Source organism: Corynebacterium sp. UMB8791, from assembly GCF_054166365.1.
In genome coordinates this window covers 1-53,510 of sequence record NZ_JBSZCG010000040.1, presented here as the reverse complement: position 1 = coordinate 53,510, position 53,510 = coordinate 1, and the positions used below count along the sequence as shown (strand labels likewise).

The 53,510-nt window shown below is 56.4% G+C and carries 49 protein-coding genes and 3 pseudogenes; 18 read left to right on the top strand and 34 right to left on the bottom strand.

Annotated elements, in window-relative coordinates; all coding sequences use genetic code 11:
• Nucleotides 1-90 precede the first annotated feature (90 nt).
• From ACXIUA_RS01220 to pgsA, 3 genes are read right to left on the bottom strand one after another with little or no spacing between them, the layout of a single operon-like run.
• On the bottom strand, nucleotides 91-465 hold the full coding sequence (locus ACXIUA_RS01220) for a helix-turn-helix domain-containing protein (protein ID WP_083290921.1): 375 nt from the start codon (nucleotides 463-465) through the stop codon (nucleotides 91-93).
• A complete protein-coding gene (locus tag ACXIUA_RS01215) occupies nucleotides 465-1,031 on the bottom strand; it encodes a CinA family protein (RefSeq protein ID WP_457975924.1) in 567 nt (188 codons plus the stop codon). Before ACXIUA_RS01215 ends, ACXIUA_RS01220 begins: the two co-directional genes overlap by 1 nt.
• Nucleotides 1,031-1,567 carry a CDP-diacylglycerol--glycerol-3-phosphate 3-phosphatidyltransferase gene (pgsA, locus tag ACXIUA_RS01210; protein ID WP_240492803.1) on the bottom strand — a complete coding sequence of 179 codons (537 nt, stop codon included), beginning with the start codon at nucleotides 1,565-1,567 and terminating at the stop codon, nucleotides 1,031-1,033. Before pgsA ends, ACXIUA_RS01215 begins: the two co-directional genes overlap by 1 nt.
• A 45-nt stretch (nucleotides 1,568-1,612) precedes the next feature.
• On the opposite strand from pgsA, the gene ACXIUA_RS01205 reads away from it, so the two are divergent.
• Nucleotides 1,613-1,900 carry a YciI family protein gene (locus ACXIUA_RS01205; RefSeq protein ID WP_457975923.1) on the top strand — a complete coding sequence of 96 codons (288 nt, stop codon included), beginning with the start codon at nucleotides 1,613-1,615 and terminating at the stop codon, nucleotides 1,898-1,900.
• Between the two features lie 12 nt (nucleotides 1,901-1,912).
• Here the strand turns inward: ACXIUA_RS01205 and ACXIUA_RS01200 are convergent, their stop codons facing one another.
• From ACXIUA_RS01200 to dapB, 7 genes are all read right to left on the bottom strand, one after another.
• Entirely contained in the window at nucleotides 1,913-3,082 is a 1,170-nt protein-coding gene (locus ACXIUA_RS01200; protein WP_457975922.1) for a TerC family protein, read from the bottom strand.
• Between the two features lie 179 nt (nucleotides 3,083-3,261).
• Nucleotides 3,262-6,273 (bottom strand): DNA translocase FtsK, encoded by a 3,012-nt coding sequence (locus tag ACXIUA_RS01195; protein ID WP_457975921.1) that lies wholly within the window; start codon nucleotides 6,271-6,273, stop codon nucleotides 3,262-3,264.
• Between the two features lie 86 nt (nucleotides 6,274-6,359).
• Complete coding sequence (locus tag ACXIUA_RS01190; RefSeq protein ID WP_083290919.1) at nucleotides 6,360-6,986, bottom strand: TIGR03085 family metal-binding protein; 627 nt, start codon at nucleotides 6,984-6,986, stop codon at nucleotides 6,360-6,362.
• 53 nt (nucleotides 6,987-7,039) lie between these two features.
• Entirely contained in the window at nucleotides 7,040-9,052 is a 2,013-nt protein-coding gene (locus tag ACXIUA_RS01185; RefSeq protein WP_256000265.1) for a ribonuclease J, read from the bottom strand.
• A 2-nt stretch (nucleotides 9,053-9,054) separates the two neighbouring features.
• Nucleotides 9,055-9,963: a 4-hydroxy-tetrahydrodipicolinate synthase gene (gene dapA / locus ACXIUA_RS01180; RefSeq protein WP_256000266.1), complete on the bottom strand. Its 909-nt coding sequence runs from the start codon at nucleotides 9,961-9,963 to the stop codon at nucleotides 9,055-9,057.
• A gap of 45 nt (nucleotides 9,964-10,008) precedes the next feature.
• A complete protein-coding gene (gene thyX, locus ACXIUA_RS01175; RefSeq protein ID WP_070362315.1) occupies nucleotides 10,009-10,761 on the bottom strand; it encodes an FAD-dependent thymidylate synthase in 753 nt (250 codons plus the stop codon).
• Nucleotides 10,762-10,764: 3 nt separating this feature from the next.
• Nucleotides 10,765-11,511, bottom strand: a complete 747-nt coding sequence (dapB, locus tag ACXIUA_RS01170; protein ID WP_071572535.1) for a 4-hydroxy-tetrahydrodipicolinate reductase — start codon at nucleotides 11,509-11,511, stop codon at nucleotides 10,765-10,767.
• A gap of 97 nt (nucleotides 11,512-11,608) precedes the next feature.
• Here dapB and ACXIUA_RS01165 point away from each other — a divergent pair, with 97 nt between their 5' ends.
• The gene (locus tag ACXIUA_RS01165; protein ID WP_256020320.1) at nucleotides 11,609-12,223 is read left to right on the top strand and encodes an AMIN-like domain-containing (lipo)protein; all 615 of its coding nucleotides are present in this window, start codon (nucleotides 11,609-11,611) and stop codon (nucleotides 12,221-12,223) included.
• A 60-nt stretch (nucleotides 12,224-12,283) separates the two neighbouring features.
• Here ACXIUA_RS01165 and ACXIUA_RS01160 read toward each other — a convergent pair whose 3' ends face one another.
• The 4 genes from ACXIUA_RS01160 to ACXIUA_RS01145 all read right to left on the bottom strand — a co-directional run bounded on the left by ACXIUA_RS01160 (nucleotide 12,284) and on the right by ACXIUA_RS01145 (nucleotide 17,093).
• Nucleotides 12,284-14,602, bottom strand: a complete 2,319-nt coding sequence (locus ACXIUA_RS01160; protein ID WP_457975920.1) for a polyribonucleotide nucleotidyltransferase — start codon at nucleotides 14,600-14,602, stop codon at nucleotides 12,284-12,286.
• Nucleotides 14,603-14,739: 137 nt separating this feature from the next.
• Nucleotides 14,740-15,009, bottom strand: coding sequence for a 30S ribosomal protein S15 (gene rpsO, locus ACXIUA_RS01155; RefSeq protein WP_070362312.1), 270 nt, complete (start codon nucleotides 15,007-15,009; stop codon nucleotides 14,740-14,742).
• A gap of 99 nt (nucleotides 15,010-15,108) precedes the next feature.
• Entirely contained in the window at nucleotides 15,109-16,062 is a 954-nt protein-coding gene (locus tag ACXIUA_RS01150) for a nucleoside hydrolase (RefSeq protein ID WP_457975919.1), read from the bottom strand.
• A 38-nt stretch (nucleotides 16,063-16,100) separates the two neighbouring features.
• Complete coding sequence (locus ACXIUA_RS01145; RefSeq protein WP_252930810.1) at nucleotides 16,101-17,093, bottom strand: bifunctional riboflavin kinase/FAD synthetase; 993 nt, start codon at nucleotides 17,091-17,093, stop codon at nucleotides 16,101-16,103.
• 30 nt (nucleotides 17,094-17,123) lie between these two features.
• Here ACXIUA_RS01145 and truB point away from each other — a divergent pair, with 30 nt between their 5' ends.
• Nucleotides 17,124-18,017, top strand: a complete 894-nt coding sequence (gene truB / locus ACXIUA_RS01140; protein ID WP_252930809.1) for a tRNA pseudouridine(55) synthase TruB — start codon at nucleotides 17,124-17,126, stop codon at nucleotides 18,015-18,017.
• A 31-nt stretch (nucleotides 18,018-18,048) separates the two neighbouring features.
• Here the strand turns inward: truB and ACXIUA_RS01135 are convergent, their stop codons facing one another.
• From ACXIUA_RS01135 to nusA, 8 genes and pseudogenes are all read right to left on the bottom strand, one after another.
• Nucleotides 18,049-18,702 (bottom strand): 4'-phosphopantetheinyl transferase family protein, encoded by a 654-nt coding sequence (locus tag ACXIUA_RS01135; RefSeq protein WP_070976718.1) that lies wholly within the window; start codon nucleotides 18,700-18,702, stop codon nucleotides 18,049-18,051.
• The gene (locus tag ACXIUA_RS01130; RefSeq protein WP_070976715.1) at nucleotides 18,702-19,505 is read right to left on the bottom strand and encodes a metallophosphoesterase family protein; all 804 of its coding nucleotides are present in this window, start codon (nucleotides 19,503-19,505) and stop codon (nucleotides 18,702-18,704) included. The genes ACXIUA_RS01135 and ACXIUA_RS01130 overlap by 1 nt, the downstream gene beginning before the upstream one ends.
• A gap of 7 nt (nucleotides 19,506-19,512) precedes the next feature.
• A complete protein-coding gene (locus tag ACXIUA_RS01125) occupies nucleotides 19,513-20,826 on the bottom strand; it encodes an MATE family efflux transporter (RefSeq protein WP_070478901.1) in 1,314 nt (437 codons plus the stop codon).
• A 12-nt stretch (nucleotides 20,827-20,838) separates the two neighbouring features.
• Complete coding sequence (locus ACXIUA_RS01120; RefSeq protein WP_288857488.1) at nucleotides 20,839-21,825, bottom strand: DHH family phosphoesterase; 987 nt, start codon at nucleotides 21,823-21,825, stop codon at nucleotides 20,839-20,841.
• A gap of 5 nt (nucleotides 21,826-21,830) precedes the next feature.
• Entirely contained in the window at nucleotides 21,831-22,265 is a 435-nt protein-coding gene (rbfA, locus tag ACXIUA_RS01115) for a 30S ribosome-binding factor RbfA (RefSeq protein WP_070362305.1), read from the bottom strand.
• Nucleotides 22,266-22,401: 136 nt separating this feature from the next.
• Nucleotides 22,402-25,161 carry a translation initiation factor IF-2 gene (gene infB, locus ACXIUA_RS01110; RefSeq protein ID WP_288857489.1) on the bottom strand — a complete coding sequence of 920 codons (2,760 nt, stop codon included), beginning with the start codon at nucleotides 25,159-25,161 and terminating at the stop codon, nucleotides 22,402-22,404.
• A gap of 106 nt (nucleotides 25,162-25,267) precedes the next feature.
• Nucleotides 25,268-25,582: a YlxR family protein gene (locus ACXIUA_RS01105; protein ID WP_457975918.1), complete on the bottom strand. Its 315-nt coding sequence runs from the start codon at nucleotides 25,580-25,582 to the stop codon at nucleotides 25,268-25,270.
• A 155-nt stretch (nucleotides 25,583-25,737) separates the two neighbouring features.
• Nucleotides 25,738-26,274 (bottom strand): annotated as a pseudogene (nusA, locus tag ACXIUA_RS01100) (transcription termination/antitermination protein NusA); the annotation flags it as partial.
• 17 nt (nucleotides 26,275-26,291) lie between these two features.
• On the opposite strand from nusA, the pseudogene ACXIUA_RS01095 reads away from it, so the two are divergent.
• Nucleotides 26,292-26,825, top strand: a pseudogene (locus tag ACXIUA_RS01095) (LysR substrate-binding domain-containing protein); the annotation flags it as partial.
• Nucleotides 26,826-26,840: 15 nt separating this feature from the next.
• Nucleotides 26,841-30,752 (top strand): ATP-dependent RNA helicase HrpA, encoded by a 3,912-nt coding sequence (gene hrpA / locus ACXIUA_RS01090; protein ID WP_457975917.1) that lies wholly within the window; start codon nucleotides 26,841-26,843, stop codon nucleotides 30,750-30,752.
• Nucleotides 30,753-30,765: 13 nt separating this feature from the next.
• Here hrpA and nrdR read toward each other — a convergent pair whose 3' ends face one another.
• Nucleotides 30,766-31,227: a transcriptional regulator NrdR gene (gene nrdR, locus ACXIUA_RS01085; protein ID WP_070362341.1), complete on the bottom strand. Its 462-nt coding sequence runs from the start codon at nucleotides 31,225-31,227 to the stop codon at nucleotides 30,766-30,768.
• Nucleotides 31,228-31,277: 50 nt separating this feature from the next.
• Complete coding sequence (locus ACXIUA_RS01080; RefSeq protein WP_141742247.1) at nucleotides 31,278-31,670, bottom strand: hypothetical protein; 393 nt, start codon at nucleotides 31,668-31,670, stop codon at nucleotides 31,278-31,280.
• A gap of 203 nt (nucleotides 31,671-31,873) precedes the next feature.
• Between ACXIUA_RS01080 and lexA the strand changes: the two genes are divergently transcribed.
• The 5 genes from lexA to ACXIUA_RS01055 all read left to right on the top strand — a co-directional run bounded on the left by lexA (nucleotide 31,874) and on the right by ACXIUA_RS01055 (nucleotide 37,021).
• The gene (lexA, locus tag ACXIUA_RS01075) at nucleotides 31,874-32,557 is read left to right on the top strand and encodes a transcriptional repressor LexA (RefSeq protein WP_457975916.1); all 684 of its coding nucleotides are present in this window, start codon (nucleotides 31,874-31,876) and stop codon (nucleotides 32,555-32,557) included.
• A gap of 136 nt (nucleotides 32,558-32,693) precedes the next feature.
• Nucleotides 32,694-33,479, top strand: coding sequence for a DeoR/GlpR family DNA-binding transcription regulator (locus ACXIUA_RS01070; protein ID WP_457975915.1), 786 nt, complete (start codon nucleotides 32,694-32,696; stop codon nucleotides 33,477-33,479).
• A gap of 159 nt (nucleotides 33,480-33,638) precedes the next feature.
• Entirely contained in the window at nucleotides 33,639-34,607 is a 969-nt protein-coding gene (locus tag ACXIUA_RS01065; RefSeq protein WP_457975914.1) for a 1-phosphofructokinase family hexose kinase, read from the top strand.
• 22 nt (nucleotides 34,608-34,629) lie between these two features.
• A complete protein-coding gene (locus tag ACXIUA_RS01060; RefSeq protein ID WP_457975913.1) occupies nucleotides 34,630-36,684 on the top strand; it encodes a PTS fructose transporter subunit IIABC in 2,055 nt (684 codons plus the stop codon).
• A gap of 67 nt (nucleotides 36,685-36,751) precedes the next feature.
• Complete coding sequence (locus ACXIUA_RS01055; protein ID WP_070363496.1) at nucleotides 36,752-37,021, top strand: HPr family phosphocarrier protein; 270 nt, start codon at nucleotides 36,752-36,754, stop codon at nucleotides 37,019-37,021.
• 58 nt (nucleotides 37,022-37,079) lie between these two features.
• Here the strand turns inward: ACXIUA_RS01055 and ACXIUA_RS01050 are convergent, their stop codons facing one another.
• The gene (locus ACXIUA_RS01050) at nucleotides 37,080-38,372 is read right to left on the bottom strand and encodes a uracil-xanthine permease family protein (RefSeq protein ID WP_070478931.1); all 1,293 of its coding nucleotides are present in this window, start codon (nucleotides 38,370-38,372) and stop codon (nucleotides 37,080-37,082) included.
• Nucleotides 38,373-38,434: 62 nt separating this feature from the next.
• Here ACXIUA_RS01050 and nagB point away from each other — a divergent pair, with 62 nt between their 5' ends.
• Nucleotides 38,435-39,196, top strand: coding sequence for a glucosamine-6-phosphate deaminase (gene nagB / locus ACXIUA_RS01045; RefSeq protein WP_070478929.1), 762 nt, complete (start codon nucleotides 38,435-38,437; stop codon nucleotides 39,194-39,196).
• A gap of 19 nt (nucleotides 39,197-39,215) precedes the next feature.
• Here the strand turns inward: nagB and hflX are convergent, their stop codons facing one another.
• Nucleotides 39,216-40,733: a GTPase HflX gene (hflX, locus tag ACXIUA_RS01040; protein ID WP_070478998.1), complete on the bottom strand. Its 1,518-nt coding sequence runs from the start codon at nucleotides 40,731-40,733 to the stop codon at nucleotides 39,216-39,218.
• Between the two features lie 127 nt (nucleotides 40,734-40,860).
• On the opposite strand from hflX, the gene ACXIUA_RS01035 reads away from it, so the two are divergent.
• Both ACXIUA_RS01035 and ACXIUA_RS01030 read left to right on the top strand, forming a co-directional pair.
• Entirely contained in the window at nucleotides 40,861-41,625 is a 765-nt protein-coding gene (locus tag ACXIUA_RS01035) for a hypothetical protein (protein ID WP_070478927.1), read from the top strand.
• A 16-nt stretch (nucleotides 41,626-41,641) separates the two neighbouring features.
• Nucleotides 41,642-42,157, top strand: coding sequence for a hypothetical protein (locus tag ACXIUA_RS01030; protein ID WP_070362331.1), 516 nt, complete (start codon nucleotides 41,642-41,644; stop codon nucleotides 42,155-42,157).
• Here ACXIUA_RS01030 and miaA read toward each other — a convergent pair whose 3' ends face one another.
• Both miaA and ACXIUA_RS01020 read right to left on the bottom strand, forming a co-directional pair.
• On the bottom strand, nucleotides 42,158-43,072 hold the full coding sequence (gene miaA / locus ACXIUA_RS01025; RefSeq protein WP_240492805.1) for a tRNA (adenosine(37)-N6)-dimethylallyltransferase MiaA: 915 nt from the start codon (nucleotides 43,070-43,072) through the stop codon (nucleotides 42,158-42,160).
• Nucleotides 43,069-43,341 carry a hypothetical protein gene (locus ACXIUA_RS01020; protein WP_457975912.1) on the bottom strand — a complete coding sequence of 91 codons (273 nt, stop codon included), beginning with the start codon at nucleotides 43,339-43,341 and terminating at the stop codon, nucleotides 43,069-43,071. The genes miaA and ACXIUA_RS01020 overlap by 4 nt, the downstream gene beginning before the upstream one ends.
• Before the next feature lie 485 nt (nucleotides 43,342-43,826).
• On the opposite strand from ACXIUA_RS01020, the gene ACXIUA_RS01015 reads away from it, so the two are divergent.
• Both ACXIUA_RS01015 and ACXIUA_RS01010 read left to right on the top strand, forming a co-directional pair.
• Nucleotides 43,827-45,206, top strand: a complete 1,380-nt coding sequence (locus ACXIUA_RS01015) for a DUF349 domain-containing protein (protein ID WP_457975911.1) — start codon at nucleotides 43,827-43,829, stop codon at nucleotides 45,204-45,206.
• 11 nt (nucleotides 45,207-45,217) lie between these two features.
• On the top strand, nucleotides 45,218-46,270 hold the full coding sequence (locus tag ACXIUA_RS01010; RefSeq protein ID WP_457975910.1) for a GNAT family N-acetyltransferase: 1,053 nt from the start codon (nucleotides 45,218-45,220) through the stop codon (nucleotides 46,268-46,270).
• Here the strand turns inward: ACXIUA_RS01010 and ACXIUA_RS01005 are convergent.
• The 5 genes and pseudogenes from ACXIUA_RS01005 to ACXIUA_RS00985 form a co-directional block, all read right to left on the bottom strand.
• Nucleotides 46,267-46,854: pseudogene (locus ACXIUA_RS01005) on the bottom strand (Rv2732c family membrane protein); the annotation flags it as partial. The gene ACXIUA_RS01010 and the pseudogene ACXIUA_RS01005 sit on opposite strands and share 4 nt — an antisense overlap.
• Before the next feature lie 20 nt (nucleotides 46,855-46,874).
• Nucleotides 46,875-48,455, bottom strand: coding sequence for a tRNA (N6-isopentenyl adenosine(37)-C2)-methylthiotransferase MiaB (gene miaB, locus ACXIUA_RS01000; protein WP_141742252.1), 1,581 nt, complete (start codon nucleotides 48,453-48,455; stop codon nucleotides 46,875-46,877).
• A gap of 45 nt (nucleotides 48,456-48,500) precedes the next feature.
• Nucleotides 48,501-49,103: a recombination regulator RecX gene (recX, locus tag ACXIUA_RS00995; RefSeq protein WP_457975909.1), complete on the bottom strand. Its 603-nt coding sequence runs from the start codon at nucleotides 49,101-49,103 to the stop codon at nucleotides 48,501-48,503.
• Between the two features lie 3 nt (nucleotides 49,104-49,106).
• Nucleotides 49,107-50,216 (bottom strand): recombinase RecA, encoded by a 1,110-nt coding sequence (gene recA, locus ACXIUA_RS00990; RefSeq protein WP_071572547.1) that lies wholly within the window; start codon nucleotides 50,214-50,216, stop codon nucleotides 49,107-49,109.
• 210 nt (nucleotides 50,217-50,426) lie between these two features.
• A complete protein-coding gene (locus tag ACXIUA_RS00985) occupies nucleotides 50,427-50,642 on the bottom strand; it encodes a DUF3046 domain-containing protein (RefSeq protein ID WP_071572546.1) in 216 nt (71 codons plus the stop codon).
• Between the two features lie 75 nt (nucleotides 50,643-50,717).
• Here ACXIUA_RS00985 and ACXIUA_RS00980 point away from each other — a divergent pair, with 75 nt between their 5' ends.
• From ACXIUA_RS00980 to ACXIUA_RS00970, 3 genes are read left to right on the top strand one after another with little or no spacing between them, the layout of a single operon-like run.
• Nucleotides 50,718-51,290, top strand: a complete 573-nt coding sequence (locus ACXIUA_RS00980) for a biotin transporter BioY (protein WP_070362325.1) — start codon at nucleotides 50,718-50,720, stop codon at nucleotides 51,288-51,290.
• 13 nt (nucleotides 51,291-51,303) lie between these two features.
• Complete coding sequence (locus tag ACXIUA_RS00975) at nucleotides 51,304-51,999, top strand: energy-coupling factor ABC transporter ATP-binding protein (RefSeq protein WP_256059528.1); 696 nt, start codon at nucleotides 51,304-51,306, stop codon at nucleotides 51,997-51,999.
• Nucleotides 51,989-52,606, top strand: coding sequence for an energy-coupling factor transporter transmembrane component T family protein (locus tag ACXIUA_RS00970; RefSeq protein WP_457975908.1), 618 nt, complete (start codon nucleotides 51,989-51,991; stop codon nucleotides 52,604-52,606). The genes ACXIUA_RS00975 and ACXIUA_RS00970 overlap by 11 nt, the downstream gene beginning before the upstream one ends.
• Before the next feature lie 76 nt (nucleotides 52,607-52,682).
• Here the strand turns inward: ACXIUA_RS00970 and ACXIUA_RS00965 are convergent, their stop codons facing one another.
• A complete protein-coding gene (locus ACXIUA_RS00965) occupies nucleotides 52,683-53,510 on the bottom strand; it encodes a PspA/IM30 family protein (RefSeq protein WP_071572544.1) in 828 nt (275 codons plus the stop codon).

Here is a 53,510-nt window from a genome sequence, read left to right as displayed (position 1 = left end):
AGTGTTGCGTTTTACCTTTCGCTGAGCATTGAAATTGGCCGTGTCCACGGCCAAACTGTTTCGTATTCTATCTGTTACAGCGCTGCTCCGCTATGCGTGAATCGCATCAGCCGTAGCGAATTCATCGTTCATCGATTGCAGTGAAAGGTTCGCAACAGCCTCGAGAACAACTTCTGAAACCGTAGTGTCCAGTGCTTCGCAAATTGATGCGAGCAGCTCTGAGGAAACTTCCTTGCGCCCACGCTCCAGCTCAGAGAGGTAACCAGAAGAGACTCGAGCTTGAGCAGCAAGAGATCGCAACGTCACGCCTTTATCCGCCCGGAAAGCTCGCAGTGACATTCCTAGCGCCTCTCTCAGCAGCGGTTCTTTCTGGCGGGTTCCAGACTCGCGAAATGGAAAAGCGACCTCATCCTGTGCATCGAACGAGGGCTCAAGCGGCGTATCGATTAGAAGTGTCGTAGTCATCACTTGGTATAACTCCCCTCAACGTGTTTTTGTTCCCGCACGGCATGCAACAGGACGCGAAGTGCTGCTTCAACAGCCCACTCGCGTACCTCGTTGCGCGGCGCCTGTAGCAAGTTTCGGGCATGACTGAATCCTGGAATGGTTCCGCGTACGAGAGGGGCGTCGGAAAGTATGTCGCCTGCGAGAACTGCTTCACAGTCATCACTTGAGGCGATCCCTACCCAGACCTCACCGACAGGGTGGCCATCCTGTTCACTGGGCCCGGCCACACCAGTGAGCGAAAGACCCCAGTCTGCGTTGAGCTTCCGCCTTGCCGCCTTCGCCATCTCTTTCGCGGTCACCGGAGAAACAGGTCCAAACTCATCGATGACGTCCTGGGGAACGCCAGCCAAGGTAACTTTGCACTCGGTCGCGTAAGTCACCATCGCGCCTCGTAGCGCTGCGGAGGCACCCGGAACGCCTGCGAGTGCGGCACTTGCCAAACCGGCAGTGAGCGATTCACAAAGCCCAACTGTTGCATCCCTCTTAGTAAGTTCCGCAATCACATCGGATGCAGTACCTCGCATTAGTTATTCACCTTGCGAGCATCGACAAGGTATTGCACGCCGGTCACCACGGTGACGACTACGGCCAACACCATTACAACGTAGGACGGCGCGTCCATCCAGGAAGGCAGCGGGCATAGGTAGAGCGCCACACCTACCGTCTGGAGCACTGTCTTCACCTTGCCACCCTTGGACGCGGGAACGACTTGGTCGTTGCGCAGCATCCACATTCTCCACATGGTGATGCCGAGCTCGCGGACCACGATGACGATAGTCATCCACACAGGAAGGTTGGACGCCACGTTGAGTACTACAAGTGCCGTAATCATCAGGGCCTTGTCCGCGATCGGGTCCGCAATTTTCCCGAAGTCGGTAATCAGGTTGTAGGTACGGGCGATTGTTCCGTCTAGCTTGTCCGTGAGCATCAGCGCGACGAACACACCGAACGCCGCACCCCATCGCTGGTCCAGTGCCAACCATGCGAAGACGGGGATAAAAATGATTCGCAACGACGTCAAGACGTTGGGTACGTTCCAGTTCGATGGTTTTTCAGTCACGCCCTCTACCCTACCTATCCCATGCTTTCCCTTAGACTGCGTGTTATGAAATATTTTGCATTCCATTACACGTACTCAGATAATACGGACGTCGTAGATGCTACGCGCCCCGCACACCGCGAGTTCATCGCGAAGCAGCTAGAGCTCGGAAGGATTGTCGGATCTGGCCCGCTAGTCGACGCCGGCAAGGCCCTCATCATCGTGCAATTACCAGATACTGCCGATGCTGCGGAGGCAGTATCACTCATGAACCCGGACCCCTACTGGCAGAACAACGCTCTGCGCAGCCGAGAGGTCCACGAGTGGAACCCGGTTTCCCGGGTGTTCCCTTAGACCGCGGAGGTTCTACTTCCTCCCGCGCTGCACGTGAAGGTGATCCGTCTCGCGGGAACCAGTGGCGGTGTGGTCGCCCTTGCCCGACGTTGCAGGGTCATCAATCCACTCGATGTGGTGGCCCTGATTGTCGACTTTCCGGCGATTGCCGTGGTCGTCGTAGTCGATGTGCCAGCTCGGACCGTTTGGGTCCCGCCGCCCAGCCTTGATATCCGCTCGGTCCTTCACCATGGAGCACAGCACGGTAATCACCAGTACTGCCACAATGAAGCCGAGCGATGCAACGGTGCCGACCTCCGGTACGCTCACGTTCTCACCGCCATTGACAAATGGCAGATTGTTCTCGTGTAGCGCGTGAAGCAACAGTTTGATGCCGATAAAGCCAAGAATTACGCCCAATCCGTACGGCAGATACACCACACGGTCCAACAAGCCAGAAAGCAGGAAGAACATCTGGCGAAGGCCCATGAGTGCGAACGCATTCGCGGTAAACACGATGTACGCCTCAGAGGTAATACCGTAGATTGCTGGGATCGAATCAAACGCAAACATTACGTCGATAAACCCGATGGAGAGCAGTGCGACGAACAGCGGGGTCGCTGCGGACTTGCCCTCCTTCGTCTTCGACCACAGCTTGTCACCGTGGTAGGAGCTCGTGACTGGGACGACTTTACGGAGTGCCTTCACGACAGCCATATCGTTCGGATCTGTTTCAGGTGCATCAGTCGCTTCGTCGTAGACGAGCTTGACAGCCGTGTAGATCAAGAACGCTGCGAAGATGTAGAAGACGTCGCTCCACGCCGCGATAAGTGCTGCGCCGAGCAGAATAAACAGCAAGCGGCATACCAACGCGATAACAATGCCCAGGAGCAGCACCTTTTGCTGATACTTCCTTGGAATCTTGAACGCGCCCATGATCAGTGCGAAGACGAACAAGTTGTCCACGGACAGCGCAAGCTCAGTGATGTAGCCGGTGAAGAACTGGACGCCGTGCTCGCCGTCCCACTCCCACCAGATCGCACCGCCACAGATCGCTGCCATCGTCATGTAGAACAGCGTCCAAAAGCCCGATTCTTTGATAGTTGGCTCGTGGGCCTGGCGAACGTGAGTAAGAAAGTCAAAGGCGAAAAAGCCCAGAATGATTGCTGCAGTGAGCAGCCATATCCATAGGGGGACACTCAACGTGGTTACCTCCGGTCGTTGCATAGGACAAAGAAAGACCGGAGGTCTCCCCCACCACGTAGCTACGCGGCTGCCTCAACCGGGATACGTATGTTCCGTGTTGACGATTCGAGGCACTTGCGGGGTACTCCCCTCCAATGCGAATGCCAGGCTACACCATCAAGAGGAGTCGCTACCAGTTATACGGCTCCACCGGTGGGATTGTAGGTTGCTTCGACCGTCTTAACGTCATCTTCATCTGCAGTGGCGTCATCACCAAGTTGTGCGTCGACGTCCTTCGGTGCGTCCGCGGGATCCGCACCCTTGAGCATCCAAAGAATGGTCTCGAGCTCCTCTGGCTTCACCAGCACTTCACGAGCCTTGGAGCCTTCCGATGGCCCAACGATGCCACGGGACTCCATCAAATCCATCAGTCGGCCGGCCTTTGCAAAACCGATACGCAGCTTGCGCTGCAGCATGGAGGTCGATCCGAGCTGCGCCGTAACAACGAGTTCAACGGCTTCCAGCAGGTCGTCCAGGTCCTTGCCGATGTCATCGTCGATAACTTTCTTCTCGGACTCCTTCTCTTCCGTAACGCCCTCGACGTACTGTGGTTCGTCCTGGCTCTTGGCAGCGTCCACGACGGCTTGGATTTCAGCGTCAGACACAAACGCACCTTGCATGCGTTGCGGCTTGCCGGCGCCCTGCGGGATGAAGAGACCGTCGCCCATGCCAATGAGCTTCTCCGCGCCACCCTGGTCGAGGATGACGCGTGAGTCAGTAAGCGAGGATGTTGCAAACGCGAGCCTGGACGGCACGTTCGTCTTGATCAAGCCCGTGACGACGTCCACCGAAGGTCGCTGCGTAGCCAAGACAAGGTGGATACCTGCTGCGCGGGCCTTCTGCGTAATGCGGACGATCGAGTCCTCGATCTCCTTCGGCGCGGTCATCATGAGGTCGGCAAGCTCGTCGACGACACAGACGATGAACGGGTAGGGTCGCATCTCGCGCTGAGAGCCTGCAGGAGCAGTGATTTCACCGCTCTTCACCTTCTTGTTGAAGTCCTTGATGTGGCGGACACGAGCGGTCTTCATGTCCATGTACCGCTGCTCCATCTCCTCCACCAGCCACTGCAGTGCCGCCGATGCCTTCTTCGGCTGCGTGATAATTGGCGTGATCAGGTGCGGAATCCCCTCGTACGGAGTGAGCTCCACCATCTTTGGATCGATGAGGATCAGGCGTACTTCTTCAGGTGTTGCGCGCGTCAGCAAGGAAACCAACATCGAGTTCACGAACGCCGACTTACCGGATCCCGTAGAACCCGCAACAAGCAAGTGCGGCATCTTCTGTACCGAAGAGGCAATAAAGTCACCCTCGATGTCCTTGCCTAAGCCGATGAGCATAGGATCATCGTCCGCAGCAACATTCGGCGCTTCGAGGACATCGCGCAGACGAACCATTTCACGATCCTGATTCGGCACCTCAATACCGACGGCAGATTTGCCGGGAATTGGCGTCAACAAACGAACGTTATCGGTCGCGACTGCATAGGCAAGATTGGACTGCAAGTTGGTAATCTTCGACACCTTGACGCCGGGCCCAAGCTCTACTTCGTAGCGGGTCACGGTCGGACCACGGGAGAAGCCCGTCACCATAGCATTGACCTTGAACTCCTCGAAGACCTCTGTAATGGCTTCGATCATGCGATCGTTAGCTTCGGTGCGAGTCTTCGGCGCTTGGCCAGCGAGCAGCAAATCGGTTGTTGGAACGACGTAGGTGGAATTCCTGTCGACCTTCTTCGCGTGGCCATCCTTCGGCGCCTCAGGTGGAGTTGCGCTTGGGTCCTTCCCTGAACGCGCTACGACCGCCTGGCGAACTGCGTCTCGCGACTGATCGACAGCATCCCGTTGAGCCTCCTCAAGCGTAGGCCGGGGTAGAATCTTCGTCTCCTCGGGTTGCGCAGGCTGACGTTTCGACGCCGCCTTCGTCGCAGGGCGCTCAATGACCGTAGTGGCGTCGCTGCCTTCCTGCGTGTCGAAGTCTTCACCGAAATCGAAAACCTCTGTCTCATCACCCTGTGCTTGAGGCGCTGACGCTGGCTTCGCCGGGTAGTTATCCAGTGGCGTGGAGGCCTTTCGCAACTTCTCCGAGAAAGACGAAAACCCAGAAACCCTTGGTTTCTTCGCCGCGGTACGTGGAGAAAGACCGGTACGTGGGCTCCTCGATTCAGGCTCAACCCGCGAGCGCTTTGCCGACGTGCGCGGGCGCCCCTCTGCGATAGCGTCAATGTCCCGGCCTACATCACTGTAAGGATCCGACTCATCGTCAGTCTCGGGCCGCTGGAATACCGAGCTAAGCCACGCAGTGAAAAAGTCATAGGCCTCACGCACAGTAATACCGGTTGTACGAAGCGCACCATAAACAATGACAAGTCCCAGCAGCGGGACTGCCACATAAGAGGAGAATCCAGCGGCGAGCAAACCACCGGTGAACGTGCCCACTACCCCACCGGCGATCTTGCGGGATTCCCAATCTGCAGGGTTGCCAGCGAAGACATGAATCATGCCAAGCATCGCAACACCAATAATCAACAGGCCCGACGCCACCCTGGCACGTACTGCCGGTTCTGCCTTCACGTTCAGCATGAGAGCGATAGCGATGCAGACCAAAATCACAGGAAGCAGGAGCGCACCAGCACCAATTGCCCAGTGAACACCCTGCGCAATGACGTTGCCTATCGGGCCAGCGATATCCATCCATACGGAGGCGCCCAGGATCGCGGCAAGGCCAATGAGCACTAAACCATACGCGTCAACGTTGCCACGCGAGATACCCAACGAGCGACTGGACTTTCGTGAGTGCTCTTCACGTTGCGGCGCCTCAGCAGAGGGGCCGTCGTCAAGAAAATCGAAGTTGTCGTCCTCGTCATCGTATCCGTTTGCGTCGGGCACGCTGTCAAAACTCTCCTTACGGCGTGGTCGAAGTTTGGTAAGCAACGAACCAGCTCCGCGAACTGCACTGCCAATTGAGCTTCCGACGACTCTCGTCGCGGACCCGACCCGTTCATCGGCAGTCTCTGCCGCGACCATGGACGAGGTCGGTGGATGCGTCATCGACGCTGGGGCACCGTAACGGCTCGTCGTTGAACGTGCACGGTCCCGCGGGCCTGTCGAAGCTCGCGTATTTCGTGGCGCTGGTTTCCTGGCAGACATGTGCTACACACTAGTACCTTGCGCACCATTATTACCATCCGCCACTCTAAAACCACAGATGTTGTTACAGGCGAATGAATCAAGTACTACAACTTGATATCTACTCCAGCAAGAGCCTCAACCGCACCGGTTACATCCACTTCGACCGCGCTGCGACCGGCGGCCCACAACAATAGTTCCCCGGGTTCGCCGTATACGCGGACGACGTTATCGCCCTGCTTTGAAACGCCGACGCCTTCGCCAATGACGGCAGGAGGCAAGTCCGGTGGCGTCAAAATCACAGGTACCGCAACACCTTTAAGCGTGACTGAACCAAACCGCTTCGCAAGCTTCAAAAGCTCTTTGTTGGTGACGGCACTAAACTGCCGAGGCTCGACCTTACCTCTACCTCGACGAACGTCTTCGTGGTGAATAAAGTGCTCGGCTGTATTTAACGTGTCGTCACTCGGCTTGAAAAGCGAAGGCGGACCGATGGCCCAGAGACGCACAAGATCCTCGTACGACCATGATGCAAGTCGGGCTTCCTCCGCCTCCAAAAACTTCCTCGCTCGCTTTACGAATATTCCGATGGCAGCTAATGGCCTTCGTTCACGGATATAGAGGTGCGTCGCCAAATCGCGAGTGTTCCAGCCCTCGCACAGCGTCGGTGCTTCAGGCCCGACTTCGAGTAACAGTTCAGCGAGTTGATTTCGTTCAGTCTTTGCAAATGACATGGGCCCTAGCATAGTGCCAGGGCCCATAGTTCTGCTCACAAAAGTGTCAGGTATTAAAGCGACTCTCGTGTTGCTTGAACATCAGCGTCTTCTGCCGGTCCAATATCCGCCGCGGTTGGAACCACGGTTGGAAGAATGACTGGCTCACGCTTGTACTTCTGCTCAATCGTTCGCGAGAGCTGACGACGAAGCTGCTGCACCATGCGGTACGGGTCATTCTCCCCTTCTGCAGCCAAATCACCCATAACTTCCTGGACACGCTCGACGACCTTCTTATTGAAGTCACGGTCGTCTTCAGAGAAACCAGTGGTGGAGACGCGCGGTACCTCAATGAGGCTACTCGTGCGGTCGTCGATCACGCAGGTAATCGAGACAACGCCACCTGAGGCAAGCGAGCTGCGGTCTGCCAGCACGTCCGGGTCTACGTCGCCCATCGTCGCGCCATCAACATAAAGCTGTCCGACCTGGTACTGGCCAACAACCTTGATCTTGCCCTTCGTCATGTCAACCACAACACCATTTTGAGCAAGTGCGGTATTCTCCGGCTTCACACCGGTCGCAATAGCGAGCTCCTTGTTCGCGCGCATGTGGCGCCACTCACCGTGCACAGGCATAGCGCAAGTCGGGCGTGCTGCGTTGTACAGGAAGAGAAGCTCACCGGCGTAGCCGTGGCCAGAAGCGTGGACATGAGCTTCGGAGTTCGTCACCACAGTCGCACCGATTTGTGCGAGGTTGTTGATCGCCGCGAACACAGCTTCCTCATTACCTGGGATCAGGGAAGACGACAGGATGATCATGTCACCGTCGCGGATGGTGATCTGGCGGTGTTCACGGCGCGACATACGCGAAAGCGCAGCCATCGGCTCGCCCTGCGTACCCGTTGTGATCAGCACAACCTTATGCGGCGCCATCTTGGCAGCTTCTTCGATAGGGATAATCGTGTTCTTCGGAGCCTTCAGCAGGCTCATCTTCTCGGCGATTTCCATATTTCTCAACATGGAGCGGCCGTTGAAGGCAACCTTGCGACCATTCGCTACAGCCGCGTTGACTGCCATTTGGACGCGAGCAACGTTGGAAGCAAACGAAGCAATCACAACGCGCTGCTTCGCCTGGCTCACCAAACGCGTCAGTGTCTCCTCGATACCGGCCTCGGATGCAGAAATACCCGGCACCGTAGCGTTCGTGGAGTCACACATAAACAGATCGACGCCTTCGTCACCGTAACGCGACAGCGCCGGCAGGTCCGTCGGCATTCCATCGTACGGAGTCTGGTCCACCTTGACGTCACCGGTCATCACAACATGACCCGCGCCGGTCTTAATAGACAGGCCGAGACACTGCGGAATGGAGTGATTCACGTGCCAGAAACGCACGTGGAATGGGCCCAAGTTGACGGAAGAATCCTTGTTCACCTCATGCAACTTCGGACGCTGACGGTGCTCCTTCGTCTTCGCAGCAATCAGCGCATTGGTGAATCGCGACGAGTAAATCGGGATATCCGGGCGCAGCTTCAACAGCCACGGGATTGCGCCAATGTGGTCTTCATGACCATGTGTGACAACCAGGGCCTCGACCTTGTCCAACTTCTTTTCAATCGGACCAAAGTCAGGCAGCACAAGATCAACGCCTGGTTCACCGGAGTTCGGGAACAGCACACCACAGTCGACGATGAGCAGGCGTCCGTTGTATTCAAACACCGTCATATTACGACCGATTTCGGAAATACCACCCAAGGCGTAAATACGCAGGGTCCCCTTCGGTGCCTTCGGAGGAGCCGGGAGGCGCTTCGTCAAGTCTGCGCCCTGCATCGACTTCACCGGGTTGCGACGGCCACCGCCGTTGTTACCGCGTCCACGGCCGCGTCGGCGATTCCTGCCGTTACCGCCATTTCCGTTCGAGTTCCGGGACTTGCTATCCCGCTGTGACTTCTCAGAGCCCTTGTCATCTTCATTACTTGCGGTTCCTGCGGCCTGCTTCGGTGCCTGAAACACCGGCTTCTGTTCAGTGGCCTCAGGTGGCCCTGCTTTACGCGTCACTTTGCGTGAGCGTGTACGGGGTTCGTTCATACTTAAAGGACTCCAGCCTTCTTCAAATCTTCTCTGAGAACCTCCACCTGCTCAGAGGTCGCTCCGACCACTGGCAGGCGTGGTTCGCCTACTTCAATGCCCTGCAGACGCAGGGCAGCCTTTGCAAATGTTGTGCCACCGAGAATCGCTTGTTGATGTGCGAGAACGTCGATGACATTGGCGTTAATTTCCCGCGCACGGACGAGGTCGCCTTCCTCGAAGCTTGTGATGAGCTCGCGCAACGCTTGCGGTGCTGCGTGGCCTACAACCGAGATCACACCGGTTGCCCCCATGGCCAGCCACGGCAGGTTCAGCGGGTCATCCCCGGAATACCATGCCAGGCCTGTTGATTGGATCAACGGTGCTGCCTGGAAGAAGTCGCCTTTCGCATCTTTCATCGCAACTACGGTTGGCAATTCCGCCAACTTCGCAATGGTGTCCGAGGCAATCGGAATCGCAGAGCGTCCTGGAATGTCGTAGAGGCAGATCGGCAACGAAGTTGCAGACGCGATCTCCCGGAAGTGCGCAAACACGCCGTCTTGAGACGGCTTCGAGTAATACGGTGTGACAGCCAAGAGGCCATCAGCCCCTGCCTCAGCAGCTTCCTTCGCCAATGCGACGGACTTTCGGGTATCGTTCGTGCCTACTCCGGCGATAAGTTTGGCGCTATCGCCAACTTCTTCACGCACCGCTTTCAGTAACGCGACTTTCTCTTCACTGGTTGTCGTTGGCGATTCGCCCGTCGTGCCCGCAAGCACGAGGGCATCAATGCCATTGCCGACAAGGTGGGCAGCTAATGCTCGTCCTGCCTTAACGTCTAGCTCGCCATGCTTATCGAACGGCGTGACCATTGCGACGCAGACTGTGCCGAAAACGTCAGCACCGATATTAGCTTTCATAGAAGTGCCCATGCCAAAAGAGCGTACCCTTTTTGCTGGCTGAATGTAACTCCACCGCTACGTTTTGTACTGGGTTGTTGCCTTCTTAGTCCCGTCCGGCAGCGTTGTGACAACGAAGTCCTCGAACAAGACGGGTGCGCACTCACTCAAAAGTTCCAGACACCTCACGGCGACCGCTCGTAGCTCCTCCCCACTGTGCTCAGCTGCCCTGGTCGCAACAAAATTCCGCCAAGTCCGGAGGTTGCCGCTGACAACAAGTCGGGTTTCTCTCGCAGCCGGAGCAAGTGCCATAGCTGCCTCGCGTACCTGTTGCTTGCGCAGTAACACATTCTTCTCATCCGTCAGACTTGCTTCCACCGCGTTATGCAATTCGTCGTGCACAAACGCAGCGTCTTCAATCGCGTGCTCGAAAAACCGTTGAAGTTGCTCGTCGCGCTGTACAACGCTAGGAACCACGACTCCTCTTTGCTCTTCAGGTAAGGAGTACTGTGAAAGCTCGCTGATTGAAAAGTCTCGGTGTCGCAATATCTCATGGCTGGTGGCCATTGAGATTCCCTGAATATACAGCGTCACGCTTGCGTGCTCGAGCAGCGAGAGGTTGCCGGTATCAATGACGTGATGCAGGAAGGCGTCCGTGCTCGAAGTGTGAGACTCATTGTCACCGAAGGAGTCATAGCTTGCCCTGCCTGCAAATTCGACGACAGCATCCGCCGCCGCTGCACCAGATGAAGGCCGCCAGCCCAGTCCGGCTGGCGGTTCGAACGTTGATGCTGCCACGAGCTGGATGCTGAGTTGGCGCTGCGGCTGCATCTGTTACAGCCCGAGGAACTTGTCAAGGCCGATCGTGAGGCCTGGATGATCCATGACGTTTCGCACGCCGAGCAATACACCCGGTACGAACGAATCACGCCCATAGGAATCTTGGCGGATAGTCAACGACTGATCGACGGTGCCGAAGATAACTTCCTCATGCGCAACCATTCCGGTCATACGCACAGCGTGGACTCGGACGCCATCGATATCCGTGCCGCGCGCTCCATCGAGTTCCTGCACAGTGGCATCCGGACAAGGTTGCATTCCGGCGGCCTTTCGGGCCTCTGCAATCCCTTGCGCTGTCTTTACCGCAGTGCCGGACGGTGCATCCAGCTTGTTCGGATGGTGGTACTCAACTACCTCGGCTGACTCGAAGAACTTGGCCGCCTGGCGAGCAAAGGACATCGTCAATACAGCTGAGATGGCGAAGTTAGGCGCAATGAGAACGCCAGTGCCCTGCGAAGCAGCACACCAGCTGCGTACTTGGTCGTAGCGATCGTCGTCAAATCCTGTTGTGCCCACTACACAGTGGATGCCGTGCTTGATACAGAACTCGAGGTTGCTCATTACCGAGTCTGGAGTGGTGAAGTCGACGATAACTTCGGCACCAGCGTCCAACAGTTTTTCTAAGCTGTCGTCTTTATCGATCTCGGCCACAAGTTCAAGATCATCAGCCGCGCGCACGCCCGCTACAACTGCGGTACCAACGCGCCCATGCGCTCCCAAAACACCGACTTTGATTGTCATATCCATTCCTCAATTCTGCCTTTGCGAGTTGCGTTCGTTCTACTGCTGTCACTGTAGCGCGCCGTGCGGCAGGTGTGGTTCGGTACACTCGAAAAGCATGAAGAGTAGCTTGATCCTCCCCGGTATCCTCACCGTGGCTGCACTGCTCACGGCTTGCGGCACGGGCTCCGAAGTGACAGAGCCGTCCGCAGCGACCGCGTCCCCTGAAAGCGTTGCAGCTACCACTACGCAAGACGCACCTGCTACGGAGTCAACGGTGTCGGCTGTGGCATCTCCCGCAGCCCCAGCCGCTCTCAACGCCTTCGCTCCGCCCGAAGGTGCCCCTGAGCTAACGCTCCAGGATGTTCGAGTCGGTACCCATGAGACGTATGACCGCGTCGTCTTCGAGTTCTCAGGCAATGGCCTACCTGGATACCGAATTCAGTACACCGATAAGGCACTCCAGCAGGCCTCCGGCCACGAGCTCGCGGTCTCCGGTAACGACATCTTGGAGGTGCTCATCGAAGGCACACCGATGGATCGACTCCCGAGCAACCCTGATCTTATCTCCGCTGGCCCGTATCAGCTGGCAACCGGCAACGTCGCTGGGATCACCAACGGCGGCACGTTTGAAAACCAGTCGCAGTTCTTCATCGGACTCGACCGGCAGCGTTCGTTTGAGGCCACGGTGTTGGAAAGTCCAACACGGCTAGTTATTGACGTCCACCGTTAGCTCGGCAAACGCGTAGTGGCCAGGGCGTAAATGCCCTGGCCACTTCTTTAAGCGGTGAGACTACTTGTCCTGCTCAACAGGAACAAGGGAGATCTTGCCGCGATTATCAATATCACGAATCTCGACCTCGATCTTGTCACCGACGTTGACAACGTCCTCGACCTTCTCGATGCGCTTGTTGCCACCCAAGTTCGAGATATGAATCAGGCCGTCGGTTCCCGGGACGATCGAAACGAACGCGCCGAATGCAACGGTTTTGACCACGGTACCCAGGTAGTGCTCGCCTACCTTCGGCAACTGTGGGTTAGCAATTGCGTTGATCTTGTCGATCGCGGCGTCTGCTGCTTCGCCACTGGTTGCCGAGACGTACACGGTTCCGTCCTCTTCAATCGAGATGTCCGCGCCGGTTTCCTCGGTAATCGAGTTGATCATCTTGCCCTTCGGGCCAATGACCTCACCAATCTTGGAAACAGGAACCTTCACCGTGGTGATTTTCGGCGCCAACGAGCTCATGTCATCCGGCGAATCAATGACCTCTGCCATCGTGTCCAGGATGGTCTCTCGAGCATCATGCGCCTGCTTCAGAGCCGAAGCGAGCACGTCAGAAGGAATGCCGTCCAGCTTGGTATCAAGCTGCAGGGCGGTGATGAACTCGCGGGTGCCTGCCACCTTGAAGTCCATATCGCCGAACGCATCTTCCGCGCCCAGAATGTCCGTCAGAGCGACGTACTTCGTCTCACCATCGACGTCACCCGACACAAGGCCCATCGCAATACCCGCGACCGGAGCAGCCAGTGGCACACCAGCGTTGTACAGCGACAACGTCGATGCGCACACGGAGCCCATCGACGTCGAACCGTTGGAGCTCAGCGCCTCAGAAACCTGGCGAATCGTGTACGGGAAGTCTTCGCGCGAAGGTATCACTGGCAACAACGCGCGCTCTGCAAGCGCACCGTGACCGATTTCGCGGCGCTTCGGGGAGCCAACACGACCTGTTTCACCAGTCGAATACGGTGGGAAGTTGTAGTGGTGAATGTAACGCTTCGAAGTCTCAGGGCTCAGCGAATCGATTGGCTGTTCCATCTTCAGCATGTCAAGCGTCGTCACACCAAGGATCTGGGTCTCACCGCGCTCGAACAGTGCCGAACCATGCGCACGCGGGACCAGTTCGACTTCCACGCCGAGGTCACGGATCGCGGTCACGCTGCGACCGTCGATACGGTAGCCATCCTTCAGGATCTTGCCTCGAACAATCTCCTTCTGCAGTGCGTTGTACGCCGCGCGAATCTCCTTCACCACAGCAGCAACATCGTCGTCATCTTCGTCGACGTCGAGGCGGTCAAGCACATCTTCTTCGATGTCCTCGATGTACGCGTTGATCTTCTCTTCGCGCTCCTGCTTGCCAGCGATGGTCAGGAAGGAAGCGAGCTTCTTCGATGCCTTCTTCTCCACTGCTTCAAACACCTCATCGGTGTATGCCGGGAATAGCGGGAACTCCTTGCGCTCCTTGTCGAACTGAGCTGCAAGATCGCGCTGCGCCTCACACAGCGTCTTGATGTACGGTTTCGCAGCCTCCAGACCGTCTGCGACGGTTTCCTCGGTAGGTGCAGGTGCGCCGTCAGCGATCAGCTTGACGACGTTCGCGCCAGCTCCTGCCTCAACCATCATGATTGCAACATCCGCTTCCGTCTTACGGCCACGCTTGCGCTCAACAATGCGGCCCGCAACAACCATCTCGAAGATGGCACGCTGGTGCTGCTCGTGATTCGGGAATGCAACCCACTGGCCTTCTGGGTGTTTATCGTCAGCGATCAATGCCATACGCACACCACCAACAGGGCCGGAAACCGGCAGGCCAGAAAGCTGCGTTGCCGCGGAAGCTCCGTTGATAGCGACAACGTCGTAGTATTCTTCCGGGGCGATCGACAGGACGGTAATCACGACCTGAACCTCGTTGCGCAGCCCCTTCACGAAGGTTGGGCGCAGTGGGCGGTCGATGAGACGGCAAGCCAGGATCGCCTCGGTGGATGGGCGGCTTTCGCGGCGGAAGAACGAGCCCGGGATACGGCCCGCGGCATACATCCGCTCCTCGACATCAACGGTCAGAGGGAAGAAATCAAAGCCTTCGCGGGGGTTATTCGACGCCGTCGTCGTCGCAAGCATCATGGTGTCATCGTCCAGGTAGGTCGTCACCGAGCCATCTGCCTGGCGAGCCAACTGGCCCGTCTCAAAACGAATGGTGCGAGAACCGAAATCACCATTGTCGAGCGACGCTACTGCTTCGGTAACCCCATACTCTTCATCAACGTGGATTTCGTACGAATTTCTCGGCTTAAAACTGCTCAATTGATCCCTCTCCTTGGATCTCCGGGCGATCATCGATGTCGCCGTTTTTGTGTCATTTAGAACGAAGCACACTCTACCACCCTGCCAGGGATTTCACCACGCTCCAGACACAGCTAAACCCCCGCCCTGAAAGCCAGAGCGGGGGTTTGAAGCCTTATGACGTGATCGTCTTAACGACGAAGGCCGAGACGAGCAATCAGGTCACGGTAGCGCTCGACGTTGTTCTCGCGCAGGTACTTCAGGAGACCACGACGGCGACCAACCAGCAGCAGCAGGCCACGACGGGAGTGGTGGTCGTGCTGGTGGAACTTCAGGTGCTCAGTCAGGTTGTTGATGCGCTCGGTGAGCAGCGCAACCTGTGCCTCCGGGGAACCGGTGTCAGTCTCGTGCACACCGTAGGTCTTCAGAATCTCTGCCTTTTTCTCAGCGTTCAGCGCCATGAAAAACTCCTCATTTGTTTCAGTCCGCATATACTTTGACCACTTCGTGCTGCAACTGCTGCGAACCACAGTCTCAACGCGCACAAAGCCTGGACTACTTTAGCTGCTGCGCGCCAGGTTGGTCAAACGCGTCATGAACTCATCGAGGAATCGATCAACGTCGACACCAACTGCAACCTGACTCGTCTTCTTCGGGTCATTCAGACGCTCCGGGTCCCCGATCGTTCGTCCACGAGTTGGCTCTTCGAGGTCCGTGCGCAGGTTTATACCAATGCAGTCAACCAGGCTGGGATCTATCGCAACTGCTACCGCCAACGGGTCATGCAGCCCGCACCCACCAAGATGCGGCGAAGTTGTTTCATATGCCTTGATGTAAAAGTCAGTCACCTCTGCCAAGAAGTCGCCTTGAGACGTGCCCAACTCCTTCCACACCGCGGTTTCTTTCGACGTCAACAGCGTCTGCAAAGTGACATCGAGCCCGATCACGGTGAGGTTCTGCGCCCTGCGCATCACAAAATCAGCAGCTTCGGGGTCCTGATTGATGTTCGCCTCAGTGCACGTATTGACGTTTCCCGGCACGGTCAACGCACCGCCCATCATCACAATCCTGGCACTGTCTGCAAAGTCTTTATCGGCTTCCATGGCAGCTGCGACCGTCGTCAGAGGCCCGACAGGAACAACCACTAACTCGTCGCCGTAGCGGTGGAACGCGTCGACCATGAAGTCCACCGCGGAGGCTTCCTCGACAGCGCGATGGGCATCCGGAAGTTGCGCCTCCCCTATACCGTTTACGCCGTGAATGAACTGCGAAATCTCCAGAACTTCAAAGCTATCCTTGGCACGAGCATGCGTCGGGCCAGCGAACACGGGAATATCGGTGCGCCCGAATAACTCGAGAATCGCGAGACTGTTGCGAACACTATCAGCCACCGTGACGTTTCCATATGTCGATGTCACGCCGACAAGTTTCACTTCAGGTGAAGCCATAGCATATGCCAACGCCAACGCGTCGTCGATACCGGTGTCTACGTCGAGAATCATCTTGATGGTCACAGCAAAAACCTTTCAAGCAACACAGATCAGCAACGGCTTTATTCTACGGAATCAGCAACAGGCTCGCTTAAGAGCTCGCGGGTCCGGGAAACGTCCCGAGCCATGTGCTCCAGAAGCTCGTCAACGGAATCGAACTTGACCATGTCGCGAACCTTCGCCACGAATTCGACGCGGGCCATCCGATCGTAAAGGTCAGCATCTCTATCAAGCACGTAGGACTCGACACTGCGCCGCTTGTCACCGAACGTCGGATTAGTGCCGACTGAAATCGCAGCCGGGTAGCGCTTTCCCGGAACCATGTTCCCGCCGATGGGGGCATCGTCGATAATTGTGAGCCACCCCGCGTACACCCCATCCTTCGGGAGGGCAGAGACATCAGCAACATACTGATTCGCGGTCGGGTAACCGAGCTCGCGACCTCCTCGCCCAGCACCCCGCTCGATCGGACCCACGACGGAGAACGGCCTGCCCATGTAGTCCTTAGCCACGCTGATGTTGCCCTGCGCAAGCTCGTCCCGAATCGCCGTTGAACAAATTCTTGTCGCACCCTCTTTCAGCAGGCGGACTACCGTCACATCAACACCATTCTGCTCACCGAGCTGCACCATCGTCTGCGACGTGCCGGAAGCGTTACGTCCGAACGTAAAATTCTCGCCCACAAAGACATGACGAGCATGCAAGGTGCCCATCACTACTTTGTCGAAATAGTCTTGTGCACTCTCCCCCGCAAGCTCTTTGCGGAAATCGATAACAATCAGCGCGTCCACGCCAAGCTCAGCGATGAGCCGCGCCCGCTCCTCGAGTGGCATCAGCGCCGTGGGTGCGGCTTCCGGACGAAATACTGCTACCGGGTGCGGCTCAAATGTCATCACCACGCATGGCACCTGGAGACGCTTCGCCTCATCAACAGCTGCTTTGATCAGCATCTGGTGACCGCGGTGGACTCCGTCAAAGACCCCTATCGTCAGCACGGTGCCGTCGAGGGCACCAAACGATTCCGGTACAGCATTAAGACCGTGCAAAATATCCACGTGCAATAGCGTACGGCATACTAAAGAGCTATGAGTGATCCCCTCGCTACATCTGGAATTGTTGTCATCGATAAGCCCCAAGGCCTCACAAGCCACGACGTGGTCGCACGCCTTCGCCGTGCTTTCGGGACCCGCAAAGTTGGTCATGCCGGCACCTTGGATCCGATGGCGACTGGAGTACTGGTTGTCGGTATCGAGCGCGGCACAAAGCTCCTCGCCCACCTCGTCGCGGAAACCAAAACGTACGAGGCAACCATTCGACTCGGCGCCACCACCACGACGGATGACGCCGAGGGCGAGGTCGTCAGCACCTCCCCCACCGATGCAGTCACTGACGCCGACATTATCGACGCCATCGACAGCTTCCGCGGCGATATCATGCAGCGCCCCTCAAGCGTGTCCGCAATCAAAATCGACGGCAAGCGCGCACATCAGCTCGTCCGCGAAGGACACGATGTCGAGATCCCAGCCCGACCAGTAACAATTCACGAGTACAGCATTTTGGGCATCGCTCGCGTCGATACCTGGATTGACGTCGATGTCCGTGTGCACTGCTCCTCGGGGACGTACATTCGCGCGCTCGCACGCGATCTAGGTGAGACCCTACACACCGGCGGGCACCTGACTGCGCTTCGCCGAACCACAGTCGGGCCTTTTAACCTCGAGCACGCATTGGAGCTGGAAGACATTCAGGCTCACCCGCGCTTCAGCCTCACCCTCGACGAAGCCTGCGCTACCTGTTGGCCGGTACTGCCCGTCACCAACGATGAATACGACGCCCTCGCTATGGGCAAATGGCTCGAACCTCGCGGACTTTCGGGTGTACACGCTGCACAACGTGACGACGGCCGCGTCGTCGCCCTTGTGAAAGAATCCAAGAAGCGTCTTGCCACGGTGTTTGTCGCGCGCCCATCCACGCTGTAGTCAGCGCTAACGCCGCTTTTCACGTTTGTCGCTACAACAGAAACGCAGAAGTGATGACGTAGCCAGCCCGGTGCACCCAGCGCCCCTCAAAGAACGGAGCGGGCGTCGGCCGCTCGAGAATGTACGAAACAAATGTTCCGTTCGGCCGGATATAGATTTCCGCCTGATCGAATTCCAACATCTTTCGCGCCAACGGGAACCAACATTTATATGTGGCCTCTTTCGCGCAGAACAGCAGCCGATCAGCCCAGAAGCACCCCTCAGCCCGAAGTGCGTCCAACATCTCAAGCTCGGTTGGGCACGCGATTTGGGGCAATACGCCTTCCGGAAGCGGCTCAGCCAGCTCAGCATCAATACCGATAGAGCGCACCTTGTTGAGTGGCGCAACGACCGCCGCACGAAAACCATCCGTATGCGTCAAGGAGCCGCACACGCCCTCGGGCCACAACGGCATCCCAGCCTCGCCCCGCATGATGCGGTGAGGACCTTCGACCCCTAGTTCGTCGAGGGCGCGGTGCGCACACCAACGGGCATCGCCGAACTCCCCTTTCCGGATATCGACGGCTCCGCGGACAACGCGTTTCTCCTGCTCGTCGAGGTTATCGTAATTGCGGAGATTATGGCCGTCATCGGTTCGAAGAGAGACGAACCGCGCAGAGGGAGGGAATAATGACAGATCGCGCACTAGCGGTTCACCTCCCAGACTGGGTACGGCCAACGATGTTCCTCTGGCCAGCGCTGCCACTCCCTGGGGTACCCCAACGACACTTCAATATGCGGAATGCCGTCTACATGTACGGTCCCCGGGATATGAAGGTGTCCGTAGACTACGGCCTGTGCGTGGAACCGCTTAGGCCAACTGCGCGTGTGCCGGGTCCCGCACCACATGGCAATGTCCCCGTAGAACAGGCGGTGCGTTGGCTCCTTTACCAGTGGCCAGTGGTTGACCAAGATCGTCTTACCGTGCACGCGAGAAAGGCGCTTCGTTGTGTACGCCAAGCGCTCCCAGCACCACGCACGAGTATCTACAAATGGGCGGATAGCAAACTCGTCCGTCATCAGAATGTTGTTGTCGCGAGCTTTCTTCAGCGCGGCGTCGACACTTAAATGCTGAGGGCGAAACGAGTAGTCGTACAGAGTAAACAGTGGCGCCACCGTAATGCCGTGGAATACCGGGTACGGGTCCTCAGGCGTTACAACGCCGAGTTCTCGCATTGCCTGGACTAGCGCAACGTACTTATCACGGCCTCTGTAGCGTGATCGCTCGCTAGAGAACAGCTCGTGGTTTCCAGGGGCCCAGATGACTTTCTCAAACCGTTGAGCAAGTACACCCATCACGTTGACTATCAGCTCAAATTTCTCTGCAACATCACCCGCGACAATCAGCCAATCCCCCTCATGCCGCGGTTGAATGAGGTCGATCTTGGCCTGATTCGTCTTTACTGCAGCATGCAGGTCGCTGACCGCCCACAGTGTCGGACCTAGCATGACGTACTCACTCCTCTACCCCGGTGCGCGCCCACTTCATCGAACGGAACCGCCACAGCACTCCCACCAGACGCAACACGACTGAGACAAAATAGCCGGCCCACACACCCGCGAGACCCCACCCCAGCCACATGGACAACAACGTCAAAGGCAAAAATCCACCGAGCATTGCGCCAATCGAAAGGTTGCGCAGGAAGACAGCGTCACTCGCTCCAAGCAGCACCCCGTCGAGCGCAAACACCGCACCCCCCACAACGATCATCGCCACCAACCACCGCCAAGGGACAGCCAGCGCGTCTGCCATGCCAGGATCATGCGTAAAAATCGACTGGATTGGCCCATCGAACACAAGAAAAACCGCAGCGAGCACAACCGCAAACACCGTAGCGTAGCGCGTAACAGCTGCACCTGTCCCTCTTGCGCGCTCCACGTTTCCCTGCCCAAGTGCAGCCCCTGTAAGCGTCTGAGCTGCAATTGCGAGCGAGTCCAGCACGAGGCTCAGGAAGTTCCACAACTGCAGCAACACCTGGTGCGCGGCCAATGCGAAGACACCAAAACGACCAGCGACTGCAGTAGCGGCGAGCAACGAAATCTGAAAGGAGGCGGAGCGCAAAATCAAGTCACGTCCAAGCACCAACTGATGGGCAATGACATTCCACTGTGGGCGCCAAACAGCGCCCTCTCCTCGATGTTCCTTTACAAGCGCCCCAACGAATAGTGAAGCGGTAATTCCCATTCCTATTACGTTGGCCACAGCAGAGCCCACCAGCCCAAAGTGGTCAACAAGCAAAGGCAATAGAACCGCCCCGGGTACAAGACCGCACAGCGTCAACACAAACGGTAGCCTGGTGTTTTGCACTCCTCGCATCCAACCATTACCTGCCATAATCAGCAGCGTCAGCGGAATAGCGACCGCCGCGACATGCATCCACTGCGCCGCGTCAGCAGACGTTTCCGCATTCTGAGTCAACGCAAACGCGATGGGTTCGGCGAACAGCCAAATAATCGACGCCAATCCGAGGCCCACGAGTATTGCCACCCACGAAGCCTGGACGCCTTCCGCGACCGCATCAGCACGCCGACCTGCGCCGTAAAGACGCGAGCTACGCGCGGTAGTGCCGTAGGAAAGAAACGTCAGCTGCGTGGTCACCGTAGATTGCACCGCAGTACCAGCAGCGAGCGCCGCAAGCTCAACCGTGCCCAGCCTTCCAACCACAGCAGTATCCAGCAGCAAATACAGAGGATTCGCCGCAAGCACGCCGAGGGCCGGTAGCGCCAAGGCAAAAATGTCACGCGCCCGCACACCATGTGTATTCGTCATACAGGAGCATCCTTACTCCGCAACGTAAGCGTCATGCAATGCAGCGAGAAGCCGATCTTGTACCTGTTCTTTCGTTCCTTGCGCCGAGTACCCCGCAGCTGGGCGGTGACCACCCCCGCCGAGCGCACTTGCAACGACGGAGACATCTACCTTTGTCGAGCGCAAGGAAATCCCCCACCGCTCCGAGTGGAACTGCTTGAGTACAACCCCGACGTCACTGCCAACGAGGACACGCGCGTAATCAATTACGGCTTCAACGGCAGTTTGGCTCATCGCTTGCATCGCAGCTTCATCAATACACATGAACGAAACTGTGAGATCATCGACTTGACGTGATTCCAAGCTTGCTAATGCACTACCCATCAAACGTAGGTCATCGGCCGTCATCTCGTCCGAAAGCTGCAGGGATATGTTCCTTGGATTGAGCCCGAATTCCAACAACTCTCCAGCAAGCGTATGCATTCTCGGGGAACCCCAACGGAAGTTACCTGTGTCGGTGACAAGCCCGGAATACAGGCAATAGGCTAGTTCAGCGTCTAACTCGACGCCGAGGTACGTAAACAGCTCCCGGATGATAGTCGTCGTCGATTCAGAATCGATAATGAGGTTCCGCGCTCCGAACCCGTCATTCGAACGGTGATGGTCAAGCACGATCACCCGCTCTTGCTGCGCCACAAGCTCAGATTGGTAGCATCCCGTTCGGTCTACCGAGGCACAATCAACCGTGACGATCAGCCCATCCGTTGGTAACGCTTCCCCATAGATGACCTCATCAACCCCCGGAATAGAGCGCAGGTTATTTGCGTGCGGGAATGGCTGGCCGATGTAAGCACTGGCTTCAATTCCGATCTGCCGCAATCCTCGAACAAGAGCGCACGCCGATCCAATCGCATCAGCATCGGGCTTGATATGGGCCAGCACCGCAACATTCGACGCGCTCTTAATGGCACCAGCAACTTTGCTAAATTCAGCCTCTGCTTGGGGAAATAACAAAGCCATAGTGCCTACTCTTCAATCGTCTTATACGGGTTTTCCTCACCTGCTGGCTGGGCGTTCTCTCGCAGTCGCGCCAGCTCCTCATCGCGACGACGAGCTTTCTCCAGCAGCTCTTCCATCCGCGCCGAGGACTCCGGCACCGTATCAAGCTTGAACTCAATCGTAGGAGTAAAGCGGACGCTCAACTGGTCGCCAACGATCTTGCGGATCTGTCCTCGGTGACGGTGCAGCGCCTCTGCAGCCTGATCGTAATCCGGCTCGTCGTCGATATTCTTTCCGCGGACCGTGTAGTAGACAGTCGCATCATGTAGGTCGCCGGTCATCCGGACGTCCGTAATAGTCACCAATTCGAGGCGACGGTCTTTCACTTCACGCTCTATCGCCGAAGCGACGATCATTTGGATCTGCTTCGCCAGGCGCTGCGCGCGAGGGTTCTCTGACATTTCGTCTCCTTTACTTCATTGGCACTAAACCTCCGAACAGTCTACCCTGCTACGACGCAGCCCACTACTTCAAGAAAAGAAACGGCCCTGCTCACTTCGCATTTGCGAAAGAGCAGGGCCGTTATCTCTCTACCGGCTAGTCGCGGGGGACTTCCACCATCTCGTATGTCTCGATGATGTCGTCGACCTGGATGTCCGGGTAGGACAGCACCATGCCGCATTCGTAGCCCTTTGCAACCTCTGTTGCGTCGTCCTTCTCGCGTCGCAGCGAGTCGATGGTCGCGTCCGAGGTAACAACGTTGCCGTCGCGCACGAGGCGAATCTTCGCTCCACGCTTGACCTTGCCTTCGGTAACCATGCAGCCTGCGATGAGGCCGACAGAAGATGCCTTGAAGATCTGACGGATCTCGGCCTTGCCCAGGTCCTTCTCTTCGTAGATCGGCTTCAGCATGCCCTTCAGGGCTGCCTCGACTTCCTCGATCGCCTTGTAGATCACCGAGTAGTAACGAATCTCGACGCCCTCGTTGTTGGCTTCTTCCGTGGCCTTGCCCTCAGCGCGGACATTGAATGCCACGATGACAGCGTCGGAAGCGGCCGCGAGCACGACGTTGGTCTGGGTAACAGCACCGACGCCACGGTCGATGATGTTTACCTCGACTTCGTCGTCGACCTCGATCTTGAGCAGCGCCTCCTCCAGAGCTTCCACCGAACCGGCGTTGTCGCCCTTGAGGATGAGGTTGAGCTGGCTGGTCTCCTTGAGCGCCTGATCCAGGTTCTCCAGGGAGACGCGCTTCTTGTTGCGCGCCTGCATAGCAGCGCGATGACGGGCGTCGCGCTGCGCAGCGATCTGGCGGGCAACACGGTCGTCCTCGACTACCAGGAGGTTGTCGCCTGGACCAGGAACGCCATTGAGGCCTTGTACCTGTACCGGGCGGGACGGGCCAGCCTCTTCAACGTCGTTGCCCCACTCGTCGACCATTCGGCGGACACGGCCGAAGTTGCCGCCCACAACGATGGAGTCGCCGACGCGCAACGTACCGCGCTGCACGATAACGGTGGAGACTGGGCCACGGCCACGGTCGAGGTGCGACTCGATAGCCACGCCCTGTGCATCCATGTCCGGGTTCGCCTGCAGCTCGAGAGCTGCGTCGGCGGTCAGCAAGACTGCCTCGAGCAGTTCGTCGATGCCGGTGCCCTGCTTCGCGGAGATGTCGATGAACATGGTGTCACCGCCGTACTCCTCCGGAACCAGTCCGTATTCGGTCAGCTGACCACGGATCTTCTCCGGCGAAGCCTCCGGCTTATCCACCTTGTTGACTGCAACCACGATAGGCAGGTCTGCAGCCTTGGCGTGGTTGATAGCCTCAACCGTCTGTGGCATCACGCCGTCGTCAGCAGCGACAACGAGGATAGCGAGGTCGGTCGACTTCGCACCGCGGGCACGCATTGCCGTGAACGCCTCGTGACCTGGGGTATCGAGGAAGGTGATCTTACGCTCAACGCCCTCCAGCTCAACGGTGGTCTGGTACGCACCGATGCCCTGGGTAATACCGCCGGCCTCGCCGCGCCCAACGTTGGCGCGACGAATTGTATCTAGCAAGCGGGTCTTACCGTGGTCCACGTGACCCATGACAGACACCACTGGTGGGCGCTGTTCAAGGTCCTCTTCGGTGCCTTCATCCTCACCGAACTGGAGGTCGAAGGACTCGAGAAGTTCGCGGTCCTCGTCCTCAGGAGAGACGATCTTAACCTCGTAGTTAATTTCGGCGCCGAGTAGCTGCAGCGTCTCCTCAGGAACCGACTGCGTTGCCGTTACCATTTCACCAAGGTTGAACAGCGCCTGCACCAGGTTCGATGCTTCGGTACCGATCTTGTCAGCGAAGTCAGCCAAGGTCGCGCCCTGACGCAGACGCACAGTCTTGCCACCGCCATCGGGAAGGCGTACGCCACCGATGACGTTTGGTGCGTGCATCTCTTCGTACTCGGCCCTCTTCTGGCCCTTCGACTTACGACGACGCCCTGGTGCGCCACCTGGACGGCCGAATGCACCAGCGGTTCCGCCACGACGTCCACCGCGACCGCGGAAACCGCCGCCCTGTGGGCCACCCGGGCCGTGTCCACCACGGCCGCGGCCGTGCCCACGACCACCACGGTTGTCCGACCCAGCCGCCTTGCGTGGCATTTGGGTTGGCGACGGTGCCGCTGCCATATCTGCTGGGGACGGACGACGGCTACCTTGACGCTGCGCGCCAGTCCCGCGACCCTGGCCCTGGTTCTGCCCTGGGCGTGGGCCACCTTGGCCACCGCGACCAGGCTGACCACCACGGCCACCCTGTGCACCGCGACCACCCGGACGTGGAGCTGGTCGTGCCCCACCAGTGTTGGAAGAAAATGGATTGTTGGCTACCCGTGGGCGGCCACCCGGCTTCGGCATCGGCCGCGGCATACCCGACGGCTTTGGTGCTGCAGGTTTCGCTGCGGCAGGCTTTGGTGCTGCAGGTTTTGCAGCACTTGGCTTTGGTGCCGCAGGCTTTGCTGCTGCAGGCTTCGGGGCAGCTGGCTTAGCAGCGCCGGGCTTTGGAGCGGCTGGTGTGGCAGCGCCGGGCTTTGGTGCTGCAGGTTTTGCAGCACTTGGCTTTGGTGCTGCTGGCTTTGCTGCGACAGGCTTCGACGCCTTACCAGCGGGCTTCGCTGCATCCTTATCCTTCGCGGATGCTTCTTCTCCGCCACCATTCTTTTGCTCGTACAGTGCCGTCATTTTCTTGACGACGGGAGGCTCAATGGTGGAGGAAGCTGTCTTTACGAATTCGCCCTCTTCCTTCAGAGTGGCGAGTAGTTCCTTGCTTGTTACGCCGAGTCGTTTTGCGAGCTCGTGTACGCGTAGCTTTCCGGGCACGTGTCTCCTCTTAGTTGGGCTAGAGGGCGGCACCGGAAACGGCGACCGGCCTCTAGACGTTGATTATGACTTTCATCGCTGATGCTGCTTCATTGTTGCGTTCTCATCAGTGTTCGGTCTTCCTTACTTCTGTTGGGTCTTTCGCCTTTTCAGCGAGGTACTTGTGTACATGACCTACGTCCGCCGGAGCGGACAGACGGAGGGCGCGAGAGAAAGCTCTACGCTCTTCCGCCAGCTTTAATGCATCCCATGTAGGGGTTATCCACGCTCCCCGCCCTGGTAATGATCGGGTCGGATCTACAAGAACAACACCTGGAACAGTACCGTCAGCAACAACCCGGAGCAATTCCCTATCTGGAAGTTTCCGGCCTGTGGCTATACAGGTGCGACGACGGATTGAGCGTTCGCTCGCTGAAGTCATCCACACCCTTCTTCCACATACTCGACATTGCTGAACGGCTATCGCGTGGCCAACACCACGATGGGAAAATTAGCCACGGACCAGCCTACGCCACTTTGCCAAGTTTTTATAAGCGTTGTGCGAATTCCCAACACAGAGGCCAGGATCTGGCGTCGTTAATCTGCGGCTGCGTCGGAGTGGATGTCAATCTTCCAACCGGTAAGGCGAGCAGCCAGACGTGCGTTCTGCCCCTCCTTGCCAATCGCAAGTGACAGCTGGTAGTCAGGCACGGTAACGCGCGCTACTTGCGCCACTGGGTCGACGACCTCGACCTTGACAACCTTCGATGGCGCCAGTGAGTTACCAACATACGTAGCCGGATCCTCTGCCCAATCGATGATGTCGATCTTTTCCCCGCCGAGCTCCTTCATCACGTTTGAGACACGCGAACCGCGCGGGCCGATGCATGCGCCTTTCGCGTTGACACCCTTCACCGTCGCCCGTACAGCGATCTTGGAGCGGTGCCCCGCCTCACGGGCAATGCCCACGATCTCAACGGTGCCATCTGCGATTTCCGGGACCTCAAGCGCGAACAGCCCGCGCACGAGCTCAGGGTGCGTGCGCGACAAACTTACCTGCACACGACGGTCAGACTTATTGACGCCAACTACGTACGCCTTAATGCGGTCACCGTGCTTGAGCGTTTCGGAAGGGCAAGCACCTACTCGCTAAACTGCGCGACGGAAACGTCGATGTGGCGCTGCTAGCCCTGCCTACACACGCGCCTGGAGTCAGTGAATTGGAACTCTATGACGAAGACTTCATCGTCGTAACAAATGAGAAACACAAGTTGTCTGGGCTCCAAAACCTTACTCTCGATGTCCTGGAAGAACTCGATTTGCTTCTTCTCGACGACGGCCACTGCCTGCGCGACCAAATAGTTGACCTTTGCAAGAACGTTCAAACTACACCCTCAAATTCAAGCCAATCAGATACACGGGCTGCGTCACTGACTACCATCATGCAGCTGGTTGTGGCTGGCCTTGGATCAACCCTCGTTCCCAAGTCAGCTATTGCAGCTGAGTGCACACGTCCTGGTTTGGGGCTTTCTACCTTCCAGAAGAGTGTCGACGCGAAGCGTACAATTGGACTGGCCTACCGCTCTTCTTCTTCCCGCATCCATGAGTTTGAGGAACTTGGAGCGTTGTGTAGAAAGGCGTACAAAGAGGTAGCGAAAACCAGTGATGCGATTCTGTCCCGCTAAACTGGGACGCTAGTTATGAAGGACCAGGAACAAACACCTAAGAAAGAACTCTTCCGCCAACTAGACAACGTGGAACTACGCGACGTCCGACGTCTTCGCCGTCGCATTCGACAGGCCAAGAACGGCAAGGAACTTAACAAAGTTGAAGAGGCAATTGCCCGAAGCTTGCACGTCGTTCGGGCGCGGGATGAACTCATTCCGAACATCGAGTACCCAGATGCACTCCCGGTTTCTCAGCGCAAGAATGACATCTTAGAAGCTGTCGCGAACCACCAAGTGACTGTTATTGCTGGTGAAACTGGATCCGGCAAGACCACCCAGATTCCTAAGATGCTGCTCGAGCTCGGCCGCGGTCGACGAGGGCGTATAGCGCATACTCAGCCGCGCCGTCTCGCTGCTAGAACTGTCGCTGAACGCATAGCGGACGAATTAGGTCAGAGCATTGGAGAATCGGTCGGCTACGCCATTCGCTTCGACGACAAGGTCAGCACCACTACCTCAGTGAAGCTCATGACAGACGGAATTCTTCTTACGGAGATTCAGCGTGATCGGTTCCTCAACGCGTACGACACCATCATTATCGATGAGGCGCACGAGCGTTCCCTGAACATCGACTTTTTGCTTGGATACGTCAAGGAGCTTCTCCCTAAACGCCCCGATCTGAAGGTCATCATCACGTCCGCCACCATTGACGTCGAACGCTTCGCGCAGCACTTCTGTGACGAAGAAGGCAACCCCGCCCCGATTATTGAGGTTTCAGGTCGTACCTACCCGGTTGAGGTGCGCTACCGTCCGCTCGTCGAAATTGCCGGTGAGCGTGAAATTGATATTGACATGATTGACGGTGTTATCGACGCCATCAAGGAGTTGATGGCAGAAGGCGACGGTGACATCCTCTGCTTTTTCGCGTCAGAACGTGACATCCGTGACTGCATGGAAGCAATTGAAAAGCAGCATTGGAAGAATGTTGAAGTCGCGCCACTTTTCGGACGCCTTTCGAACGCAGAACAGCACCGCGTCTTCTCCCCACATAGCGGGCGTAGGATCGTCCTCTCTACGAACATCGCCGAAACTTCGCTCACAGTGCCGGGAATTCACTACGTTGTGGACACTGGCCTCGCTCGCATTTCACGGTATTCAACGCGGACTAAAGTACAGCGTCTTCCAATTGAGGAGATATCCCAAGCCTCAGCAAACCAGCGCTCGGGCCGTTGTGGACGTGTTGCTGACGGTATCGCTATCCGCTTGTACTCGGAAGAGAACTTTAATTCACGCCCGGAATTTACTGACCCTGAAATATTGCGGACCAACTTGGCAAGTGTGATCCTGCAAATGATTTCTCTCAATCTCGGCGACATGCGGCACTTTCCATTCGTGGAATCCCCAGACGACAAAGCTATTCGCGATGGCCTTACACTCTTGTACGAGCTCGGTGCAATCAAAGCAATACCAAAGGGTGAACTTCCAAAACTCACGAAAATTGGCCATACGCTTGCGAAAATCCCAGTCGACCCCAAGATGGCTCGCATGCTCGTCGAGGCCGAACGCTACCGGGTGTTGGAGGATGTCACCGCAGTTGTCGCCCATATGTCGATTCAAGACGTGCGCGAACGCCCCCTGGAATTTCAGGCACAAGCAGACCAAGCCCATGCACGCTTCAAAGACAAGACATCCGACTTTCTTTCAGCGCTCAAGCTCTGGGATTACGTCGGAGGTCTCCGTGAAGAGCTTTCAGGCAATCAGTTCAGAAAGCGCATGAAGCGTGAGTATTTGCACTATATGCGAATTCGTGAATGGCACGACCTCGTTCGTCAGCTCCGCGACGTCGAACGTCGACTGGGCTGGGACGTCGACAAAGCAATGACAATGACAACGAAACGTGACGCTGACTCGATTCATCGAGCATTGCTCACTGGCTTACTTTCGAATATCGGTGCTCGCGACGGAAACAGCAAGGAATACCAAGGTGCTCGTGGTACCCGTTTCCTGATTTTCCCAGGGTCATCGCTGGCCAAGACCCCACCAGAGTTTTTGATGGCAAGCGAGCTTGTAGAAACCTCGCGGCTTTGGGCCAGAGACGTGGCAAAAGTAGAATCCTCATGGATCGAGCACGCGGCAGGATCACTCCTGAAACATGTCTATTCAGAACCGTTCTGGTCACGGAAACGCGCATGCGCAATGGTTCATCAAAAATCGTTATTGTACGGCATCCCTATCGTGCGAGACCGACTTATCCCCTACCACCGCGTTGATCCTACGGCTGCGCGCGAGATGTTTATTCGTCACGCACTCATTGACGGCGATTGGACGAGGACTCATAAGTTTCTCGAACACAACAGCTTGTTGCTAAGCGAAGCCGCAGAAGTTGAAGAAAAGCTACGGCGTAGGGGCATCGTCGTTGACGAAGACACTCTATTCGATTTCTACGACGTGAAACTGCCGGATTCAGTCACAACAGCGAACAATTTTGACAGTTGGTGGAAGAAGCAACAGCAGCTCGATCCCGGATATCTTCACTTTGATCCAAGTAAACTCGTTGACGATTCTGCCCAGACTATCTCTGCAGAAGACTTTCCAATGTCATGGTCACAAGGGTCGATGCGGTTCGATGTGTCGTACAAATTCGAGCCTGGAACCGCCTACGACGGTGTTACCATCGCAATTCCCCTGCCTCTACTGGCCAGCGTTGAATCAGTCGGATTTGACTGGCTTGTACCTGGGCTACGTAAAGAGTTGCTGACTGAACTCATTCGTTCACTGCCGAAACCACTACGCAAGGGCGTCGTCCCCGCTCCAGACTTCGCTGACCGTGCACTTGAGCGTATGACGTTCGATCCACGCACGTCGGTTACCGAAGCACTGGCTCAGGCCCTCACTGAATTGGGTGCCAGCGGCATTAGCGGGCATGATTTCCGCACGCACCTGCTGCCACCGCACTTGCTCATAACGTTTGCAGTCATTGATAAACGTGGGAAGATTGTCGACTCCGACAAGAGTCTCCTTGCTTTGAAGAAGCGTCGGGCCACACAGATTCGTTCTTCAGTCGCGAAAGCAAGCCGCCACTCTGAAACTGCCGAAGTTCCTGTATGGACCGAAGACACACTCGGCGATATTCCCGAAACTACGACCACAACCATTGATGGCAACAAAGTCGAGGCCTATCCTGCGCTCGAGGTGACTCCCAAAGGCGTTCGCGTTGCTGTGCATCCAACCCGGGCGAGTGCTGATGCATCAATGATGACGGCAACGCTCACGTTGCTGCTGCGGGCAATCGAGGTTTCCGATACTCAGATGACGAAGGGACTGCCACTACAGCAACGTGTCGCTGTTGATAGGTATCCACATGGCGGGGCTTCCGGCCTTGTCGAAGACGCTCGCGTTGCAGCAATCCGCGACGCGATGATTCAAGCCGGCGGCCCTGTGAGGTCACCTGCTGATTTCGACGCACTATGTGCGAAAATTAAACCGACTATTCCGGGAGCTGTCCGACGATCAATTGTATCGATCGCGCCAGGTCTCGCTGCATACTCAGATTTGATGCAAGAGCTCAAGAATTGGTCTGGTCCTGCGATTGACGATATTCGGGAGCAACTAGCATTCATGCTGCCCGCGAACGCTATCACGGTTCATGGCATGCAACACCTACAGCACCTCCCCCGTTACATAGAGGCAATCCAGATACGGCTTGAGCATCTAGAAGCGGAACCGGAACGTGACGAAGAGCGGCAGGCTGAAGTAGCAAATGCTAAGGCTTACCTAGAGCGACGAATGGAACAGCTCCCTGCCCAACGCAGAAAGACACGCGCATACAAGGACGTGATGTGGCGAATTCAGGAGCTGCGAGTGAGTTTGTTTGCACAACACCTTGGTACCCAAAAGCCTGTGAGCGTGCGTCGTATTGAAAAAATGGTCGATAAACTTCGCTAGTGAGCCTCGGACTTTATTCCAGTCCCTCTCGCTCGCGTCGTTTCATCAAGCGGATTTCCGACTGAAAATCTTCGGCGCTTTCAAAAGACTTGTACACCGAGGCAAATCTCAGGTACGCAACCTCGTCCAGTGTGCGAAGCGGTTCCAATACCGCCAGTCCAATGTCATTTGCCGCAACTTGAGAACTTCCTTGGGCCCGAACCGTCTCCTCTACTTGCTGCGCTAGCCGCTTCAATGCGTCGTCGCTAACGTTCCTGCCTTGACAAGCACGCCGAACACCAACGATCAACTTTTCCTTGTCGAACGGTTCAGTTACTCCATTGCGCTTCACAACGGTCAGCACGGCCTTCTCGATCGTTGTGAATCGGCCCCCGCACGAGGTGCACTCTCGCCGCCGCCGGATAGCAGAACCCCCGTCTACAACACGAGAATCTGTAACTCGCGATTGTTCGTGATGACAAAACGGACAGTACATCTACACCCCACTATCTCGGAGAACAGTTATCACCCCCCTACATTAGCGGGTTAACGTTGCGCTGCAGAAGCGACTTCATAGCTATGAGCAACGTTCGAATCGTCCCGCGACACCGAGTCCCACTCGCTATTACCGAAATCGCCCGAGATAAGTACAGCGACGAACATAGTTACCCCAAGAAGGGCTCCCATTAGAACGTTTGCTCGCTGCTCTTGAGGCTCGGCGGAAGAATAAACGGTTGGCTCGGGAGCATCTGCAGCCGCCCAGTGGCAACGAAAGTTCTGGTTGATAACCTGCTCGTGGCGTGACGGCTTACCCCCTCGATCACCCCGCATGGGTACAAAATCCCACACTTCAGCTGGCATTGAAGACCGTGGTGCAAGTGGAGCTCCCGCCATATCAGCACGAGTAGAAATCATTTTCGCCTGGTCAATGATGCTCATAAAATGCCCCTTACCTCATTTCGCGAATTCGAAGGTTTCTCATCTCACGCGAAACATTTTTAGCGTATTTGTTCGATTTAACTTCTATGTTCGATTTATACCATCCCACATCACATCCCCACAACCCCCCAACTATCGAACATATTTGCCCTCTTTGATATATTCTGTACAGAAGACACTATCAAGACTCAATGTGAGGACCCATGGCACACAAGAACACAACCAGTGAAAAGTTCGATATGAGCGTACTTTCAGACAGACAAAAGCGAATCCTTCAAGTCATTCGCGACGCCGTCGTATTACGTGGCTATCCACCAAGCATTCGAGAGATCGGCGACGCCGCAGGACTCCAATCAACTTCTTCTGTCGCCTACCAGCTGAAGGAGCTCGAAAAGAAAGGGTTCCTTCGCCGTGACCCAAACAAGCCACGAGCCGTAGACCTCCGCCACCTGCCAGAATCTATGGGAGGTTCGGTTACACCGAAAAACGATGCGGACATTGATGGAACTTCTCCAGCACGGATGATCCCTGTCCTCGGCCAAATCGCCGCTGGAACTCCGATCCTGGCAGAGGAAAACATTGAACACTACTACCCCCTGCCGGAAGAACTACTCGATAGCGGCGACCTCTTCATGCTTCAGGTGGTTGGAGAATCAATGCGCGATGCAGGCATTCTCAATGGTGACTGGGTAGTCATCCGCTCACAACATGTTGCCGAAGAGGGCGAGTTCGTAGCAGCGCTAATTGACGGGGAGGCAACTGTCAAGGAGTTTCATAAGGACTCTTCCGGAGTATGGCTCATTCCTCATAACGATGCCTTTTCTCCGATACAAGGCAACGACGCCGAGATTATGGGCAAAGTGGTCTCTGTTTTCCGGACCCTGTAGCCATTTTTCGCCATTTCGCCCCCAACCGGGGGCTATCAAACACATGTAAAAGCATTCGGGCGCACGGTTTTGCAACAATAGGGGCAACCTAATTTTTGAACCCTGCTGATTCGTGGTTGCCCCACGGAGGAGTTGTATGTACGCCGAAGAGAGAAGAAGGCAGATCGCGTCACTTACCGCAGTCGAAGGACGCGTGAATGTTACGGAGCTGGCCGAACGGTTTGATGTAACAGCCGAGACCATCAGGCGGGACTTGGCAATTCTCCATAATGAAGGAATTGTCCACCGCGTTCACGGCGGAGCCGTCGCTAGCCAATCATTTCTCACCACAGAGTTTTCTCTTGATGCCCGGTTCCGGTCGGCACCGACCGCCAAATCGGCGATCGCGCGCGCTGCGACACAGTTTCTCCCAGAGGATCCTGGCGCTGGCATCTTTCTCGACGCCGGCACCACCATCAATGGACTGGCCGATCTTATTGCCACAGCAGGAAAAACACAGCATTGGTCTATAGTTACGAACTCCCTCCCGATCGCGCTAGACCTATCATCCTGCGGGCTTACAGACGTTCAGCTCCTCGGGGGGACAGTCCGTGCAATCACCCAAGCTGTTGTAGGCGATACGGCATTACGCACTCTCGCGCTTATGCGTGCAGATGTTGCTTTTATTGGCACGAATGCCTTGACTATTGACCACGGCCTCTCTACCGCCGACGCCCAAGAGGCTGCGGTCAAATCTTCAATGGTCACCAATGCACGCAAGGTAGTTGTGCTCTGCGACTCCACGAAGCTCGGCAATGATTATCTAGTTAGCTTTGCGCCGCTAGACGCAATTGACGTCGTTGTTACCGACACAGACGCACCAGAGAGCTTTGTCAGCGAATTGCGGGAGCGTGGAATCAAGGTCGTCCTTGCCGAAGAGTGAAACAAAAGGAACCAAATGCCCGATTGCGTCCGATCTATTGCATTAACGGACACAATCGGGCATTATGGCTTTAGTAGCGCTTTTCGATACTGCAGCTGCACAACAGACTTTCGGTAGGCGCTACCCCACAGAGCACCAATTACTCTAAGGATGCGCCACATGATTCTGACGTTCACTCCGAATCCAAGTACAGATGCAACGCTTTCTGTAGCAACGTTGCGTCGCGGCGAAGTCGCCCGTGCCATTACCGCTACGCGAGAAGCTGGCGGAAAAGGCGTCAACGTGGCCCACGCCGTAGCGAAGGCTGGAAGAGCGGCACTCGCTGTAGTTCCCTGCGGGGAAAGCGACCCTTTCAAGTTCACTGCTAACCGACTCGGTTTTCCTTTTGTTTTCATCCCGGTTGAGGGCACTATCCGTACCAATACTGCGATTACTGAATCCGACGGTACGACTACCAAAATCAATGAGCCCGGCCCTCAATACACCATTGATGTCCAGCAGGGGTTCCTCGACGCGCTTGATTCGCATAGCAGCGAATGTAAGGCCGTCGTCATGGCAGGGTCGCTGCCAAGTGGAGCCCCGGCGGATCTCTACGCAACGTTGACCCGAGAAATCCGATTGAGGCTCGCCGAAGATGTACTGGTGGCCGTCGACACATCAGACGAACCCCTGGTAAAGCTGGGAGATCAGCTTGAATCTGCAGCCCCCGATATCCTGAAACCCAACGCTTTTGAATTAGCACAATTGGTGGGAGCCGATGGGCATGTACTAGAGACTAGCGCTTCAGCCGGAGACTACTCCGAGGTTGTTCAGGCAGCGAAACGCTTGATTCAGCGAGGGGCTAAAGAAATTCTCGTCACCCTCGGTGGCGCAGGTGCTTGCCTGGTCACCGCAGACTCTGCCTGGGCAGCAACGCCCCCACCGACTGTTGTGAAATCTACCGTTGGAGCAGGCGACAGCTCACTTGCTGGATATGTTATGGCTCGCACTCAACGCCTGCCGTTGGACCAGTGCCTCCAAACCGCGGTCGCCTATGGCTCTGCTGCAGCAGGCCTACCAGGTACCGGGATTCCAAGCCCTGACGACATCAACTTGGAACAAACCCAAGTCGTAGAAATCGATTCATAATTTAAGAGAACAGGAGTCCACCATGAGTGACAACATCATCACTCCACAACTCGTTAGTCTCGATGTGGACTACGGGTCGACGCCAAGAGAGGTCATCGAACACCTCGCGCAGCAAGCCCAGGACGCAGGCCGAGCAAGCGACAGCTTGAAGCTAGCCGACGCAGCTTACGCCCGTGAGCAGAAAGCTGGCACCGGTGTGAATGGCCGTGTTGCAATCCCCCACTGCCGCACCGAAGCAGTCGAAACCCCAACGTTGGTTTTTGCCAGGTTACAGCGGCCCGTTGACTTCTCGGGGCCAGATGGAGACGCAGAGCTTGTATTTTTGATCGCTGCTCCTGAAGGCGGCGGTAAGGCGCATTTGAAGATCCTTTCCAAGCTCGCACGTGCCTTGGTACGCGGCGACTTCGTAATTCAGCTCCGCGAGGCAAAGGATGAGCAAACGGTCGTCAACGCGGTGCTGGACGTCGTCAACGCTGCTCCTAAGAAGAAAACTGCCGCAGCACCTACTCCCGCTGCGACGGGCAAGACCGATGGCGTGAAAAAGTTTAGGATTGCAGCTGTTACATCGTGCGCGACCGGCATTGCCCACACATACATGGCAGCCGACGCTCTGACACAAGCTGCGCAGGCTCGCGATGATGTCGAGTTTCAGGTGGAGCCGCAAGGTTCTTCCGGCGGCGATCCTCTGGATCAGGCCTACATCGACAGTGCTGACGCCGTAATCTTCGCCCATGATGTTGCTGTGCGTAACAAAGCACGTTTTGCAGGCAAGCCGGTCGTTGATAGTCCAGTAAAGCGTGGCATCAACGAGCCAAACAAGATGATCGACGAGGCCATTGCCGCTGCAAACGATCCGAATGCACCAAGAGTCACCACGGCGGGATCGGAGCAGCGAGAAGACTCCGCTTCCTCTGGTGAAAGCTGGCCAAAGAAGATCCAGCAAGCTGTAATGACCGGTGTGTCGTACATGGTGCCGTTCGTTGCAGCAGGCGGCCTGCTCCTCGCGCTTGGTTTCCTCTTCGGCGGATACGACATGGCGAATGGCTGGCAGTCCCTCGTCACGAACTTCTCCCCGACCCACCTGCCTGGACATACAATCGATGTCGACGGTGAAATGATGACGTTCCGCCGTTCCGGCTGGCTTCTGTATCTCGGTGCTGTCATGTTCGCGACAGGCCAGATGGGCATGGGCTTCGTTGTTGCGGCGCTCTCCGGCTACATCGGGTATGGCCTTGCAGGACGTCCAGGTATCGCGCCAGGATTTATCGGCGGTGCTATCTCCGTCATGGTTGGCGCAGGTTTTATCGGCGGCCTTGTCACAGGTCTGCTGGCTGGTTTGATCGCATACTGGATCCAGACATGGAAGGTTCCGCGCTGGCTCGGGTCCCTGATGCCAGTGGTCATCATCCCGCTGCTGACTTCCCTTGCTATCGGCCTCATCATGTTCTTACTGTTGGGGCGTCCGCTTGAGTCTCTCATGCTGGGACTGCAGGGCTGGCTTGAGTCGATGAGCGGATCCTCTGCGATCCTGCTCGGCGTCATCATCGGGCTCATGATGTGCTTTGACCTTGGTGGCCCAGTCAACAAGGCGGCGTACCTCTTCGGAACCGCTGGTCTGTCTGCGGGAACGGAGGCAAGCTTCCAAATTATGGCGGCTGTAATGATTGCCGGCATGGTTCCCCCAATCGCACTGTCAATCGCGACGTTCCTCCGCAAGGGATTGTTTACCCCGGCGGAGCAAGAGAACGGCAAATCCGCATGGCTCCTCGGACTGTCGTTTGTCAGCGAGGGCGCAATCCCGTTTGCGGCAGCTGACCCGTTCCGCGTTATCCCTTCGATGATGCTCGGTGGCGCCACTGCTGGCGCGGTCAGCATGGCACTCAATGTTGGTGTACAGGCTCCACACGGTGGTCTCTTCGTGCTCTTTGCCTACGAGCCTTGGTGGGGACTGTTCGTCGCGCTCATTGCAGGCGTGGCGGTCGCAACTGTAGCGGTCATCGTCGCTAAGCAGTTCTGGCCAAACGAGGAGATTCAGAAGGTCGCTGCCCAAGCAGAACCTGCAGCGGTGGCGAACTAAGGACACAGGCCCCTAAACTGAATACAGAAACTCGATAGATACTTTCAAAGCAGAAAGGATGAAGCACATGGCTTCAAAGACAGTTAAAGTCGGATCCACCGTTGGACTGCACGCACGTCCAGCAACCATTATTTCTGACGCCGCCGGTGAATACGATGACGAGGTCATCCTGACCCTTGTCGGTGACGAGGACGAGGAAGAGACGGATGCTGCTTCCTCGTTGATGATCATGGCAATGGGCGCCGAGTTCGGTGACGAGGTCACCGTTACCTCTGACAACAGTGAGGCAGTTGAAAAGATTGCCGCATTGATCGAGAAGAACCTCGACGAAGAGTAAATTCCTCAACAAAAGCCCGAGCGCTACATCTGAGCGCTCGGGCTTTTGCTTGTTCAAGCTATTTTCGAGATGCAGCGTTGAACTGACCCTCACCCACTGTGTTGTAAATCCACTTCAACAGAGGATAGAACACGATGATGCCGACCGACCCCAGGGCGATGCCCTCAAGCGTCACCTGACCGACAGTGAACGACAGGTTGCCGATACCAACAATGAGTGCCACAGCCGCAACTGTTAGGTTCACCGGGTTCGTGAAATCTACCTTGTTATCCTGCCAAATACGTACACCAAGCATTCCAATCAGGCCGTAAAGAACCAGGCACGCTCCGCCCAGCACACCGGCCGGAATTGTGAAGATAACTGCACCGAACTTCGGGATGAACGCCAAAACGATCGCGAAGCACGATGCGACCCAGTACGCAGCCGTCGAGTAAACCTTGGTAGCAGCCATCACGCCGATGTTCTCCGCATAAGTCGTTGTACCAGAGCCGCCAAAGCCACCAGCCAATGTCGTCGCGATACCGTCACCGATCAATGCCCTGCCTTGGTATGGGTCCAGGTCGCGTTGCGTCATCTCAGAAACTGCCTTGACATGACCAATATTCTCCGCGATCAGCACGACGATGACAGGAAGCGTCACCAAAATCGCTGAGAGGTGAAACTCTGGCGTATGGAACTGCGGCAAGCCGATCCAAGGACTAGCGCCAATCGTGTCCAGTGCGTCATCCGATAACCCGCCAGTAAGCGCCGCAAACACCCAGCCGACGATGACGCCGATCAGAATGCTCAGACGAGACAACATTCCCCTCGCAGCGACAGTCAGCAGAGCAATCGTGCCGAGCGTGACAAACGCGACCCCGGGCTGAGTTTGCACATTAGAAACTGCAGTCGGCGCAAGATTGAAACCGATCAGCGCGACGATGGCACCAGTGACCGTGGGAGGCATGACGGCGTCGATAACTTTCTTGCCTGCAAGTTGAACAATAAAGCCAACTGCAATCAACGTCAGACCCGTGATGAGTACCCCGCCCAGCTGAGAGCCGATTCCGTACTGGGACGACGCAGACAGCGGCGCGATGAAAGCGAATGACGAGCCGAGGTAGCTGGGCAGTTTATTACGGGTAATCAGCAAAAAGATGATGGTTCCCAGTCCTGAAAACAGCAGCGTTGTGTTTACAGGGAATCCCGTCAACGTGGGAACGAGAAGTGTAGCTCCGAACATTGCTACGACATGCTGCATGCCGATGCCAATTGTTCGAGGCCAAGAAAGGCGTTCATCAGGGGCGACCACCGCGCCGGGCAGAACGCGGCGCCCGTCGCCATGCAAGGTCCATCCAATAGTTTTACTCACAGGCTCATATTATGTCGCTAGATAATTGCCGAAAGCGAATTGGGCAAAGTAGCGTAATACGCATGGAGATTTTCATTCGCCGCACGGCAGACGAAATTGGCGATTTCGCTGCAAACATGATTGAACCATTCGTCAAGCAAGGTGCAACGCTTGGTCTTGCTACTGGCTCGACACCGAGTCCAACGTATCAGGCACTGATCCGAAAGCACCGCGAGGAAGGCCTCAGCTTCGCCGACTGTGACGCATTCTTGCTCGACGAGTACTACGGAATCGATCAACACCACGAGCAGTCATACTGGTCCACAATCCGACGCGAGCTGACGGCATCAATCGATATCGATGACGCGGCCGTGCACTCGCTTAGCAGCTCAGCGGCCGATCCGGAGCAGGAGGCTGCGACGTATGAGTCCATGATGAAAGACGCCGGTGGTGTCGACATTCAGCTGCTCGGCATCGGCGCGAACGGCCATATCGCTTTCAACGAGCCGACCAGCTCGCTGAGTTCCCGGACCCGACTGATTGATCTACGCCCGCGGACCATTGCTGACAACGCACGCTTCTTCGATTCAAAAGATGAGGTGCCTCGCCAGGCAATGACGCAGGGCATCGGCACCATCCTGGAAGCGAAGAAGATCCTCCTCATCGCTACCGGTGCAGCGAAGGCCGAGGCTGTCCAAGCAATGATCGAAGGGCCCTTGAGCTCTTTCTGCCCTGCCTCATCGCTGCAAATGCACAACGATGTGTGCATATTACTCGACGAAGCCGCAGCATCCGGCCTCGGCGATGTGGAGTTCTACAAGGAGATCGACGCCTACTGGCGTTAACTCACCACTCCAGCAGTCTCTAGTAGACCTGCTGGACAAACTCGTCATACTGACGCGCCAGAACTCGTGGCAAGCGGACATCGATCCTGGTGCCGTCGGTTTCATATTCTTCGGAGCGAATCGTCCCGTGTTCATGGACGAGTGAGACAACATCTCCTCGGGTGTACGGGATCAGCATGACTACATGCTCATCGAGCGTGTTCAGGAACATCTCGATTTTTCCCTCGAGTTCAGCAATACCCTCACCCGTGAGCGCTGAGACAAACACCGCTTCCCGACCGGTCGCGTCAAACACGTGGCGTAACTCTGCCAAAACCACAGGGTCAGCGGAGTCAATCTTGTTGACGACCACAATCTCCGGAGGCAATTCGGAATCTTGATCTCGCGTGATCTCTGCCAGCACCTCGCTCACGGCAGCAATCTGCTTGAGTGGGAACTCGTCTGCTCCATCAACGACGTGTAGCAAAAGGTCTGCTTTGCTCACTTCCTCCAGCGTCGACTTAAACGCCTCGACCAACTGGGTTGGCAGGTGCCGGACGAAACCAACTGTGTCCGTCAAAACGACGTTTCGCCCATCGGCCAGCGTTGCACGTCTCGTGGAGGGGTCAAGCGTTGCAAACAATGCGTCTTCCACAAGCACGCCGGCGTCCGTCATTGCGTTAATGAGTGAGGACTTCCCTGCGTTCGTGTATCCGGCAATCGCAATCTTGGGTGTCGTCGAGCTCTGCCTCTTCGCGCGCTTAATCTGACGAACAGTCTCCATGTCTGCTAATTGATGACGCAGCTTTGCCATCTCTGAGCGCAACCTTCGCCGGTCTGCCTCAATTCTGGTTTCACCGGGACCGCGCAAACCAACGCCGCCATTCGAACCCGCACGACCACCGGCCTGGCGCGAAAGGTTGCCGCCCCAACCACGGGTACGGGTGTAGAGATACTCCATCTGCGCGAGGCTAACTTGTGCTTTGCCCTCCTTGCTCTTTGCGTGTTGCGCAAAGATATCCAGAATGAGCATCGTTCGGTCGATCACTTTAGAGTTGAGGGCTTCCTCTAGCGCCACCATTTGACCAGGGGATAGCTCACCATCGAATACGACGGTGTCCACGCCACTGGCGTCGACAATCTCGCGCAGCTCTTTCACCTTTCCGGAACCAATGTATGTCCCTGGATCCGGCTTATCTCGTTTTTGATAGAGCATGTCAATAACTTCAGCGCCTGCGGTTTCGGTCAGTGCTGCCAATTCCCGCATGTTTGCTTCCATTTCGGCAGTGGAACCTTCAGTCCATGCTCCAACAAGGATGACTCGCTCGAGCCGCAGTTTACGGTACTCGACTTCGTAGATGTCTTCCCGGTCTTCGTTGCGCAGCTCTGTCGTGGTGTTTACGCGACGAAACGAGTTTCGTTCCTCTAGGTCGAGTGCGCCCTGTGTTGGCGTCGATAGGTCTGTTCCCGCGGTTTCGTTGCGCGTTCGTGCGTTATGGCGAAACGCTTCATCCAGCAACGCCTCATGCGAATCAGGAGTGGTTGATTTCGAATTCATGCAAGCTTTCAAAAATAGTGGGTATACGTAACTTTTTTCGCTTTCTTCCTTGCTCAACGGTAGCCCACCCATTTTTCTTCCACCACATTTCTTCACCTCAGGGCGCGTTCGACTAGGCTTCACACTTATGAACCAACAACCTCTGACTGAAAACAAGGATCTGGCCGCGATCGGCCTGAACTTTCCTAAGTGGCAAGACGCGGTAGAAGCTGCAATCGCATCCGGTCGCCTGGGTGTTATCGGTGAGGTACGCGGCGGCCAAATGGTCCAATACCAGGACCGCTCTGGTGCCCAGCTGAATATCTTGGCAGTTGAGCCTTTCGCCACCTTTGCTGGCTTTGAAGGCATCACACGCACAAATGCGCACATCACCCCGGCAACCGATGTGGTTGCGCTTGCTGAGGTTGTGGATCCACATGGGAATCCAATCGGATCTCTGACGCTAAACCTGGCGCAGGAGCCATTGATCGTCGATGAGCCCACAATCCAGTGGCAAGAGCTCAGCGTGACCGCCCTTGCACTCGATGTGAGCACGTACGAATCCACCTCTGCTTATCTTGAGGAGCACCCTGGTAGCACGGTTGGCACAGTCGCTTCTGCAGGAGCCGAAGCGATTGCAACTGGCGCAGCCTCCTCCCCCGATGCAAAAGCCACTTTTTCCGCACGCGTGCTCGAAGCTGAATACCGCACGTCGGAGTTGACGGGTGACCGCTTCATTCATGTTTCAGTCGACGGCGCGTTTCCATTCGACGTTTGCCTACCTGATGGCGATCTCCCCCAACGCGACCAAGTCATCGCCGGCAACGCCGTCATGGTCGGTACCATCCCGGTGCCTACAGGTGGCGGATGTGGTGGTTGTGGTGGCTCCTGCGGTTGCGGTGGCGGCTGCTAGAAACTAGGCACTACTCATGGATCCAGCACGTCGTGATCTTTCCATAGCACTGTGGGGCGCCCTGATCTTCGCCGTCATGGTGCTGCTTGTGCTGCTCCTCAAGACTCCTGGCGCCATCATCGCCGGGCTGATTGGTGTCACGGCGCTTTTGACCCGCAGGCGTTTTATTCCTAACCCGGAAGTAGAGTCGCTTCGCTCATCGCTTCTGATTGCGTGCGATGACATCCGCGACATCGTTGAAGCGTTTGATAACTTGCAACATGGCAGCTCGACGCAGGCGTTGGCCGACCGAACGCTTCATTTTCCCGCGCTTGCGAACACCGATCTTTCTGTGCCCGAAATCAGCGAATTTCATCTCAAGTACAGTGCGGCACAGCGCTTTCTCGCGCGCGTTGACACCTACTTGCAGTCACCGGACTTGGAACGCGTCCACCTTGAAAAACTCATTCGAATTGCGGACGAGCGCGCCCTCGAGCTTGAGGACGCCTGGGTCGCTGCCCGTAACGCTGCTCGAGAAATTGGTCCGTCGTAATCAACCAAGCTGTGCTACTAGTTCCGCAACGTCATAGTTCGCCGCGTCAATCCAAGTGATTCGTTTGTCGCGCCTAAACCAGGATTTCTGACGCCGCACATAGCGCCGCGTTCGCAGCTTGGTGTCCTCGCAGGCTTCGTCGATGGTGAGGTGGCCGTCGATAACTCCAAGCCCTTGGGCGTATCCGATAGCTCTGCCAGCAGTCGAATCCTTCGCTAATCCCTGGCCCACCAACCGATGAATCTCATCGATGAGCCCCTGCTCGAACATCGCATCAGTACGCTGCGCAATCCGCGGGTTGAGCCACTCTGGGGTTGTCTCCAACCCAATCATGCGCGTACCCCAGCGTGTAGGGGCGTTTTTGGGGGGTTGAGATGCCTGAAAAGGCTTACCAGTAAGCTCAATGACTTCGAGTGCACGCACTGTGCGCCGGGGGTCACGGTCTTCAATTATCGACGCCGCCACAGGGTCAACTGCAGCTAGCTGCGCATGAAGGCGATCTATTCCGATTTCCTTCAACAGAGACTCGTAGCGCCCGCGGACTTCGGGGTCGGTTGGCGGGAACTGCCAAGCGTCGACAAGTGACTGCATGTACAGCATGGACCCACCAACGAGAATCGGCAGCTTTCCTCGATTGGAGATCTCCTCAACGGTCTCCACCGCTCGTTGCTGATATTCTGCAACACTGGCGGTCTTCGTAACTTCCCAGATATCAAGCAGGTGGTGCGGTATTCCTTGTCGCTCCGCGAGAGGTAATTTGGCAGTGCCGATATCCATCCCGCGGTAAAGCTGCATCGAGTCAACGTTGACAATCTCACCATCGAGTTCGTGCGCAAGCGCGAGACTCAGCGAGGACTTACCTGAAGCCGTCGGGCCGACGATTGCTACTGGTTGGTGTCCGATCTCCTTGTTCACTGCTCTACCTCCCAGTAAGCAACATACCGACCAACGCCCAACGTGTCGTCTACGTCTACGAGTGTGGCCTTCGTTGGCTGCAGTGTTTGTAGCTCAAGCCAAATATCTGGTTCCAGTACTCCTGCGTCTCGCATTTCCTGCTCACGGATCAGGGAGCTTTGCTTTCCTGACAACAAAGCCTGGAGTTTGTCGTTCGTATCAGCAGCCGCAGGGATTAACGCTAGCGGGGCGCGAGTTGTCAGCCCTGCAGGTCCATCGACTACCAACACTGTGAGCACTGAAGGATCTAACGGCAACAGGTGCTCGCGACTCTCACGCACCGTAGCCCCGTGAAGACAGTATCTGGCGACAAGTTCGCCTAATACGTGCCCACCTCCTACTTCGACGTGTGGTGCTCCCCAGGCAGCAAACGAGCCAGCAAGGTGCGTTGCCCATCTCCTGTCGTGGCTGCACACAATGTCAATAGTTTTCGTCAGTTTTCCGGCTGTCTCTCTAATTGAGTTCAGCAAACGCTGCGACGGTTCGTCAGCAGGTGCGAGTTCTCGCACGAGAGCTGGCGAACCAGGCATGACAAGTAGGCAGGCACGGGCTTCTTTCACCTCGCCCACCATAGTGGGGTTTTCTCGGAGTTGAAACCATGACACATGACGCATGTTCGTCTGCAACACGCTAGAGTTATGAAGACGAGAATGCCGTCGATTATGTATCTCGGCGCCGTGACGCGCGGCACAGCTATTTGTGAAAGGACTGTTTCATGACTTCCTCGACTCCAAAGCCACAGCCACCAGCTGGACGTCCGAACCCGGCTGCCATGCCGAAGCAAACGCCGAAGCCCGGACCTCGTCCAGGTGCGGCACAGTCTGTTCCTTCACAGCGGGTTGTTCCACTCGCGCATGCTCAGTCGTCATCAGCGAACACTGATCCGTCGAAGTTCGGGCGCATCGATGATGCCGGCAATGTTTTTGTCACCCGTGACGGCGTTGAGCGTCAGATCGCATCTTGGCAGGCCGGGTCTCCCGAGGAAGGACTTCGCCACTACGGGCAGCGTTTCGACGACCTCATCGTCGAAACTGAAGTCCTGGAGGCGCGACTCACTGCACACCCAGAGGACGCACACACTCTGCATCGCAGCGTGACTGAGCTGAAAGACTCGATGAAAGACGTCGCCGCAATTGGCGACTTCGCAGCGCTCGAGGCACGCCTAGAAGAATTACTGCGCAAAACAGAGGTTGCGGAACACGAAGCAAAGGAACTCAAGCAGACCCGACGGGCTAACGCAATTGCCAAAAAGGAAACTCTAGCGGCCGAGGCTGAGGAGATCGCCGAGAAATCTACAGACTGGAAGGCTGCCGGGGACAGGATTCGAGCGATCCTCGAAGAATGGAAAACGATCCGCGGTATCGATCGCACAACCGACGACGCGCTCTGGAAGCGCTACTCGCGTGCACGAGATGCCTTCAATCGCCGTCGTGGGGCTCACTTCGCTGAGCTCGATAGGAATCGCGCAGCGGCTCGTCGTATCAAGGAGGATATCATCGCCCGCGCGCAGGCAATCCAGGACTCAACGGATTGGAACGCCACCGCCCGTGCCTACCGTTCTCTGATGGATGAGTGGAAGGCAGCCGGACGCGCCCCACGTGGCGTCGACGATGAGCTGTGGGCACAGTTCCGCGCTGCTCAGGATCACTTCTTCGCCGCCCGCAACGCTGTAAACGCGGAGCGCGACCGTGAGTTTGAAGCAAATGCTGCAGCTAAGGACGCACTTATAGATGAGTACGATGCGCTCATCACTCCAGAGAAGGGTCTAGGTGCGGCACGTGCCAAGCTGCGTGAGCTCCAGGAGAAGTGGGACGAGATTGGATTTGTTCCTCGTAACAAAGTCCGTACTTACGAAGACAAGATTGCTCGGCTGGAACAGCGCGTAGCGGATGCAGAGGAGTCACGGTGGCGCAAAGCAGACCCTGAGGCACAAGCACGGGTGAATCAGTTCCAGGAGAAAGCTGATCACTTCCTGCAGCAGGCCCAGGAAGCTGAGGCAGCCGGGAATTCTTCCAAGGCGACAAAGCTCCGTGAACAGGCCGAGCAGTGGCAGGAGTTTGCCAACGTCGCAGCGAAGGCCGTCGACGAGCAGTAGTGCTATATCCCTTGATCGTAGGGAGTGCCGACCCGTCACACGCCGCAGTCTCCTCCTACGCATTCTCAGTCACGCTTGCTATCCAGGACATTACGGGAGAAGCGCACTCCGGAGTGAGTGCAGCCCATCTCGCGAAACGCCTGGAGGGATCCGAAGAATCGTTAGCGCTCCTCTTCGCGCTGTGTAGCAAACCAGCGCCACGGTCCCTTGGAGCGTTCGGTTACCCAGTGCTGACTGAGGATGATCTGTACGACGTCGAAGGCTGGGTGCTCATATCGCTTCCTCTACTTGAGGACGTCGATGTGTTAGAAGCGAACGTCACTATCGACGCCTCCATCGCTCCTCTTCCCGGAGAGGATCAGCCGGCGCACGTATGGCGAAGTGCGCTCGCGCTGATTGACGCGCTTTCTGCAGAGTTGCACCGTCCCATCCGTCAGATTTGGATCACGGAGCCATTGGGGGCACCGGAGCACCCATTCCTTCGCGCTGACGGCTACACGCCGGCGCACTGTGAGCGACAGGCAATTATCAACGCGGACGCTATCGTGGCGCCTGACCAGAATGATAGGTGCGACGTGATTGAAGACATGGCATTCGACCCTGCTGATCTGCCCTCCTTCTTAGCTACTCTCCAGGAGTCCGCAGCGAAATACCCTCGTGGTTCACTATCGCTCGAGCCTGTCCAGTGGTCTGCGTCCCGTCTTCAGGACGCTGCTGCACGTCTCAGAGACCGCGGCGGTTCCCAGATCACCGCCATTGCCCGTGATGCCTCGGGGAAACCGGTCGGGCTTGCAGAAGTAGCAAAATTCGAGAATGACGCAGACTCTGTTGCAGAAATCGGGCTGGTGTACGTACGGGAGGCAAACCGGGGACTCGGTTTAGGCAAGCGCGCCTTGGCTTCTGCGGTATCAGCCGCGCTCTCGATTTGGCCACGAACGAAGCAGATCTACGCTTCCTATCCCAACCCGCAGCCGGGTGCGAGCCACATTCTCGACCACTATGCCCCAACCGGGATAAGCCAGGCGACGGCCTGGCAGAAGGGCGTACCAAAGCTCGATAGCTAGTTGCTTCTATTGTGGCGTCGTGCCGCGTTCGCTCGTCGGTCATCGACAAGCAGTGGGTTCGTTTCTTGCTCCTGATGAGTCCGCGTCGCATTCAATTGCGCATCCGCGATATCCGCGTCGATTTCGCTTGGCTGATTCCGGAGCAGTTCCGGGGCAACCGCTGTCTTTCGCACGAACAGCGGAATGTACGTCAACACGACCAGGAGTACCGCGACAACTTCTAGGTAAAACCCGGGCCCGTGCTGAAACGTTCCTGCAACACCGGTACTCGACTTCCGCAGCCACACTGCCAGCAACGAGCTAACCAGGGCAACTGTTGAAATCATCCACGCGGCTGTGGCCATTCCGAAACGTCGCGAAACCGTCACTAGCGACGTGCAAACGCCTACGCCTAAGAAGCCTAGCCATACAAATACGTACTCCGTGATCTTGGTATCTGCACTGCGGGCGCCTTCGCCCACCGCGAGCACCTGCCATCCGGGAATGTCACCAACGAAGGGCAAAAACAGCGCAACAAGCCACCCAATACTTGCAATACCGAGTACCCAGCGCGCGGATCCTAATTCCATTTTCATTGAAGTCTCCCTTCCAGTAGTCGCGTGGTTTACGCTTCAGGAGTCGTGCAGCAGCCAGTGTTGCTTACGTTAGTCACTGGAACGATGTCTGGACGTGCAACCGTAGGAATTCCAAGTCCCACCCCAACAGGTGCAGTCGTTGGTACCTCGCCTGCCTCAGCGTGATCACCCGCGAGTGTGCGTCGGTGTGAAAGCACACCAGAATCCGCGATCAGAAAATATGACTTTGCTTCGGTGATACGAGCGGTAACAATGTCACCCGGACGGATGGCAGATCGATTGGCCTCATCGACAGCAAAGTGCACGAGCCTGCCGTCGCGAGCGCGTCCTGACATTCTGTGAGTCGTCTCGTGCTTTCGACCTTCGTCCTGCTGAACAAGGAGTTCTTGCACAGATCCAATGAGCTTTTCATTCTCTTCCAGGCTGATTCGTTCCTGGAGTTCAAGCAGTCGTTCGAACCGCTCCTGCACCACAGCTTTCGGAACCTGGTTTTCCATTTCAGCCGCCGGGGTCCCAGGGCGCGGTGAGTACTGGAATGTATAGGCGGACGTGAATCGTGCCTTCTCAACTACATCAAGCGTTGCCTGGAAGTCTTCTTCCGTCTCGCCTGGGAATCCGACAATGATATCGGTGGTGATCGAAGCCTCAGGAAGCTTCTCACGGACCTCATCCAAAATGCCTAAAAACTTCTTGGATCGGTACGAACGGCGCATGTCCTTGAGTACTTTGTCAGACCCCGACTGCAACGGCATATGTAGCTGCGGGCAAACGTTCGGGGTTTCTGCCATTGCGTCGATGACGTCAGATGTAAACTCTGCGGGGTGCGGGGAGGTGAAGCGAACACGCTCGAGGCCTTCGATCTCGCCACACGCTCGTAGCAGTTTTGAAAACGCGGACCGATCTCGCTCCATTTCCTCGTCAACGAAATGCACACCGTAAGCATTGACGTTTTGGCCAAGCAAAGTGACTTCTAAGACGCCTTGATCCACGAGCGCCTGTACCTCGGCGAGGATATCGCCCGGACGGCGATCAACTTCTTTGCCACGCAGACTCGGAACGATACAGAATGTACACGTATTATTGCACCCGACAGACACCGAAACCCAGCCCGCATAGCTACTTTCACGTTTCGCTGGAAGAACAGAAGGAAATACTTCGAGCGCTTCTGCAATTTCAACTTGCGCCTCGCCTTGTACTCGTGCACGTTCCAGCAGTACCGGCAGTGAGCCCATATTGTGGGTCCCGAAGACAGCATCTACCCACGGCGCTCTCTGGATAACATGGTCTTTGTCTTTCTGCGCCAGACATCCACCAACCGCAATCTGCAAATCAGGCTGCGATTCCTTAACCTTTTTCAAATGTCCAAGCGTTCCGTACAACCGCTTGTCTGCGTTTTCACGCACGGCACAGGTGTTGAAAACGATGAGGTCTGGGGCCTGCCCATCTTCAACTGCCACGTACCCCGAATCTTCCAGCAGACCCGACAACCGCTCCGAATCATGAACGTTCATTTGGCATCCGAAGGTTCGTACTTCGTATGTCCTTGATGCAGCCATCTGGTTCGCCTTTCCTGGTTGATTACGCGGGCCTACGCAGGCACGGCTGAACATTCTAGCCACTGCCAACTACCCCGCCCAAACGGCGCAAAGTGCTCGCTAGGAGCTCTCTCGAAGTGATTCAACCCTTGAATCTAGTGCAGTTCTTGCGATAGACATGCACATACCTTGTGGAAAGCCTCGACGCGCCAGCACTCCAACAATCCTGCGCAGCGCGCGGGTGTACTCCGCGTGCCCTGCTGGTGGTGTCTTTACTTCTCGCGCTTTCTTTTCCGCGAGGGCTTCAGCAATTGCGTGTTGGTCCTCGTCACTGATTTGTGCGAGCGCGGCGCGCCGATCTGTTTCTGAGACTCCTTTTTCCCTGAGCTCGCGGTCCAGGAAGCTTCTCGACTTTCCTCGACGTTTCGCCCGCTGTCGGACCCATTCATGGGCAAAGCGACGATCGTCGAGAAGCGAGGATGCGCGAAGAGACGCCAGTACCTCATCAACGAGAGGCGTTGGGAACTCAGCTTTGACAAGACGCTCCCTGAGTTCATGCTCTGATCGCGGTCGCTGATCCAGCAACCTTAACGCACGCTGCCGCACTGGAGCGAGGGCTTCTTCACGTTCATAATTGAAGAGTTCTCCGTTCCCACCGGTAGCTTCCCATTCGGCAAGTGCGTCCTGCAGGCGTTGAACCTTTTCCGGATCTGGTGTTGCCACGTATTACTTCGCCTTCGCTGGCTCTTCCTCGTCGTCGAAGTCAATGTTTGGCACCATGTCTACTGGGTCATCAGTCAGCGCATCATCATCGGCAAATTCGCCAACCCCCAATGCACGGAAAATCTTTTGCTCGATCTCGTCCGCAAGGTCCGGGTTCTCCTTCAGGAAATTGCGCGCTTTCTCCTTGCCCTGTCCAAGTTGATCGCCTTCGTAGGTAAACCAGGAACCTGACTTCTTCACGAAGCCGTTCTCTACACCCATGTCAATAATGGACGATTCCCGAGAGATGCCCTCTCCGTACATAATGTCAAACTCTGCAATCTTGAATGGTGGCGAAACCTTGTTCTTCACCACTTTGAGGCGGGTTCGGTTTCCGATGGAATCCTGTCCGTCCTTCAACGTCTGGATACGTCGGACATCACAACGAACCGAGGAGTAGAACTTCAGCGCTTTACCGCCCGTAGTTGTCTCGGGTGAACCGAACATGACGCCGATCTTCTCACGCAGCTGGTTAATAAAAATCGCTGTAGTGCCGGAGTTGTACAGCGCACCTGTCATCTTTCGCAGTGCCTGCGACATCAACCGAGCCTGGAGGCCAACGTGAGAGTCACCCATCTCACCTTCAATTTCAGCCTTAGGCGTCAGTGCGGCAACCGAGTCAATGACGATGATGTCAATCGCGCCAGATCGGACGAGCATGTCCGCGATCTCCAGTGCCTGCTCCCCTGTATCTGGCTGAGAAACGAGCAAGTTATCAGTATCGACGCCCAGCTTGCGGGCATAATCCGGGTCCAGAGCATGCTCGGCGTCGATAAAAGCTGCGATTCCACCGGCCCGCTGCGCGGAAGCGATGGCGTGAAGCGCAACAGTTGTCTTACCGGAAGATTCAGGTCCGTAAATCTCAACGATACGGCCACGCGGCCAGCCACCGATACCCAGAGCGACGTCAATAGCCGTATTCCCAGATGAAATCGACTGAATTGGAGGCCTGTTCTCATCACCGAGACGCATCACAGCCCCCTTGCCATAATCCTTCTCGATCATTGCGAGTGCAGCATCTAGCGCATTCTGGCGATCTTTCGCGGCTGATGCGGTTTTCTTTTTCGCAGCCATTTACATGTTCTCCTTAATGTTCATTCTGTTCGAGTTCGGCGGCGGCGTTTTTGCATACGCCATCGCCCACACACATGTTTAGACTCACCTTCGAGGGTTACGGTTCCCGATGACTTCTAAATCTGGATCTGACTATAGGCAAGTGCCGAGACATCACCAGAGTGTACACGCATACATGTTCGAATTAAAAGTACAAAACGGCGAGAGTAGCTAGAAACCTGGCCGATCTACGCCAAGGCGACGCGCCTCTGGAACATCAAAGGCGTCACAAAGTTCGTCCCAGGCTTGGCGCAAATCGCCTCCATTTTCGATAACCTCTGCGGCTGTACACCCATGACGAGGCAGAAGTTGCGTCTCAATAATCCATGACGCCCGTTCAGCCCCAAATTCATCCTGGACGAGTTGGTGAAACTCCGTTAATCGCATGGCCTCAAATATACGCGCAGAAAAATCAATACGATTTCATAGCGAACTGAACACCGTTCAAGTACTATTCTCGCTATGTCGAAAAGCATTCCGCAATCAAAGATTGAAGCCCAAGACCTCGCATACATCGCCGTGTTCGCGGCGGTGATCATCGTACTCGGGTTTGTCTCTATTCCAGTCGGCGCTGCCGGCGTTCCAATCGTCATGCAGAACGCTGCTTGTATTCTCGCGGCGCTCGTGCTCGGCCCTAAACGGGGAACCTACACAGTGCTATTGTTCCTCCTCATCGGACTTGCTCTTCCCGTTCTCGCAGGTGGACGCACCGTCGTCTATGCCCTGGGAAGCCCTACAATCGGATATCTGGTTGGCTACATCGCAAGCGCATTTGTTGCAGGTCTCATCGCCTACCGCGCTTCCAGCAAGAGCTCTTTCGTGAATATCGCCCTCCTTCTTGGAGCCGGGTTCGCTGGCCTGTTCCTGCAGTACTTCTTTGGGGTGTTTGGATTGATGGCACGCGCAAACATGACTTTTGGTGCTGCATGGGCAGCACAGCTACCGTTTGTCATCCCTGACACCGCCAAGGTGCTAGTGATTGTGTTCATCGCATTCGCAGTTCGCGCTGCACTCCCCTCACTCCGTCGCGCATAAACTGGATTTTTCCATGCCACAGATCAGCTTCAACGACGTGAGCGTCGTACGTAATGACAACACACTGCTCCAACCATTTTCACTCACGTTGCAGGAACATCGGATCGGCATCATTGGCTCGAACGGTTCTGGCAAGTCAACGCTCGTCCGGCTTATCAATGGGCTCGAAGAGCCGAGCACAGGCGAGGTATTCTACGACGGAATTCCGCTTGCAACTCGCAGCGCTGAAGTCCGCCGACGTGTCGGGTTCGTGTTCTCCGACGCAGAAAGCCAAATCGTCATGCCCCAAGTCCACGATGACGTGGCGTTTTCATTGAAGAAGTTCAAGCTCTCTAAGGCAGAGAAAGAGCAACGCGTCGATGAGGTACTGGAACGCTTCAAACTCTTACACAAGGCAGAACAATCACCTCATACGCTCTCTGGCGGTGAAAAACAGCTTCTCGCGCTGGCCGCAGTACTGGTGACTGAACCGACCACCATCATCGCAGACGAGCCAACGACATTGCTTGACCTGCGAAATCGTCGGCGAATAATCGCTGAATTGAACTCGCTTGATCAACAAACAATCGTGGTGACCCATGATCTAGAGTTACTCAGTGACTTCGACCGAGTAGTTTGTGTCAACGACGGCGTCATTGCATACGACGGCACACCAGCAGACTCGATTCAGTTCTACACTCAGCTAATGGAGCCGAACAGTGAAGATTGACTCGCTACCAATGGGCGTGTACGTCCCAGGCAAAACGCTGCTCCACCGTATGAGCCCAAAGAAGAAATTCGTACTGCTCATTCTGTACATCCTCATAGCGACCAACTTCGGGCGTACGTTCCCAATCGCGCTCACGTTGCTAGGCTTGATCTTCGTTCTGTACATCGTGGCAAGAATTCCGATCCGAATCGTTGCCAATCAGCTCGTGCCAATTCTTCCCTTGCTCACAATGCTGGGCGCTTTCCTTGTTTGGCAAAATGGCATCGGGCTTGCTGGCGTCACGCTGATTACGTTGTTCGCAACGATTCTCGCCGCAAACCTTCTTACTCTGACCACAACAGTTGAAGCGCTCCTTGTATCGCTCGAGGAGGGCCTCAAACCGCTCGGCCGTTTCGGAATACCAACTGAGAAAATCAGCCTCGCTATCGCCCTCACGCTCCGTCTCATCCCGCTCATCTTGCAGACATCGCAGGAAGTTCTCGACGCCCGCAAGGCCCGAGGACTGGGATTTTCTCCCCTCGCGTTTGGCGTACCGCTCATCGTGCGAAGTATCCGAAGGGCGGAGCAGATCGGCGATGCACTTGTCGCTCGTGGCGCGCTCGACTAACCGCGTTCAATCCTTCGCAGGGCAAAGCAAAAGCTCCAGGTTTCTATAGAAATCCTGGAGCTTTCTTTACCACGCTTTAGGCTTCGCCGCGGAGCTCACGCATCCGACGTGCGACGGCGTCCTCACTTGCGTGCGGGGCGCCGGTCTTGCCCTGCTCAATCGACTGCTGTTCCTTTCCCGAGGTCAACTCGCCAGACATCTCTGCGCGAATCTGCTCGAGCCGACTGTGGCCTGCCATCTGGATTCCAGCCTGCTCCACCTCAGCCATGCGGCCTTGGATCGAGTTCTCCGCGAGCTCTGCAGCACCCAGTGCGTTCGCGTAGCGGCGCTCAATCTTGTCGCGAACCTGGTCCAAGTTCGGGCCGGAGGCGGTCAACGAGTTCATCGAGCGCATGGTCTCGGAAACCTTCTCCTGCATCTTGGCCTGCTCAAGCTGCGACAGCAACTTCGAGCGCTCAGCGACCTGCTGTTGCAGGTGTGCCGCGTTGCGCTCCACAGCTTGCTTTGCCTGTGCGGCCTGCTGGAGTGCCTGGTCGTGCAGCGCCTTCGTGTCTTCAACGCCCTGCTCTGCGGTAACAAGCTGCGCCGCGAACGCCTCAGCAGCGTTCTCATACTCGGTCGCCTTCTGTGCGTCACCGTTGGAGCGGGACTTATCTGCTAATTGGAGCGCCTGGCGAGCGTTAGCTTGAAGTTTCTCGACTTCCTCCAGGCGACGATTCAGCTGCATTTCCAGCTGGCGCTGGTTACCGATAACCGCGGCTGCTTGCTGCGAAAGCGCCTGGTGCTGGCGCTGAGCCTCGGAAATTGCTTGCTCAATCTGGATCTTTGGATCAGCATTCTCTTCGATCTTGTTGTCGAAAAGTGCCATCAGGTAGTTCCAGAATTTTGAAAACGGGTTTGCCAT

What these genes read in the sequence shown, in the direction of transcription:
- ACXIUA_RS01220 (WP_083290921.1), bottom strand. Translation starts at nt 465, where the DNA reads ATGACTACGACACTTCTAATCGATACGCCGCTTGAGCCCTCGTTCGAT.
- ACXIUA_RS01215 (WP_457975924.1), bottom strand. Translation starts at nt 1,031, where the DNA reads ATGCGAGGTACTGCATCCGATGTGATTGCGGAACTTACTAAGAGGGAT.
- ACXIUA_RS01205 (WP_457975923.1), top strand. Translation starts at nt 1,613, where the DNA reads ATGAAATATTTTGCATTCCATTACACGTACTCAGATAATACGGACGTC.
- ACXIUA_RS01195 (WP_457975921.1), bottom strand. Translation starts at nt 6,273, where the DNA reads ATGTCTGCCAGGAAACCAGCGCCACGAAATACGCGAGCTTCGACAGGC.
- ACXIUA_RS01190 (WP_083290919.1), bottom strand. Translation starts at nt 6,986, where the DNA reads ATGTCATTTGCAAAGACTGAACGAAATCAACTCGCTGAACTGTTACTC.
- ACXIUA_RS01185 (WP_256000265.1), bottom strand. Translation starts at nt 9,052, where the DNA reads ATGAACGAACCCCGTACACGCTCACGCAAAGTGACGCGTAAAGCAGGG.
- dapA (WP_256000266.1), bottom strand. Translation starts at nt 9,963, where the DNA reads ATGGGCACTTCTATGAAAGCTAATATCGGTGCTGACGTTTTCGGCACA.
- thyX (WP_070362315.1), bottom strand. Translation starts at nt 10,761, where the DNA reads ATGCAGCCGCAGCGCCAACTCAGCATCCAGCTCGTGGCAGCATCAACG.
- dapB (WP_071572535.1), bottom strand. Translation starts at nt 11,511, where the DNA reads ATGACAATCAAAGTCGGTGTTTTGGGAGCGCATGGGCGCGTTGGTACC.
- ACXIUA_RS01165 (WP_256020320.1), top strand. Translation starts at nt 11,609, where the DNA reads ATGAAGAGTAGCTTGATCCTCCCCGGTATCCTCACCGTGGCTGCACTG.
- ACXIUA_RS01160 (WP_457975920.1), bottom strand. Translation starts at nt 14,602, where the DNA reads ATGATCGCCCGGAGATCCAAGGAGAGGGATCAATTGAGCAGTTTTAAG.
- rpsO (WP_070362312.1), bottom strand. Translation starts at nt 15,009, where the DNA reads ATGGCGCTGAACGCTGAGAAAAAGGCAGAGATTCTGAAGACCTACGGT.
- truB (WP_252930809.1), top strand. Translation starts at nt 17,124, where the DNA reads ATGAGTGATCCCCTCGCTACATCTGGAATTGTTGTCATCGATAAGCCC.
- ACXIUA_RS01130 (WP_070976715.1), bottom strand. Translation starts at nt 19,505, where the DNA reads ATGCTAGGTCCGACACTGTGGGCGGTCAGCGACCTGCATGCTGCAGTA.
- ACXIUA_RS01125 (WP_070478901.1), bottom strand. Translation starts at nt 20,826, where the DNA reads ATGACGAATACACATGGTGTGCGGGCGCGTGACATTTTTGCCTTGGCG.
- ACXIUA_RS01120 (WP_288857488.1), bottom strand. Translation starts at nt 21,825, where the DNA reads ATGGCTTTGTTATTTCCCCAAGCAGAGGCTGAATTTAGCAAAGTTGCT.
- rbfA (WP_070362305.1), bottom strand. Translation starts at nt 22,265, where the DNA reads ATGTCAGAGAACCCTCGCGCGCAGCGCCTGGCGAAGCAGATCCAAATG.
- ACXIUA_RS01105 (WP_457975918.1), bottom strand. Translation starts at nt 25,582, where the DNA reads ATGACTTCAGCGAGCGAACGCTCAATCCGTCGTCGCACCTGTATAGCC.
- hrpA (WP_457975917.1), top strand. Translation starts at nt 26,841, where the DNA reads ATGAAGGACCAGGAACAAACACCTAAGAAAGAACTCTTCCGCCAACTA.
- nrdR (WP_070362341.1), bottom strand. Translation starts at nt 31,227, where the DNA reads ATGTACTGTCCGTTTTGTCATCACGAACAATCGCGAGTTACAGATTCT.
- ACXIUA_RS01080 (WP_141742247.1), bottom strand. Translation starts at nt 31,670, where the DNA reads ATGAGCATCATTGACCAGGCGAAAATGATTTCTACTCGTGCTGATATG.
- lexA (WP_457975916.1), top strand. Translation starts at nt 31,874, where the DNA reads ATGGCACACAAGAACACAACCAGTGAAAAGTTCGATATGAGCGTACTT.
- ACXIUA_RS01070 (WP_457975915.1), top strand. Translation starts at nt 32,694, where the DNA reads ATGTACGCCGAAGAGAGAAGAAGGCAGATCGCGTCACTTACCGCAGTC.
- ACXIUA_RS01065 (WP_457975914.1), top strand. Translation starts at nt 33,639, where the DNA reads ATGATTCTGACGTTCACTCCGAATCCAAGTACAGATGCAACGCTTTCT.
- ACXIUA_RS01060 (WP_457975913.1), top strand. Translation starts at nt 34,630, where the DNA reads ATGAGTGACAACATCATCACTCCACAACTCGTTAGTCTCGATGTGGAC.
- ACXIUA_RS01055 (WP_070363496.1), top strand. Translation starts at nt 36,752, where the DNA reads ATGGCTTCAAAGACAGTTAAAGTCGGATCCACCGTTGGACTGCACGCA.
- nagB (WP_070478929.1), top strand. Translation starts at nt 38,435, where the DNA reads ATGGAGATTTTCATTCGCCGCACGGCAGACGAAATTGGCGATTTCGCT.
- hflX (WP_070478998.1), bottom strand. Translation starts at nt 40,733, where the DNA reads ATGAATTCGAAATCAACCACTCCTGATTCGCATGAGGCGTTGCTGGAT.
- ACXIUA_RS01035 (WP_070478927.1), top strand. Translation starts at nt 40,861, where the DNA reads ATGAACCAACAACCTCTGACTGAAAACAAGGATCTGGCCGCGATCGGC.
- ACXIUA_RS01030 (WP_070362331.1), top strand. Translation starts at nt 41,642, where the DNA reads ATGGATCCAGCACGTCGTGATCTTTCCATAGCACTGTGGGGCGCCCTG.
- ACXIUA_RS01015 (WP_457975911.1), top strand. Translation starts at nt 43,827, where the DNA reads ATGACTTCCTCGACTCCAAAGCCACAGCCACCAGCTGGACGTCCGAAC.
- miaB (WP_141742252.1), bottom strand. Translation starts at nt 48,455, where the DNA reads ATGTTCAGCCGTGCCTGCGTAGGCCCGCGTAATCAACCAGGAAAGGCG.
- recA (WP_071572547.1), bottom strand. Translation starts at nt 50,216, where the DNA reads ATGGCTGCGAAAAAGAAAACCGCATCAGCCGCGAAAGATCGCCAGAAT.
- ACXIUA_RS00985 (WP_071572546.1), bottom strand. Translation starts at nt 50,642, where the DNA reads ATGCGATTAACGGAGTTTCACCAACTCGTCCAGGATGAATTTGGGGCT.
- ACXIUA_RS00980 (WP_070362325.1), top strand. Translation starts at nt 50,718, where the DNA reads ATGTCGAAAAGCATTCCGCAATCAAAGATTGAAGCCCAAGACCTCGCA.
- ACXIUA_RS00975 (WP_256059528.1), top strand. Translation starts at nt 51,304, where the DNA reads ATGCCACAGATCAGCTTCAACGACGTGAGCGTCGTACGTAATGACAAC.
- ACXIUA_RS00965 (WP_071572544.1), bottom strand. Translation starts at nt 53,510, where the DNA reads ATGGCAAACCCGTTTTCAAAATTCTGGAACTACCTGATGGCACTTTTC.